Annotated in this window: 51 protein-coding genes (1 of these 51 running past the window's edge); 16 read left to right on the top strand and 35 right to left on the bottom strand. The window is 63.5% G+C overall.

The genetic code is table 11. From position 1 onward, the window contains the following. The 4 genes from NKI72_RS03925 to leuA form a co-directional block, all read right to left on the bottom strand. A protein-coding gene (locus NKI72_RS03925; protein WP_352469693.1) for a hypothetical protein crosses the window boundary here: on the bottom strand, positions 1-570 show its 5' portion. It extends 48 nt beyond the left edge of the window; only the first 570 of its 618 coding nucleotides appear in the window; it begins with the start codon at positions 568-570; its stop codon lies off the left edge, out of view. A gap of 134 nt (positions 571-704) precedes the next feature. Continuing rightward, complete coding sequence (locus NKI72_RS03920) at positions 705-1,508, bottom strand: alpha/beta fold hydrolase (protein WP_352835005.1); 804 nt, start codon at positions 1,506-1,508, stop codon at positions 705-707. Positions 1,509-1,735: 227 nt separating this feature from the next. Then, complete coding sequence (locus NKI72_RS03915) at positions 1,736-3,532, bottom strand: tetratricopeptide repeat protein (RefSeq protein WP_352835007.1); 1,797 nt, start codon at positions 3,530-3,532, stop codon at positions 1,736-1,738. Positions 3,533-3,675: 143 nt separating this feature from the next. After that, entirely contained in the window at positions 3,676-5,412 is a 1,737-nt protein-coding gene (leuA, locus tag NKI72_RS03910) for a 2-isopropylmalate synthase (RefSeq protein WP_352849938.1), read from the bottom strand. A gap of 675 nt (positions 5,413-6,087) precedes the next feature. Here leuA and NKI72_RS03905 point away from each other — a divergent pair. The 4 genes from NKI72_RS03905 to NKI72_RS03890 all read left to right on the top strand — a co-directional run bounded on the left by NKI72_RS03905 (position 6,088) and on the right by NKI72_RS03890 (position 9,640). Continuing rightward, positions 6,088-7,254, top strand: coding sequence for an ATP-grasp domain-containing protein (locus NKI72_RS03905; protein ID WP_352849937.1), 1,167 nt, complete (start codon positions 6,088-6,090; stop codon positions 7,252-7,254). Between the two features lie 4 nt (positions 7,255-7,258). Beyond that, complete coding sequence (locus tag NKI72_RS03900) at positions 7,259-8,035, top strand: esterase family protein (protein WP_352620494.1); 777 nt, start codon at positions 7,259-7,261, stop codon at positions 8,033-8,035. Positions 8,036-8,053: 18 nt separating this feature from the next. Continuing rightward, positions 8,054-8,368, top strand: a complete 315-nt coding sequence (locus NKI72_RS03895) for a YybH family protein (protein ID WP_352835014.1) — start codon at positions 8,054-8,056, stop codon at positions 8,366-8,368. A 195-nt stretch (positions 8,369-8,563) separates the two neighbouring features. Further along, positions 8,564-9,640: a siderophore-interacting protein gene (locus NKI72_RS03890; RefSeq protein ID WP_352835017.1), complete on the top strand. Its 1,077-nt coding sequence runs from the start codon at positions 8,564-8,566 to the stop codon at positions 9,638-9,640. A 20-nt stretch (positions 9,641-9,660) separates the two neighbouring features. Here the strand turns inward: NKI72_RS03890 and NKI72_RS03885 are convergent, their stop codons facing one another. The 6 genes from NKI72_RS03885 to NKI72_RS03860 form a co-directional block, all read right to left on the bottom strand. Continuing rightward, positions 9,661-10,875, bottom strand: coding sequence for an MFS transporter (locus NKI72_RS03885; protein ID WP_352849936.1), 1,215 nt, complete (start codon positions 10,873-10,875; stop codon positions 9,661-9,663). After that, complete coding sequence (locus tag NKI72_RS03880) at positions 10,875-12,962, bottom strand: TonB-dependent siderophore receptor (protein ID WP_352835023.1); 2,088 nt, start codon at positions 12,960-12,962, stop codon at positions 10,875-10,877. Before NKI72_RS03880 ends, NKI72_RS03885 begins: the two co-directional genes overlap by 1 nt. Before the next feature lie 182 nt (positions 12,963-13,144). Continuing rightward, a complete protein-coding gene (locus NKI72_RS03875; RefSeq protein ID WP_352835026.1) occupies positions 13,145-14,233 on the bottom strand; it encodes an AbrB family transcriptional regulator in 1,089 nt (362 codons plus the stop codon). A 127-nt stretch (positions 14,234-14,360) separates the two neighbouring features. After that, entirely contained in the window at positions 14,361-14,669 is a 309-nt protein-coding gene (locus NKI72_RS03870; RefSeq protein ID WP_352822395.1) for a putative quinol monooxygenase, read from the bottom strand. Positions 14,670-14,718: 49 nt separating this feature from the next. Then, the gene (locus NKI72_RS03865) at positions 14,719-15,516 is read right to left on the bottom strand and encodes an SDR family NAD(P)-dependent oxidoreductase (RefSeq protein WP_352849935.1); all 798 of its coding nucleotides are present in this window, start codon (positions 15,514-15,516) and stop codon (positions 14,719-14,721) included. A gap of 171 nt (positions 15,517-15,687) precedes the next feature. Beyond that, a complete protein-coding gene (locus tag NKI72_RS03860; RefSeq protein WP_352450551.1) occupies positions 15,688-16,140 on the bottom strand; it encodes a DsrE family protein in 453 nt (150 codons plus the stop codon). 100 nt (positions 16,141-16,240) lie between these two features. Between NKI72_RS03860 and NKI72_RS03855 the strand changes: the two genes are divergently transcribed. Then, positions 16,241-17,329, top strand: a complete 1,089-nt coding sequence (locus NKI72_RS03855) for a hypothetical protein (protein ID WP_352849934.1) — start codon at positions 16,241-16,243, stop codon at positions 17,327-17,329. 87 nt (positions 17,330-17,416) lie between these two features. Here the strand turns inward: NKI72_RS03855 and NKI72_RS03850 are convergent, their stop codons facing one another. The 5 genes from NKI72_RS03850 to NKI72_RS03830 form a co-directional block, all read right to left on the bottom strand. Beyond that, positions 17,417-18,346 (bottom strand): cation diffusion facilitator family transporter, encoded by a 930-nt coding sequence (locus tag NKI72_RS03850; protein ID WP_502895031.1) that lies wholly within the window; start codon positions 18,344-18,346, stop codon positions 17,417-17,419. A gap of 32 nt (positions 18,347-18,378) precedes the next feature. Beyond that, positions 18,379-20,568, bottom strand: coding sequence for an anthranilate synthase (locus NKI72_RS03845; RefSeq protein ID WP_352849933.1), 2,190 nt, complete (start codon positions 20,566-20,568; stop codon positions 18,379-18,381). A 436-nt stretch (positions 20,569-21,004) separates the two neighbouring features. Then, positions 21,005-22,054, bottom strand: a complete 1,050-nt coding sequence (locus tag NKI72_RS03840; RefSeq protein WP_352849932.1) for a M14 family metallopeptidase — start codon at positions 22,052-22,054, stop codon at positions 21,005-21,007. 101 nt (positions 22,055-22,155) lie between these two features. After that, a complete protein-coding gene (locus tag NKI72_RS03835; RefSeq protein WP_352849931.1) occupies positions 22,156-23,532 on the bottom strand; it encodes an FAD-containing oxidoreductase in 1,377 nt (458 codons plus the stop codon). Next, positions 23,529-23,990, bottom strand: coding sequence for a DUF4126 domain-containing protein (locus tag NKI72_RS03830; RefSeq protein ID WP_352849930.1), 462 nt, complete (start codon positions 23,988-23,990; stop codon positions 23,529-23,531). Before NKI72_RS03830 ends, NKI72_RS03835 begins: the two co-directional genes overlap by 4 nt. A gap of 147 nt (positions 23,991-24,137) precedes the next feature. Between NKI72_RS03830 and NKI72_RS03825 the strand changes: the two genes are divergently transcribed. Continuing rightward, positions 24,138-24,695, top strand: a complete 558-nt coding sequence (locus tag NKI72_RS03825; protein ID WP_352849929.1) for a sugar O-acetyltransferase — start codon at positions 24,138-24,140, stop codon at positions 24,693-24,695. A gap of 58 nt (positions 24,696-24,753) precedes the next feature. Here the strand turns inward: NKI72_RS03825 and NKI72_RS03820 are convergent, their stop codons facing one another. From NKI72_RS03820 to NKI72_RS03810, 3 genes are all read right to left on the bottom strand, one after another. Further along, positions 24,754-25,263: an RES family NAD+ phosphorylase gene (locus NKI72_RS03820; RefSeq protein ID WP_352849928.1), complete on the bottom strand. Its 510-nt coding sequence runs from the start codon at positions 25,261-25,263 to the stop codon at positions 24,754-24,756. Beyond that, positions 25,260-25,739: a type II RES/Xre toxin-antitoxin system antitoxin gene (gene parS / locus NKI72_RS03815; protein ID WP_352849956.1), complete on the bottom strand. Its 480-nt coding sequence runs from the start codon at positions 25,737-25,739 to the stop codon at positions 25,260-25,262. Before parS ends, NKI72_RS03820 begins: the two co-directional genes overlap by 4 nt. Before the next feature lie 187 nt (positions 25,740-25,926). Further along, positions 25,927-26,916: a helix-turn-helix domain-containing protein gene (locus tag NKI72_RS03810; RefSeq protein WP_254819147.1), complete on the bottom strand. Its 990-nt coding sequence runs from the start codon at positions 26,914-26,916 to the stop codon at positions 25,927-25,929. A gap of 128 nt (positions 26,917-27,044) precedes the next feature. On the opposite strand from NKI72_RS03810, the gene NKI72_RS03805 reads away from it, so the two are divergent. After that, positions 27,045-27,692 carry a cysteine hydrolase family protein gene (locus NKI72_RS03805; protein WP_352849927.1) on the top strand — a complete coding sequence of 216 codons (648 nt, stop codon included), beginning with the start codon at positions 27,045-27,047 and terminating at the stop codon, positions 27,690-27,692. Between the two features lie 72 nt (positions 27,693-27,764). Here NKI72_RS03805 and NKI72_RS03800 read toward each other — a convergent pair whose 3' ends face one another. The 8 genes from NKI72_RS03800 to NKI72_RS03765 all read right to left on the bottom strand — a co-directional run bounded on the left by NKI72_RS03800 (position 27,765) and on the right by NKI72_RS03765 (position 37,937). Beyond that, positions 27,765-29,444 carry a formate--tetrahydrofolate ligase gene (locus tag NKI72_RS03800; protein ID WP_352772531.1) on the bottom strand — a complete coding sequence of 560 codons (1,680 nt, stop codon included), beginning with the start codon at positions 29,442-29,444 and terminating at the stop codon, positions 27,765-27,767. 307 nt (positions 29,445-29,751) lie between these two features. Then, entirely contained in the window at positions 29,752-30,876 is a 1,125-nt protein-coding gene (locus NKI72_RS03795; RefSeq protein WP_352450540.1) for a DUF2333 family protein, read from the bottom strand. 14 nt (positions 30,877-30,890) lie between these two features. Further along, positions 30,891-32,189 carry a DUF6638 family protein gene (locus NKI72_RS03790; protein WP_352683898.1) on the bottom strand — a complete coding sequence of 433 codons (1,299 nt, stop codon included), beginning with the start codon at positions 32,187-32,189 and terminating at the stop codon, positions 30,891-30,893. Between the two features lie 198 nt (positions 32,190-32,387). Continuing rightward, positions 32,388-34,298 carry an AAA family ATPase gene (locus NKI72_RS03785; RefSeq protein ID WP_352849926.1) on the bottom strand — a complete coding sequence of 637 codons (1,911 nt, stop codon included), beginning with the start codon at positions 34,296-34,298 and terminating at the stop codon, positions 32,388-32,390. A gap of 24 nt (positions 34,299-34,322) precedes the next feature. Further along, positions 34,323-35,468, bottom strand: coding sequence for a hypothetical protein (locus NKI72_RS03780; protein WP_352849925.1), 1,146 nt, complete (start codon positions 35,466-35,468; stop codon positions 34,323-34,325). Positions 35,469-35,503: 35 nt separating this feature from the next. Next, positions 35,504-36,592 (bottom strand): hypothetical protein, encoded by a 1,089-nt coding sequence (locus NKI72_RS03775; protein ID WP_352540990.1) that lies wholly within the window; start codon positions 36,590-36,592, stop codon positions 35,504-35,506. A 216-nt stretch (positions 36,593-36,808) separates the two neighbouring features. Further along, positions 36,809-37,198, bottom strand: coding sequence for a c-type cytochrome (locus NKI72_RS03770; RefSeq protein ID WP_352849924.1), 390 nt, complete (start codon positions 37,196-37,198; stop codon positions 36,809-36,811). A 127-nt stretch (positions 37,199-37,325) separates the two neighbouring features. Then, on the bottom strand, positions 37,326-37,937 hold the full coding sequence (locus NKI72_RS03765) for a thymidine kinase (protein WP_352770904.1): 612 nt from the start codon (positions 37,935-37,937) through the stop codon (positions 37,326-37,328). Between the two features lie 237 nt (positions 37,938-38,174). Here NKI72_RS03765 and NKI72_RS03760 point away from each other — a divergent pair, with 237 nt between their 5' ends. The 3 genes from NKI72_RS03760 (at position 38,175) to choV (ending at position 41,261) form a co-directional block, all read left to right on the top strand. Beyond that, positions 38,175-39,110: a choline ABC transporter substrate-binding protein gene (locus tag NKI72_RS03760; protein WP_292660734.1), complete on the top strand. Its 936-nt coding sequence runs from the start codon at positions 38,175-38,177 to the stop codon at positions 39,108-39,110. Between the two features lie 118 nt (positions 39,111-39,228). Continuing rightward, positions 39,229-40,083, top strand: a complete 855-nt coding sequence (choW, locus tag NKI72_RS03755) for a choline ABC transporter permease subunit (protein ID WP_352849923.1) — start codon at positions 39,229-39,231, stop codon at positions 40,081-40,083. After that, positions 40,080-41,261 (top strand): choline ABC transporter ATP-binding protein, encoded by a 1,182-nt coding sequence (gene choV / locus NKI72_RS03750; protein WP_352540993.1) that lies wholly within the window; start codon positions 40,080-40,082, stop codon positions 41,259-41,261. Before choW ends, choV begins: the two co-directional genes overlap by 4 nt. Positions 41,262-41,497: 236 nt before the next feature. On the opposite strand, the gene NKI72_RS03745 is transcribed toward choV, so the two are convergent. Further along, a complete protein-coding gene (locus tag NKI72_RS03745; protein WP_352540994.1) occupies positions 41,498-42,907 on the bottom strand; it encodes an ATP-binding protein in 1,410 nt (469 codons plus the stop codon). Continuing rightward, positions 42,904-43,620: a response regulator gene (locus NKI72_RS03740; RefSeq protein WP_352469721.1), complete on the bottom strand. Its 717-nt coding sequence runs from the start codon at positions 43,618-43,620 to the stop codon at positions 42,904-42,906. The genes NKI72_RS03745 and NKI72_RS03740 overlap by 4 nt, the downstream gene beginning before the upstream one ends. Positions 43,621-43,857: 237 nt before the next feature. Between NKI72_RS03740 and NKI72_RS03735 the strand changes: the two genes are divergently transcribed. The 3 genes from NKI72_RS03735 to clpS all read left to right on the top strand — a co-directional run bounded on the left by NKI72_RS03735 (position 43,858) and on the right by clpS (position 45,018). Beyond that, positions 43,858-44,202, top strand: a complete 345-nt coding sequence (locus tag NKI72_RS03735; RefSeq protein ID WP_352469825.1) for a hypothetical protein — start codon at positions 43,858-43,860, stop codon at positions 44,200-44,202. Positions 44,203-44,238: 36 nt separating this feature from the next. Then, positions 44,239-44,454 carry a hypothetical protein gene (locus tag NKI72_RS03730; RefSeq protein WP_352450529.1) on the top strand — a complete coding sequence of 72 codons (216 nt, stop codon included), beginning with the start codon at positions 44,239-44,241 and terminating at the stop codon, positions 44,452-44,454. 258 nt (positions 44,455-44,712) lie between these two features. Beyond that, on the top strand, positions 44,713-45,018 hold the full coding sequence (gene clpS / locus NKI72_RS03725; RefSeq protein ID WP_352540995.1) for an ATP-dependent Clp protease adapter ClpS: 306 nt from the start codon (positions 44,713-44,715) through the stop codon (positions 45,016-45,018). 172 nt (positions 45,019-45,190) lie between these two features. Here clpS and NKI72_RS03720 read toward each other — a convergent pair whose 3' ends face one another. The 4 genes from NKI72_RS03720 to NKI72_RS03705 are packed head-to-tail and all read right to left on the bottom strand — an operon-like array spanning position 45,191 to position 52,019. Beyond that, on the bottom strand, positions 45,191-47,278 hold the full coding sequence (locus NKI72_RS03720) for a hypothetical protein (RefSeq protein WP_352849922.1): 2,088 nt from the start codon (positions 47,276-47,278) through the stop codon (positions 45,191-45,193). A 3-nt stretch (positions 47,279-47,281) separates the two neighbouring features. After that, positions 47,282-50,104, bottom strand: a complete 2,823-nt coding sequence (locus NKI72_RS03715; RefSeq protein WP_352849921.1) for a DUF4159 domain-containing protein — start codon at positions 50,102-50,104, stop codon at positions 47,282-47,284. Next, a complete protein-coding gene (locus NKI72_RS03710) occupies positions 50,101-51,015 on the bottom strand; it encodes a DUF58 domain-containing protein (RefSeq protein ID WP_352849920.1) in 915 nt (304 codons plus the stop codon). Before NKI72_RS03710 ends, NKI72_RS03715 begins: the two co-directional genes overlap by 4 nt. Continuing rightward, entirely contained in the window at positions 51,015-52,019 is a 1,005-nt protein-coding gene (locus NKI72_RS03705) for an AAA family ATPase (protein WP_352450525.1), read from the bottom strand. Before NKI72_RS03705 ends, NKI72_RS03710 begins: the two co-directional genes overlap by 1 nt. A gap of 144 nt (positions 52,020-52,163) precedes the next feature. On the opposite strand from NKI72_RS03705, the gene NKI72_RS03700 reads away from it, so the two are divergent. Genes NKI72_RS03700 through NKI72_RS03690 form a run of 3 tightly spaced genes read left to right on the top strand, consistent with a single transcriptional unit; the run spans position 52,164 to position 54,704 of the window. Further along, on the top strand, positions 52,164-52,793 hold the full coding sequence (locus NKI72_RS03700) for a DUF1285 domain-containing protein (protein ID WP_352469826.1): 630 nt from the start codon (positions 52,164-52,166) through the stop codon (positions 52,791-52,793). 13 nt (positions 52,794-52,806) lie between these two features. Next, positions 52,807-53,439, top strand: coding sequence for a CoA pyrophosphatase (locus NKI72_RS03695; RefSeq protein ID WP_352469827.1), 633 nt, complete (start codon positions 52,807-52,809; stop codon positions 53,437-53,439). Continuing rightward, positions 53,436-54,704, top strand: a complete 1,269-nt coding sequence (locus NKI72_RS03690) for a CCA tRNA nucleotidyltransferase (protein WP_352469725.1) — start codon at positions 53,436-53,438, stop codon at positions 54,702-54,704. Before NKI72_RS03695 ends, NKI72_RS03690 begins: the two co-directional genes overlap by 4 nt. Before the next feature lie 3 nt (positions 54,705-54,707). Here the strand turns inward: NKI72_RS03690 and NKI72_RS03685 are convergent, their stop codons facing one another. From NKI72_RS03685 to hemF, 3 genes are all read right to left on the bottom strand, one after another. Further along, complete coding sequence (locus NKI72_RS03685) at positions 54,708-54,893, bottom strand: DUF1059 domain-containing protein (RefSeq protein WP_023679490.1); 186 nt, start codon at positions 54,891-54,893, stop codon at positions 54,708-54,710. Positions 54,894-55,173: 280 nt separating this feature from the next. Beyond that, on the bottom strand, positions 55,174-55,434 hold the full coding sequence (locus tag NKI72_RS03680) for a DUF1344 domain-containing protein (RefSeq protein ID WP_352541000.1): 261 nt from the start codon (positions 55,432-55,434) through the stop codon (positions 55,174-55,176). A 257-nt stretch (positions 55,435-55,691) separates the two neighbouring features. After that, positions 55,692-56,606 carry an oxygen-dependent coproporphyrinogen oxidase gene (hemF, locus tag NKI72_RS03675; protein ID WP_352849919.1) on the bottom strand — a complete coding sequence of 305 codons (915 nt, stop codon included), beginning with the start codon at positions 56,604-56,606 and terminating at the stop codon, positions 55,692-55,694. Positions 56,607-56,693: the final 87 nt, after the last annotated feature.

Raw genomic sequence — 56,693 nt, 5'->3', positions numbered from 1 at the left:
CGAAATCGCCAGGCCGACCAGGGCGCCGGCGGCGATCAGGCCGAGGCCCGAGAAGAACGCCGACCAGCCGTTGCTGCGCGCAGCGACATGCAGCGGCGGCTCAGCCTCCGCCACCAGGGCGCGTTTCAGGCCGGCGACGGCCTGCTCGATGCCGCCTTCCATCATTCTCTGGCGTTCGACGACGCGCTCGGCGACATAGCGCGTCACCTGGTCGGCAACGACCTTCATCTCGGTCGATTCGGCGAGGACGACGCGGCCGATGCGCGTGTCCTTGAGAAAGCGGTAGGTGCGACGGTCGCGCCCCATGGCGACATGGCTGACGGCGTCGATCCACAGCCGTGGCTGCAGGCCGGACGAGACGGCGAAGTCGAAACTGTCCATGTCGGTGGGCACGTCGCCGAAGACCGACGCGAGTTCGGCGGCAAGCAGATCGAGCCGCATGCGATGCGCTTCGCGCATCTCGACGACGACGTCGTCGCGGTCGGCGAAGGCGTTCTTGACGTCGCGAATGGCATCGGACAGTTTTCGCGACTGATCGATCTGGGTGATGTTCTCGCCTGCGTCCTTCATCGGCGTTGCCTCGCGGGTTTGGTTAACACCGAATTAACACAGCCGCCGGCAAAATGCACTTGCGAGATCGATGGGCCGGCAAGGGGTTCGCTGGATGAGCACAAGCGCCGCCGCCGTGCCTGCGCCAAGACCGATCAGCTCGCCGCAGCGGCGAATCCTGGACGAAGTCGCCTGCTGCGGCGCCGCATATTGCGACGGACGGCCTCGACGACCAGGCCGGGCGCTTCCTGGACCAGCATATGGCCGGCTTCCAGCACGTGGTGCAGATGAAAATGCTTCGGCACGCTGTCCGCCTGGCTGACGGGCAGCATCGCGTCGTCGGTTCCCCAAACCACCATGATTGGCATATTCAGCGTTTCAAGCCGCTCGTTCGGGATGACGCCTTGCCGATCATCCCTGGTCATGGCGGCTGCGAGCTCGACAAGTGTACGCAACTGGCCGGGCCGCTGGCGCATCTCGCTGACGAGTTCGACCCTATGCTGCGGCAGCCGGCTTTGCGGTCCCGACATGGCGGCAAGACAGGCGCGGATTTCATCCATGCCGGCAGCGGCGGCGTAGCGACGCAGCAGCGGACCATTGATCTCAGGACCGAAACCGCCCGGCGCCAGCAGCGTCAGCGACGCCATTCTTTCGGGCTCGCTCAATGCCATCAGGGCGGCCACCGCGCCGCCCATCGAATGACCGACGAGATGGACCCGCTTTATCCCGCGAGCGGAAAGATCCGCAAGGACGGCACTGGCTGCAATCCTGGCCGGACCGCCGCCCGGAAAATCGAGCGACAGCCCATGTCCCGGCAGATCATAGGCCAGGGTCCGCGCGCCGGGCGCCAGAGACTCGGCCACATCGCGCCAGTCGTCGTGGCAGCCACCGAAACCATGCAGGAAGGCGATCGTTGTCGGGCCGGCGCCCCGTTCGGCAGCGTAAAGGGATGGGGTCATGCAAACTTTATGGCTTGGTGCCGGAATCAATCAGGATGCCGGGGCGGTCTTATGCGAGGATCAGTCTTTGCGGGAGGTCAGACTTATGTGGAGATCAGCCTATGCGGGATCAGACCTATGGGGGATCAGATTGGCCGGTTCAAATTGTGTCTGAATTGCGCTTTGGCCGTCCGGATGGCCAGTAAAATCTTCGCGATCACCTGACGTCGTGCACGCGCCGGGAGACGTCAGCTGGCGCCGCCAAGCCCGGCGGCACGCAGGGCCTCCACCAGCCGGTTGGTCAGATCGGCGGGATATCTTCGTTCGACGAAAGTTGCGCGCGGATCGGCTGCGAATTTCGGGAATTTAGCGGTCAGTTCCTGCAGCAACCTGCTCGCCAGCTTCTCGCGGCCGGCAGCCCTGGCGCCGATCAGCCGCGCCGCCAGATAATGCGATTTCATTTCCGTCGTTCGCAAGCCGTCGCTGGCAAGCGTCGCCTTGTTCATGTCGCCGATCATGAACTCTCCGGCGAACAGCCCGTAATCCCACCATGTCGGATGGGCGCTGGCGATGTCCACCGCGTGAGCGATGATCGGGGTGCCCTCGCCGTACCTGCCGGCGAAAACCAGCCCGTAGCCATAGGCGGCGGCCATTGCGAGATCGTAGGGATTGAGCTCATAGGCCTTGCGCATCCAGCGGATCGATTCCGCGGAATCGCCCATGCGCGAATTGAGGTAACCAAGGGCGCGGTGCGCGTAGGGGCTGGTCGGGCCCATCTGGATGGCGCGATGGGCAAACGTCATGGCTTTGTCGATCGTCGCGTCGGCGGGGTAGGGATAGTGGTCGGTGACCGCTTCGAGATGCAAGGACGCGAGTTCCGAATAGACGAGCGACGACTTCGCCTCCCGGTTGGCAAGATCTTCGAGGCAGCGGTAGGCGGCTTCGTGCGTCTGGGCATTCTGGTCGAGATAATATTTGCCGTTGAGCACCAGACACGCCGTCAGCCCGGTCTGGATGCCGCTCTGCTCGATGTAGTTGTAGATCGTGCCCGAGGCGGGAAGAGCCGAGCTCAAAATGCCGGAGATCTGGTCCTCGATGGCGGTGTTTGCGCTGTCGCCGGCGGTCAGGTTGCGTGAGAGCAGCACGCGGCCGGTCGCCACGCTTTGCAGCTCGAGCATGATGTCGCCGCTACGCGGCCCGGGCAGGACATCGAATACAAAGCTGGCGGCGTCGGTTACTGGATCGGGCGGGCTGTCGGCATCACGGCCAATGAAATTGATGGTATCGAAGCCGCTGAGGCCGGCGCGCAGCGATGCGGCGACACGGCGAGCCAGGTCGCTGTCGGCCTTGATGGCGATGTAGACCTGGGGGAGGTTTTCAACCGGAGGCGCTGCTATGCTGCCGGTCGCCACCGCGGTCTCGATCGCCGTGTCGCCGCCGGTCAGCAACACCACGCTGCCCTGGCGAAGGATCAGCACACCCAGCATGAGGATGACCAGCGCGATCGCCAGCCAGAAGAACTGCAAATGGCGTTGCAGCGAAGGAGCAGCAGGGGCGACGGCTGGAACGCTCAGCAATGCAGCCGGATGTGCCCGGTTGCGGGCGTCCTCCAGCGATCCGGGCGGGGCGGTCGTCGCCGCTTCCTCTGTTGCCGGCTCCGGCTTGCTTTCTGCCTTGGGCTCCACCTCCGCCGGCAAGCGAATGGCGTTGAGTTCGTAGGACGGAACATAGCCGCCGCGCGGAATGGCGATGCGGACCGGTTCGGCAACGCCCTCATTGGCGAAATACTGCTGCAGCAGCTCGCGCAGCCTGCCGGCCTGCACCCGCACCACCGCATCGGTCGACGGATCGAAATCGCCGTCCTTGCCGAACACGTCCATCGCGATGGAGAAGCCCTTGAGCCTGTCGGCTTCGCCTGCCTGCTCGCGCTCGACGAGGTAGCGGAGCAGCTTGCGCGCGCGCTCGGATCGTCCGAACGTTTCGCTGGCAAGCAATCGCTCCAACGTTTCGCGCACTGCGGGGGCGGCAGGCGTGGTATGCTGCAAGTGTCGATCCCTTCGAATTCGGCACAGGTTGAGGTACGATCATATCGCGCTGGCGGCGCCTTACAAGCATGTGCTTATGGTGCGATAGCGTACCCACCGGATAAAATTTCCGGTGGGCTGATGCGCGGGCCTGGCAGTCCCGGCTAGCCGCCCTTTCGGCCGACGATGCGGTTGGCGGCCGAAAGCACGGCTTCGAGCGAGGCGGCGACGATGTTGGTGTTGATGCCGGCGCCGAACAGCTTGCCGTCCGGATGTTCCATCTCGACATAGGAAATGGCCGAGGCATTCGAGCCGCGCTGCATGGAATGCTCGGAATAATCGAGCACCGACATCGGCACCCCGACATGGCGCGACAGCGCATCGACGAAGCCGTCGATCGGGCCGGTGCCGGTGCCTGATATGGTCACCTCCTTGCCTTTGTCGAGAATCACCGCCTCGACCACGCGCCGGCCCTTGACCTCGGTGTCGGGATAGGTGTGGTGGTCGAGGAACTTCAGCCGCGCGCCGGGCTGGTCGACATAGGTGTCGAGAAAGCGCTCGTAGATGCGCTTGACCGGCACCTCCTTGCCTTCGGAGTCGGTGATCGCCTGGATAGCCTGGCTGAACTCGATCTGCAGGTTGCGCGGCAGGTTGAGGCCGTAATCCGCATGCAGCACATAGGCGATGCCGCCCTTGCCGGACTGCGAGTTGATGCGGATAATGGCTTCATAGCTGCGGCCGACATCGGCCGGGTCGATCGGCAGATAGGGCACCTCCCAGTGCGGCGTGTTGGCCTTGCGCAGCGCCTTCATGCCCTTGTTGATGGCGTCCTGGTGCGAGCCGGAAAAGGCAGTGTAGACGAGCTCGCCGACGTAGGGATGGCGCTCGGGGATCTTCAGCTGGTTGGAGTATTCGTAGACGTCCTTCATGCGGTTGATGTCGGAGCAGTCGAGCCCGGGATCGACGCCTTGCGTGTACATGTTGAGCGCCAGCGTGACGATGTCGACATTGCCAGTGCGCTCGCCGTTGCCGAACAGGGTGCCTTCGACGCGGTCGGCGCCCGCCATCAGGCCGAGTTCGGTGGTGGCGATGCCGGTGCCGCGGTCATTGTGCGGATGCAGCGAGATCAACAGGTTCTCGCGTTCGTCGAGATTGCGGCACATCCATTCGATGCGGTCGGCATAGATGTTGGGCGTCGACATCTCGACCGTGGAGGGCAGGTTGATGATCAGCTTGTTCTCCGCCGTCGGCTTGACGATCTCGGTGACGGCGTTGCAGATCTCCAGCGCCACTTCGAGCTCGGTGCCGGTAAAGCTCTCCGGCGAATATTCGAAACGGTAGCCGCCGCCGGCCTTGGCCGCCATGTCGGTGATCATCTTGGCCGCATCGGTGGCGATGCGCTTGATGCCGGCGACGTCCTTCTCGAAGACGACGCGGCGCTGCAATTCGCTGGTCGAGTTGTAGAAATGGACGATCGGGTTGGTGGCGCCCTTCAGCGCCTCGAAAGTGCGGGTGATCAGTTCCGGCCGGCACTGCACCAGCACCTGCAGCGAGACGTCGGCGGGCACGTTGCCCTGTTCGATGCACCAGCGGGCGAAATCGAAGTCGGTCTGCGAGGCCGACGGGAAGCCGATCTCGATCTCCTTGAAGCCCATGTCGAGCAGCAGGGCGAACATGCGCGCCTTGCGTTCCTGGCCCATCGGATCGATCAGCGCCTGGTTGCCGTCGCGCAGGTCGACCGAGCACCAGATCGGCGCCTTGTCGATCACTTTCGAGGGCCAGGTGCGATCGGCAAGACCGACGGTCGGATAGGGCTGGTACTTCCGGGCAGCATCCGGCATGCCCCTCGCGGGGCTGGCGGTTTCCTCTACATTCAGACGGATATCTTCTCGTGCGTTCATCGTCTTTTCTCCCGGCGGCTCGCGGATCCAGCTTCAGGCGGATTGGTGGCGAGCGGCGCCTTTACCAGAATTTCGTTCGCTTGATGTGACGTGCCAATTTTGTAACTGGCCAAGGAGCGTGCGCGTGAGCGGCGAATTCGACCGCCGGGCGCTCCTTCAGCGAACCCGGCGATCGCCGATAAGGCCGAGAAGCAGCAGGGTGGAGGCGAGCGCGCGAACGGTCTGGCCGGCAATGCCGGTCGGACGGGACGCAAAAGAGGTGGCGCGCAGGCTCATGGCGGATTTCATACAGGAGCGGGCAAAGCGAGGCAAGTGGGGGCCTCGCTGTCGCAGAAAGCTGCCGATCCAGCCTCAAGACCGGGGTTCCGCGCCGTCGCGAAATGGGAGAGAGGAACCCAAGCTGCAATGAAGGCGCGGCGCCGACATGAAGCGATTTTTCCTGATTATAGCAACTTTGTTCTTGCTTTGTGCCGGCAGCTATGCTACTAATTTGAGTATGGTGCTGACTGGCGCCGAGGACCCGCTGTCGAGGCGGGTTTTTATTTCACGGTTTTGGCGTCACCTTTCGCGGGTCCAGCCGCTCACCTGATCCAGTTGCTCTTCCCCGAGCCCGGCAAATGCGCCAGAGTCGATTGTCGGCGGGGTGCGATGGCTCGCCGCCGGGAGGGATCGTCCATGAACTTCGTGTTCTTCTCGCCGCATTTTCCAGCCAATGGCGCCGATTTCTGCGACCGGCTGAAGAAGGCCGGCGCCACCGTGCTCGGCATTGGCGACGCGCCGTTCGATGCGCTGGACGGCAAATTGAAGGCAGCCCTTTCGGAATATTACCGCATCGACGACATGGAGGAGTACGAGCCGGTGTTCCGGGCGATCGGCCATTTCATCCACAAATGGGGCCGCGTCGACCGGTTCGAATCGCTCAACGAGCATTGGCTGGAGCTGGAAGCCAATATCCGCACCGACTTCAACATCTTCGGCACCAAGCTCGACTTCGTCAAGAATTTGAAACGCAAGAGCCGCATGCGGGCGTTCTTCCGCAAGAGCGGCGTCGAAACCATCCCGCAACGCAAATGCTCCGACCGCGCCGGCGCCATGACCTTCATCCGACGTGTCGGCTATCCCGTGGTGGTGAAGCCGGATTCGGGCTCCGGCGCCTCGAACACTTTCAAAATCTCCAACGCCGGCGAACTCGACAGCTTCTTCAGGGACAAGCCGGAAGGCGTCAGCTTCGTCATGGAGCAATTCATCGAAGGACTGGTGGTGACCTATGACGGGCTGGTCAACCGCGACGGCGAGGTGGTGCTGGCCGCCAGCCACCGCTACGACCAGAGCGTCATGGAGGTGGTCAACCGCGACCGCCATATGAGCTATGTCTGTTTTCCCGAGATCAGCCGGGCGGTCGAGGAGGCCGGCAGGAAAATCCTCAAGGCGTTCGACGTGCGCGAGCGCTTCTTCCACATCGAGCTGTTCGAAACCAGGGACGACCGGGTCATCGCGCTGGAGGTCAACATGCGGCCGCCTGGCGCCTGGATGACCAATGCCATCAATTACACCTTCGATATCGATGTTTATGCCGCCTGGGCCGACATGGTGGTCAAGGACGCCGCCGGCGGCCCTTACAGGGGCAAGTATTTCACCGCCTATGCCAGCCGCAAGCGGCACCTCAACTATGTGCACAGCCATGCCGACGTGCTGGCCGCCCATGGCGACATGATCGTCCATCATCACGCCATCGAGGAGGTTTTCAGCCGCGCCATGGGAAACTACGCCTATCAGCTGCGCTCCACCGACCCGAAGGCGCTGCGCCGGGCGGTCGACTACATCCATGCGGAAAAGGCGTGAGGCGATGGACGTTTCCTACCACAAGGGTTTTGGCCGCAACCTCGGCCGCGACATGGAATACAAGCGCTACGGCCATGCCGGCCGACCCGTGGTTGTGTTCCCGACTTCGCAAGGGCGGTTCTACCAGTTCGAGGATTCCGGCGCCGTCTCGGCTCTCGCCGAGTTCGTCGACACCGGTCGCATCCAGTTGTTCACGCTGGACGGCATCGATGCGGAATCCTTCTTCGACCGCCACGCCGAGCCGGCCCATCGCATCGCCCGGCATGAAGCGTATTTCCGCTATGTGCGCGAGGAGGCGCTGCCGGAACTCCTGTCTGTCGCAGCCGAGGCCAATGGCGGGCGTACGCTGAAGCCGCTGTTTTGCGGCTGCTCGATGGGCGGCTACCATTCGTCGAATTTCGTCTTCCGCTTTCCGGAACTGGCCAGCGGCGTCATCGCGCTGTCGGGGGTTTACTCCACCCACGATTTCTTCGGCAGCGCGCTCGACGGACAGATTTTCTTCAACTCGCCGCTCGACTACCTGCCGGGTATCGTCGATCCGGGGCTGCTCGTCAGGCTGAAGGCGCTGCGGCTGATCTTCTGCTGCGGGCAGGGTGCCTGGGAGGAACGGATGCTGGCCGACACGCAGGCGCTGGAACAGATCCTGCGTGACAAGTCGATTCCGGCCTGGGTCGACTACTGGGGCGGCGATGTCGCCCATGACTGGCCGTGGTGGCACAAGCAACTGGTCTATTTCTTCGCCCGCTGGCTGGACGACGATCTGATGCACCGGCTGGATTAGGCCACCTGGAGGAAGGAAATGACCACGCCCGATGCCATCCGCCGCTTTGTCGAAGCCACCAACGCCGGCGACACCAAAGCTTTCCTCGAGACGTTCACGCCCGATTCGTTCCTGAGTGACTGGGGCCGGTCCTTCAAGGGCCGCGAGCAGATTGCGCGCTGGAACCAGTCGGACAATATCGGCGTGCAGTCCAAACTTAGCATCATTCGTATCGAACCGGCGGGCGATACCTACAAGGTCCGCATCGCTGTCACAGGCAACGGCTTCAACGGCGAGGGCGACATGGCGTTCACCCTGGACGGCGACCGCATCTCCAGCCTGGTGATTAGCTGAAGGACATTTTGAGGGCCGTTTAGGCCACCTCGCCGCCACGGCCGCCGTTGCTCGCGCGGGACTCATTGGCTTGATGCCAAAAACATGACTCTATTTATCATCTTTTAGTGGAAACGCCAGGCCGGCTGTGGCATTCCGGCGTGGCGAGGACGCCGTATGGCGATCTCGAATTCAACGGCATCGAAAGGCTGAGCGATGGAGCATTTGAGTGCGCAAACCCGGATCAGCGGTGCCGCTATCCGGTCGGTGATGGACAGGCTGCGCGCCGAGCATGGCGAATCCGAGATCGATACCGGCCTTGCCGATCATTGGGAATTTCGCACGCATTACGGCTCGTTGAAGGCGACGCTCGGTGACGACAACGTGCTGATCCGCGTCGCGGCCGAGGATGAAACCTGCCTGTCCTACATGAAGATGGCGGTCGCCGGCCATTTTTCGCAACATCTCGGCACGACCAGGGGCATCGCCTGGCAGGGCGACGGCAGCGATGCCGGTCCGCCGGTGTTCTTCCGCGAGATCACGGTGCTGTCCTCGACGCGGATTTCTCCGCATATGCAGCGCGTCCGCTTCGCCAGCAACGAACTCGGCCGCTTTGGCCGTGGCGGCCTGCATGTGCGGCTGCTGCTGCCGCCGCGCGGCAGGCCACCGGTGTGGCCGTCGATGGGCGCCGACGGCCTGATGGTCTGGCCGTCGGGCGAGGACGCGCTCGTCGTGCGGGTCTACACGATCCGGGCACTGGACGCCGCAAGCGGCTGGCTGGATGTCGATTTCGTCCTCCACCCCGGTATGGATACGCCGGCGGCCGCTTTCGCCGAAAAGGCAGTTGCCGGCGAGATCATCGGCATGATCGGACCGGGCGGAGGTGGCGTGCCCGAGGCGCAAAACCTGCTGCTGCTCGGCGACGACACCGCGCTTCCGGCGATCGGCAGGATCCTGGAGCAGCTTTCGCCGTCAACCCGCGCCGAAGCGTTCATCGAGGTCGATGGTCCCGACGATCGGATGCCGCTGGCCGCGGGCGAGGCCGTTGCCGTCACCTGGCTCTATCGGCATGGGCGCGAGGCCGGCACGGCCAGCCTGTTGCCGGTGGTGCTGCGGCAGCGGAACCGCACCGCGCTTGCCGACAATCTCTATGTCTGGGCCGGATGCGAGTTCGGCGATTTCCGCGAGATCCGCAGGATCGTCCGCAAGGAATGGGGTGTGCCGCGCGACCGGCATCTGGTCACCGCCTACTGGCGCCGCGGGGCGCAAGCGGCGGACGGTGGCGAAGAATAGTGCGCGACGATGCTCCGCGGTCACCGGCGGTCGGATACGATGATGATCGCCGGCACCGCCAGCAGCGCGACGAGGCCGGCGCCGGCGAAGAACGCGCCATAGCCGAAATACTGCGCTGCGTAGCCGGCCGCGATCCCGCCGGCCATGCTCATCAGTGCGTCCATGCACTGGAACAGCGTGAAGTCGACGCCCGCCTGTCTTGGATCTGACCAGCGCATGAACTGCGCGTAAAGCGCGACGAAACCGAGAGCCATGAAGCCGGACGAGCTGAGCACCGCGATGGCCATCAAAGCGGTGGTCGAGAAGCCACCAAGAAGATCGAAGACCGAAAAGAAGAACAGCGATCCGGCCTGCAGGAAAAGCGCCAGGACGAGCACGTTGCGCGGGCCGAACCATTTGACGAGAGCGCCGCCGGCGAGTGCGGCAGCCAGGCCGACGAACATGCTGCCGACGCCGTTGACAAGTCCGACCATCGGGAGGTCGAGCCCGGCGTCGATCAGGAATGGTCCGAGCATGGCGAGTGCCGCCTTCTGGGCCAGGACATAGATGGCCGACGCTGCCAGGCCGCGCCGAATTTCGGGACGCTTCAACGCGTCGAGGAGGCTGGGAACATGCTCGCGCGTCTCCTCGCGCGCGCGGCTGGCCGCGCCGAGCAGGAAGGGCAGACCGAGCGGCAGGAGCAGCAAGGCCATCGCCCAAACGGCGATGCGCCAGCCAAAAATGTCGACCAGAAGCAGAAACAGGCCGGCGCCGATGGCCGAGCCGAGATAGGCGCCGCCGACCTGCGCGGCATTGCCCCAGCCGTGGTTTTCCCTGGCCAGGCTCTGCACGGCGAAACCATCGCAGGCAATGTCGACGGTCGAGGCGGCGAAGGCGACGATGGTCAGGCAGGCCAGAACCGGCCACCAGGCCTCCGGGCCGAGCGCGCCGACGGCCCACAACCCGGCGATGGACACGAGCCCACCGGCGGCGACGATCGTGCCGGTGCGGTTCTTGCCGACCGGCGGCAGCCGATAGCGCTCGACGGCCGGCGCCCATAGAAACTTGAGCGCCCATGGCAGCGCGATCAGCGAGACCAGGCCGATCCGGTCGAGTGGCAGGCCCTGGTCGCGCATCACCGCCGGCAGGCCCGCCCAGGTGATGCCGCCGATTACGCTCTGCGCGACGTAGAGCCCGCCGATCGCCAGGACGATCGCGACAGGCGTCGATGCCCGGCTGGAAACGGCGATCGACATCAGAAGCGGTAGCGCAGGCTGGCGAACAGCGAGCGGCCCTCGTCGCGGTAGCAATAGCCGGCCGAGCAGATGGATTTTTGAGTGTCGAACAGGTTCTTGGCGTTGACCTGCAGCTTCACGCCCTCGAGTTTGGGATTGCGGTAGCCGAAATCGTAGGAGAGCGAGGCGTCGACGAAGGCGCGCGCGTCGTTCTTGAAGGTGTTGGTGTCGTCGCCATAGCTCGAGCCGGCAACGCGAACGCCGCTGCCCAGCCCGAGCCCCTGCAGCGTGCCGTCCTCGAACTGGTACTGCCCCCAGAGCGACAGGATGTGATTTGGCGTCGCCGACAGTTCCTTGCCTGCGGTTCCCGTGGCGCCGCGTTCGATTTTCACGCGCAGATAGGTGTAGGAGGCGAGTATGCTGAGGCCGTTGTCGAGCGAGGCGCTGGCTTCCAGTTCGACGCCGCGCGAGTTCAGGTCGAGCTGGCGCTGCTTGTTGATCCCGGTCGAGGCGTCGAAGACGACGCCATCCTTCTGGTCGATGTCGAACAGAGCGGCGCTGACGGCGGCGTTGTAATCGGCAAACTCGTATTTGACGCCGATTTCCTTTTGCGTCGCGATGGTCGGACGGGCGACGCGACCGATCGGGCTGCTGACATCGTCATAGACGAAGCCGATATTGGGCGAGAACGACGTCGAATAGTTGACATAGGGCGTGATGCCCCATTCGGTCTGGTAGGACAGGCCGAGCCGGCCGGAAAGGGCACTGTCGTCCTGCTTGGACCTGGTGAAGTCGGCGGCGGTCGAGGTGGTGTCGGCCCAGTCGTAGCGACCGCTGGCGAACAGGGTGAAATCGTTCCACTCCATCTGGTCATGCAGATAAGCGCCGAGCTGGTTCATCTCCTGCCCGCCAGAGTAAGGAACCGGAGCGGCCTTGATGTCACCGACGGAAACGTAGGAGATACCGCTGCCGGCGTCATAATTCGACCAGGCGTAGTCGATGCCGGCTACCGCCGTGTGCCTGACCTGGCCGGTATCGAATTCGAACTGCGCCATGTTGTCGACGACGAAGTTCTTCATGGTCTCGGTGTAGTGGCCCCAATAGCGTTTCAGATCCACGCCGTCCGGGTAATGACCGCTATATTCGATGTCGCTGTCGACGGCGCTGTAGCGAAGGTTCTGCCGGACCGTCAGCACGTCGTTGAAACGGTGCTCGAACTCGTAGCCGATGCGGCCCTGGGTCTGGTCGAAGTCGTTCCAGGCGGGATCGCCCTCGTAGAGGTTCGTCAGAGCGCCGCCTGAATTGTAGAAGGCAGCGGTGCCGCCGGTGACGGATTTCGAATATTCGCCGAGGATGGTCAGCCTGGTATCCTCGTCCGGCTTGAAGGTGACGGCCGGCGCCAGATAGATCTTGTCGTCGGGATAACCGGGCAGGTCGGTGTCGCTGGTGCGGCCGAGGCTGGTGAAGCGGTAAAGAATGCTGCCGTCGTCGTTCACCGGGCCGGAAGCGTCGAGTGCGGCCTGGAAGCGATTGTGTTCGCCTAGCAGCATTTCGATTTCGCGGAACTGTTCTTCCTTGGGGCGCTTGGTGACCAGATTGACGATGCCGCCCGGACCGCTGATGCCGTAAAGCGAGGAGGCCGGACCCTTCAGGATGGTGACGCCCTCGATGCCGTAGGGCTCGGTCTTGAACCAGGCCGAGGGGCCGTTGTACTGGCGCAGCCCGTCGCGGAACATGCCGTTGTAAAAGGCCTGGAAGCCGCGCAGGAAGAAGGCGTCGTAGCGGGTGTCGAAGCCGAAGCTGTTGGGATTGGCGCTTGCGACATAGCCGAGCGATTCGTTCAGCGTGCGTGGCTTCTGGTCCTCGATCTGCTTTTGCGTCACAACCGAAACGGCTTGCGGAATCTTGACCATCGGCGTGTCGGTCTTGGTGCCGATGCGGTCCTTCTTGGCGACATAGCCGTCCTGCACGAGGATCTCGTCGCTCTCGGCATCGACCTCGATCTTGTTGAGAACCGTGACGCCGCCCTGGTCCTGAGCGTGAGCCGGCCCGGACAGGCCGAGCAGGGCAACGCTGCCCGGCAGTGATAACCCCAGGAGCCATGTCATCGTCCGTTTCCGCATCAACTCGTCTCCACTCTTCCGTACATTGACGGAAGGGGCTCTCAAATCTGAGTATTTGAGTCAAGTTATTTTTTGAGCTCGTGCGGGTGCTGGCCCGATACGGTCGGCGACAGCAAAGTGCGACCGGTTTCAGGAAAACAGGCTACCAATCAGGGAGAGGCAAGCTGCTATGATTTGAGGCTTCTCGCCACCAGCCGCGCCACGCTTGGGCCGACCAGAAGCACGATCAGGAAGCGTGCCGATTGCAGCGCCATGACGAAGGAGATGTCGACATGCTGTGCGGCGGCGGCGATGATGGCGACGCTGTCCATGCCGCCGGGGCTGGTTGCCAGATAGGCGGTCAGCGGATCGATGCCGAGCAGGCGGCTGATCAGGAAGGCGAGGCCGCCGCAAAAGACGATCAGGGCAATGATCGAGCCGACGATCTGCGGCAGCGCGCGGGCCGCGTGGCGCAGAATGGCCCTGGTGAAATTCAGGCCGATGCTCCAGCCGATCATCGTATAGCTCAAGGCAAGCAGCCAGGGCGGCAACTGCATGGTCACGCCGAGCCCGAGATGGATCACGGTGCCGAAAATGAAGGTGCCGAGGAATAACGGCGACGGCAGCCGGAAAAGCTTTCCGGCGAGGCCGCCGACCAGCGCCACGCCGAATGTTGCGGCCAAGCCTTGCGGGTCTATCGGCGGAAACCAGACGGTGGCCGGCACCTCGATGCCCGAGGTGTCGACCCAGAGCTTGGCCACCAGGGCTGCCGTCATCGAGACGCAGATGACGCGCAGATATAGCATAAAGGCGACGAGGCGCTGGTCGGCGCCGAAGGCACCGGCCATCAGCACCATGGCGGTGGCGGCGCCCGGCGACGAGCCCCAGACCGCGGTGGTGCCGGGCAGGATGCGCCAGCGGCTGATCAGCCAGCCGAGCAGGCTGGATGCCGCGACCGTCGCCATCACGACGCCAAGGAACAGCGGCCATTCCCTGTAGAAGACGGGAAAGATATCGGCCGAGATGGAGCTGGCGACCAGGCAGCCGACGACCGCCTGGGCTGAACCGAACAGAACCCGCGGCACGCGCACCGTGGCGCCGTTGGTGCCGGCAGCTATGGCCGCCAGCATCGGTCCGATCAAAAGCGCGGCGGGCAGGGCGGCGAGCTCCAGCACGCCGGCAAACAGCACCGAGACCACCACCAGGACGGGCCACTGCCAGGCCTTGTGGATCCGCGCCAGGTGCTCGATGGCCGGCGGGTTCGGGGAAGAATCCATAGATGGGCTCTTAGACCGGTGGCGAAAAAATGCGAACCCTTTTTGCGCGGAAAAGGCTTGGATGGTAATGGCACCAACCATCCGCAGCGATCCTTCGCACCCCCCTCTGTCCTGCCGGCCTCTCCCTCTATTCCGCCTTCACCGCCGGCAAGCCGAACCCGCCAACAGGATGCGTCTCCACCTGGAACTCGAAGCCGGCGATGATCGGCCGTGCCTTGGCGATTGCCGCCTGGACTTCGGGCAGCTGCAGCGAAGCCTTGTGGCTTTCGGCGTCGGTCCACACTTCGGTCACCCAGATCGCGTCGGCATCGGCCGGGTCGGTGGCGATGATGTAGTTCAGGCAGCCGGGCATGGCGCCGGTGCTGGCGAGCAGGATATCCATCATTGCGTCACGCTGGCCGCGCATCGCCCGCATCTTGCCGATCAGTCCGTACATTCGCTTTGCTCCGTTGAGATGACGCAACCGGGAGTATGCAGTTCGCCGTCTACGGCATCAACTGCCCGCCGTTGACCTCGATCACCTGGCCGATGATGTAGCCGCTCAACAGATCGGAGGAGAGGAACAGATAGGCGCCGACGCAGTCCTCGGCGGTGCCGGCGCGGCCCTGCGGGATGGTGGCGATCATGCCTTTCATCTGGTCGTCGGTCGAGTAGCGCTCGTGGAAAGGTGTCGCGATCGTGCCGGGCGCCACCGCGTTGACGCGGATGTTGAACCCGATCAGCTCCTTGGCCATGCCGCGCGTGACGTTGGAGACGAAGGCCTTGGCCGAGCCGTAAAGGCCGGCGCCGCCACCGGCGCCGTTGCGCGCGGCGATCGAGGAGGTGTTGACGATGAAGCCACCCTGCCGCTTCAGCCATGGGATTGCCTTGCGCGAAGCTGTCAGCACGGAACGCGCGTTGAGGTCCATCACCGCGTCGTAATGCGCCTCGGCCTGCTCGGCATAGGGCACGCGGCCGAGCATGCCGCCGGCATTGTTGACGAGGCCGTCGAGCCGGCCGAAATGTTGCGCACTGTCCTCGACGACGCGCTCGACATCGGCGGGGATCGAGAAATCGCCCTGGGCGAGGAACACGTCGCCGCCGCCGTTGCGAATGGTCGCGGCCAGGTTTTCGGCAGCCGCGCGGCTCGAATTGTAATGCAGCGCGACGCGGCATTTCTGCGCGGCATAGGCAAGTGCGAGCGCCGCGCCGATGCCGGTCGAGGCGCCGGTGACCAGGACCGCCTTTCCGGCAAGGTCGGGGATGACCAGAGAGGGGCTGACAAGGGTGGTGGTGGCTGGCACGTCTATTCCTCCGGGGACTCTGCCTGCTCTTCGTAGGCCCTCGCAGTCCTCGCGTTCAAGTCCGTAAAAGTTTAGAGCGGTTCACCGTTTCACGGAAACGGCGAACCGCTCCCTCTTTGTCTTGACGCAATTCCGGACGGAGAACCGTTTCACACTTTTCCTGGAATTGCCCTATGGCCTGAGATAGGCGTAGCCCTGGCGTTGCAATTCGGCGAGCTTGACGACGCCGCCCCTGTCGGCTGCATGGAAGCCGTCGAGCAGGTCGGCCAGGCCGATATCCATGCCGTGCATGGTGTTGGCGCAAGCGTGCGGGCTGAGCCCATCTTGGACAAGGCCGGCGAACCGCCCGGAAATGGCGGCCGATATGCCCTTCGACTTGAAGGCGGCAAGTGCTGGGCCGTGCACGACAAGCGCGATGTCGACCTTGCCGTCGGTGCCTTCGAAGTGGTTCTTGATGTTGCCGAGCACGAAATTGACCTTGTCGAGATCGCTGAGGTGATAGGCGACCTTCTGCCTTTCCTCTTCGACGGCCTTGACTTCAATGGCTGCCGCCTTGGTGGGGCGCAGCCCAAAAAGCCCGGCGGCCCCGGCAAGACCGACGCGGAAAATATCGCGGCGTCGCATGGCTTTATCTCCATTTATCCGGCCGGCGCAAATTGCGTGGCCTCGGCCTCGATCCTAGCATAAATTGAAGCCACGTCTTGTCGGGGCAGGGGGAGCCAGCATGATATCAAGGACCGTGATGGGCGCCGGAGTTGGGGTTGCCTTGCTCGCCGCCGTCGCCGGCTCTGCTTTCGCCGATGACACGCTCAAACTCACCGAGCTCAGCCCCGACGGCAAGGACGCCTGCTTCGGCCGCGTCTATGACACCGCGCATCTCAAATCGCATCCGCAGCAGAAGGTGACGCGCATCTTCTTCTATTACGGCCGCGATCCGGTCAGCCGGCCGAACGAGGAGCCAAGCACCGGCGTTGATTCCTCCTACAATGGCTTCATGGCGACGACGGTGCGCGGCGCCAAGGCGCCTGAATGGCTCGGCGGCTGGTGCAGTCATGAGTCGGAGGACGGCAAGACCGGCCCGATCCGTTGCGGCATGGACTGCGACCGCACCATGGCTTCGCTGAAGGTCGACGACAAAGGCCGGCTGATCGTCTCGGACGTGCAGCCCGACCTCTATCTCGACGCGGGATCGGAAGACGAGCTCGGCACGGCGGAGTACGAAAGGCAGGCGCTGGGCAAGGACGACAACGGCTTCAGGCTCGATCCGATGCCGGCCGCGACCTGCAAGGCGGAGTTCGCGCGCATCGACCCGATCGATCCGGCACTTGGCCCGCCATTGCGCGAGCGGCTGAAGCCGGACCAGCCCTTCTGCTACGGACGCGACTACGACGCCGGGCATCTCGGCTCGCATGCCGACCAGCTGACCCAGTCGATCAGGGTTTTCCGCGGAGCGGTCGAGCTGGCGTCTTTCGCCAAGGAGGGCGATCCGGCCAATTGGCCAAGCGGCGCCGATATCGCCGTTTCTGTTACCACGCGGCAGAAATCGGCCAAGGTCACGCAAGTCTATAACTGTCAGGGCGAGGGCGACCAGTGGCGCTGCGCGGCGAGCGCGAAGACGGGTGCTGCGTCCTGTGACATCGCGCAAAGGGAAGTCTTCCTTCGCCGCGGCGCCAACGGCACGATGATGCTGGCCAACCCGAACAGCGGCCTGCCGATCATCGATCTGTGCTCGAAAGCGGCGGAAGGTGACACCAGCTCCGACGACAAGGTCTACCGGCTGGAGCCGATGCCGCAGGCTGCCTGCGGGCTGTAGCAGTTCAGAGACGCGATGCCGGCGGGACAGAGGGGGGTGCTGTCCCGCCGACCTCAAGGTTTTGGATGGCGGCGTCCCGCTATCGCCTCACGCGAACGGCACGGCTGTCGTGCCTTTGGGCAGTTTCGCTTCGTCGTCGGGTTCGACATGGATGATGACCCGCACGGAAGGGATTTCGGCCTGCAGCGCGTCTTCGATGCGGTCGCAGATGACGTGGCTGGCGCCGACCGACATGTCGGCGTCGACGACCAGGTGGAACTCGATGAAGGTGGCGCGGCCGGCGATGCGCGTCTTCAGGTCGTGGACCTCGAGCGCGCCCTTGCAATTGGCCGAGATGATGTCGCGTATGCGGATATGTTCCTGGGTGTCGACGGCGCGGTCCATCAGCCCGTTCATCGACGAGCCGATGACGTGCCAGCCCTGCCACAGGATGTTCAGCGCCACGATCACCGCAAGAGCCGGATCGAGAACCTGCCAGCCGGTCAGTACGGCGCCGACCAGGCCGATGAACACACCGACCGAGGTCGCCACGTCGGTCATGATGTGCCTGCCGTCGGCGACGAGAGCCGGCGATTTTTCGCTTCGGCCGGTGCGGATCAGCGTCAAGGCCCAGACGGCGTTGATGACCGTTGCGACGCCATTGACGGCAAGGCCGGTCCATGGCTGTTCCAGCAGGGCGGGATGCTGCCAGGACCACCAGACTTCATTGAGGATCAGCAAGGCGGCAAGCACGATCAGCACGCCTTCGAGGACGGCCGAGAAATACTCGGCCTTGTGGTGGCCGAACGGATGGTCCTGATCGGCTGGCTTGTAGCTGACCTGGATCGCCCAATAGGCGGCGGCAGAGGCAATGACGTTGACGATCGATTCCAGCGCGTCCGAATAAAGCGCGACCGAACCGGTGACGTACCAGGCCACCAGCTTCAGGCCGAGCACGACGCAGGCGACGACGATCGACCAGAAGGCGAGGCTGGCGACCTTCTGCCTGGCGGCGGCTTTGATTTCTGCCGCGGTCACTGGGGAAAAGATCCCAACACTGAGCCCTCGAATTAAGCGGCCTTTTCCTTGGCCTTGCGCGGCAAGTGCGCGACGATGTTCTCGATGATGCGCATGCCGGCATTGTGGCCGAGCGTCATGATCGATTCCGGGTGGAACTGCACTGCGGCGATCGGCTCCTTGCGGTGCTCGAAGGCCATGATGATGCCGTCCTCGGTCTCGGCGGTGACGACAAAATCATCGGGCAGCCGCACCGGATCGGCAAAGATCGAATGATAGCGGCCGACCGTCACCTCCTTGGGCAGGCCGGAGAAGATGATGCCCGGCTTCGACACGCGGATGCGCGACGGCTTGCCGTGCATCGGGATGTGCAATTGGCGCAGCTCGCCGCCATAGGCCTCGGCCAGCGCCTGCAGCCCGAGGCAGACGCCGAAGATCGGCAGGTCGCGCGCACGGGCCCGCTTGATGGTGGCGGCGCAGTCGAAGTCCTTCGGTGTGCCGGGGCCGGGCGACAGCACGACCAGGTTTGGCTTCAGCCGGTCGAAGATCTCGTCCGGCACCGGCGTGCGCACCGTCGAGACGTTGGCGCCGGTCTGGCGGAAATAGTTGGCGAGCGTATGGACGAAGGAGTCCTCGTGGTCGACCAGCAGGATGTTGACGCCGTCGCCGACACGCGCGGTGCTGCGTTCGGTGCTGGCGGCATTGCCTGATTTGGCGTCGCGGATGGCGGAGAGCATGGCGGATGCCTTCAGTTCGGTTTCGGCTTCTTCTTCCTCGGGAATGCTGTCGAAGAGCAACGTAGCGCCGGCGCGCACCTCGGCGATGCCGTCCTTGATGCGAATGGTGCGAAGCGTCAGGCCGGTGTTCATGTCACCATTGAAATTGACCATGCCGATCGCCCCGCCATACCAGGCGCGCGGGCTCTTCTCGTTCTGCTCAATGAACCGCATGGCCCATAATTTCGGCGCGCCGGTGACGGTGACCGCCCAGGCATGCGACAGAAAGGCGTCGAAGGCGTCCATGCCTTCGCGCAGCCGCCCCTCGATGTGGTCGACGGTGTGGATCAGGCGGGAGTACATTTCGATCTGGCGGCGGCCGATGACGCGCACCGAGCCCGGCTCGCAGACCCTCGACTTGTCGTTGCGGTCGACGTCCGAGCACATGGTGAGTTCGGATTCGTCCTTCTTCGAATTGAGCAGCTTCAGGATCTGCTCGCTGTCGGAGATGGCGTCGTCACCGCGCTTGATGGTACCGGAGATCGGGCAGGTCTCGACGCGGCGGCCGTTGACGCGCACGAACATTTCCGGCGAGGCGCCGATCAGATATTCGCCCTCGCCGAGATTGATGAAGAAGGAATAGGGCGAAGGGTTGATGCTCTTCAGCTTGCGGGAAATCTCGGAGGGCTGGGTTTCGCAGCGTTCGTAGAACATCTGCCCCGGCACCACTTCGAACAGGTCGCCGCGCTCGAAGCTCTTCATCGCCTTGCGCACCAGCTTGGCATATTCGCCGGGCTCGTGGTCGCCGCGCGGCGGGATGCGGTCGGCGGTCCTGAACGGCTCGACGATTTCGTCGCGCGGCAGGCCTTCGGTCGAGAAGCCATCGCCGGAATAGTCGTAGCGGTCGGTCCAGGCCTTGGTCGAATAGTGGTCGACGACGAGGATCTCGTCGGGCAGGAACAGCACGAGATCGCGCTGGCTTGGCTTGCGCTCGAGCTTGTAGTCGACCGGATCGAACTGGAAGGCGAGGTCGTAGCCGAAGGCGCCATAGAGGCCGAGATTGGCGTCTTCCTCGGTCTTGAACAAAGCCGTGATGGCGCGCAGCACGGTGAAGACGGAGGGTACGCGGCTGCGTTCCTCCTCGGTGAAGACACGGCCGGGCTTGGCGACCTCGAGGCGGATGAGTTTGTTGGACGTCTCGGCGATCGTGACGTCGTCAAGACCGGCAAGCACCGTGCCGATCACCGGCAAAAGCACCTGGCCACGGCTGTTCAAGGCCTCGATGCGCATGGCGCGGCCGTGTGCCGAGATCACCAGCGGCGGATCGATGATGGCGGTGTCCCAGCGCGTATAGCGGCCGGGATATTCGTAATTCGAGGAAAACACGGCGCCGCGGCGCGAATTCAGGCCATCGACATAGCCGTCGATCGCCCCCTCGTAAGGCCGGTCATGGCGCTGGCGGGTAATCGCCACGCCACCCGCCGTGACGAAGCGCTCGGCGCCATTCTCCAGAATTTTCGTCGTCATTGCCGTCTCCATCAGCGTCTTTGGGGCAACGGACCCGGGAATGGCTTGAAAAAACAAATGGCCGCCCGGACATTCCGCTGCGGCCACCCTCTATTGTCACGCGAACGCGTTCGAACAGGCCGCTGTCAGCGAGCCCACCACCAAATGGTCTTGATCGAGCGCATATTCATGGCGAAATCCATAGCCGCGAAAAGCGGTATGCGCAACAGGTTTGAAAGTCTGTGGGGTGGCTGCCGCTTTCGCAACCCAGCACATGGCCAAGACCGGCAGTCCTGCCTAGACTCTGTGTTGCCCTGGCGCATGTGCCGCCGCGCCAGAGGCTTGCCGAACTCGGCGTCGCCCGCGTGAGCCATGGTCCGGTGCCGTACCGGCAGATGGCCGAATGGCTGGAGGCCAAGGCGCGACAGGCGATTTCGGGGTAGCCTGGCGGGGTGCGTCAGTCCTCCAGCGTTCCCGACCTTGCATCGGCGCTCGTCCCGTCGCCGACCAGCTTCAAGAGGTCTTCGCCGGCGCGGATGATGCGGCGGGAACGCCGCGTCAGGATGAGGCCCGCCTGCGGCGCCAACACTTCCGTGCGGCCGTCGGGCTCGCCGGGCGCGTGGACGATGGTGGCAAGGCGCGCACCCTTGGTGACGCGGTCGCCCGGCTTCACGTCGTAGAGGATCGCGCCCGAGCGGGGCGCCGGCATCATCTCGATGTTTTCGAGCGGCGCGACGAGCCCAACGAAGCTGCCAGGCGCGCGCAGCGCCTGGTCCTGGATTACGCCGCGCGCCACCAGCAGCCGGTAGAGCCCTTCGGCATCGGCGCCGGCGAGGGCGCCGTCGACATCGAGTATGCCGCGATATTCGACGGTGGTGGCGACGCGCCGGTGGAGGCGCGCCACGTCGGCCGGGACGTTCTGATACGGCATGATCGAAGCGCCTTCGAAGGTGCCGTCGGGGTCTTCGTGCCACAGCATCACCGCATCGACGCCCATGGCCGCCGCACAGTCCGCCATGGCCGGCCACAGGCTGGTGTGGACGTAAAGATAGGCGAGGCCCTCATCGTCGCAATGCAGGTCGAGCACGATGTCGTGGCCGATGGAGAGCTGCAGCAGCCGCGTCTTCAACCGCTGGTCGACCGTGCCGTGCGCCGGCAGCAGCGTGAGGTCGGGCGCGGCGAGCCGCGGAAAGCCACGGTTGAAATTGGTGCGCGTGCCCAGATGGAAGCGGCCCTGATGGTCGCCGTAGAGATATTGCGCGCGGCCGATCGGATTGGCCCAGGGCACGATGGTCATGTTGCCGGTGATGCGGCCTTCGGCTTCCGCCTTGCTGAGCATCGGCATCAGCGTGTCGATGGCGACGACACCCGGCAATTCGCCGGCATGAAGTGCCGCCTGCAGATAGGCGGAAGGCGCCGTCTTGTCCGTTCCGGCGAAGCGGAAGACGGGGAATTCGTAGGAAACGCCTTCGCTGTCGCCGGCGACGCGTTCGATGGACTTCTGCATGGGATGCCTCCGGGAGAAGAGGCGGAACACATGCCCTTTTGCCGCTGGGCTGTCGATTGGTCCAGCCGCTGCCGCCATGGGCGCAAGATTCTACCCGGCCGTCACACCAGTGGCTTGAGTTCCTGGGCGATGGTCGGCAGAAGCTCCGAGACGTTCGGGTGGATGTGCACGGCGCGCGCCAGCGTGCTGACCGGCGCCTTGGCATACATCAGGTCGAGTACGCAGTGCACCGCCTCGTCGCCGCCCGGGCCGAGCACCGAACAGCCGAGGATCTCCTTGGTGTCGGCATCGACCAGGATCTTCATGAAGCCTTGCGTCTCACCTTTTTCGACGGCACGGCTGACGCGGGTCATTGGCCGCTGGCCGACCAGGGCGCGGCGGCCGGATTTCCTTACCGCGGCTTCGGTCATGCCGCAGCGGCCGAGTGGTGGGTCGATATAGAGCGCATAGGCCTCGATGCGGTCGCTGACCTTGCGCGGATCGTTGTCGAGCAGGTTGGCGGCGACGATCTCGTAATCGTTGTACGAGGTGTGGGTGAAGGCGCCCTTGCCGTTGCAGTCGCCCATCGCCCAGATGCCGGGCACGCTGGTGCGCAACTGGTCGTCGACGACGATGAAGCCGCGTTTGTCGACCTCGACGCCGGCTTTGTCGAGGCCGAGATCGTCGGTGTTTGGCGTGCGGCCGAGCGCCAGCAGCACATGCGAGCCGACCGCAGCCGCCTTGCCTGGCGAGAAGGTCACGGCGATTTCGTTGCCTCGCCTGGCGAAGCGGATGTCGTCGGCGCCGAGATGGACGGCAATGGCCTCGTTTTCGAGGATCGACAAAATGGCGTCCGAGACATCCTCGTCCTCGCGACCGATCAGACGCGGGCTTTTTTCGATGACCGTGACTTCGGAACCGAAGCGGCGGAACATCTGCGCGAATTCGAGCGAGACATAGCTGCCGCCGACGACGATGAGATGGCGCGGCAGCACGTCGAGATCCATCATCGAGGAATTGGTCAGGTAAGAGATGCCGTCGATGCCGGGCAGGTCGGGCACCGAGGCGCGCCCGCCGGTGTTGAGGAATATCTTTTCGGCGCTCAGCAGATCGTCGCCGACGCGCACCGTGTTGGCGCTTACGAAGCGCGCATGGCCGCGATAGAGCGTGCATTTGTCCATGCCGGCAATCCAGTCTTCGAGATTGCCGCGGGCGTCGTTGGAGACCTCGTCCTTGCGCGCCTTGATCGCCTTGTAGTTTACGCCGACGGGACCGGACAGCGTCACCCCGTAATCCGCGGCGGAGCGGGCGAGATGCGCGGCATAGGCGCTTGCCACCATCGTTTTGGTCGGCGTGCAGCCGGTGTTGACGCAAGTGCCACCGACCAGCTTTCGCTCGATCAGCGCCACGCTCATGCCGGCCGCATTCAGCCGGCCGGCGAGCGGTGGGCCGGCCTGCCCGGCACCGACGATAATAGCGTCGAATGTCTTTGCCGTCATGCCACCGCCGCCACGATCAGAAGCCCGCCGACGATCGCCACAGCGTCCTCGATGAAGGCGGCCGGCGGGTCCTTGCCGAAGGCGGCGGCCAGACGTTTACGCGCCTCGGCGCCGCCCAGCGTGCCGATCACCGCGCCAACGGCGCCGGCGATCAGGCCGCCGATGGTGGCGCCGCCGGTCGCGCCGATCACCGCGCCGGTGAAAGCGCCCAAGACGATGCGCGTGCCGAATTGCTGCGGCACCTTGCGGCTCGGCGCCAAGGGCAGCTGGTCGGTGACCAGTTCGGCGATGGCCAGGATGGTGAAGATGCCGACGGCGATCCAGTGGCCCATGAAGCTCGCCCAGGTGTCCGCGACCGGCAACCAGCCAAGCCAGGCGCCCCAGGCGACGGCGGCGGGCGCGGTCATGGCGCGAAGCCCGGCAACGATGCCAATCAGGAGTGCAAAAATGTACAGCATGATTGATCCCTCGATGGCCGGCTTGGGACAGGTCCGAGAGAGCAAGCTACCATAGGTCCGGTATTTGACCAGAGGTGGTGTCGCCGCCGGCGCTTCCGTATTTGCAGCACTTGTGCTTTGGCAAAGATTGAGACTGGAGTTGCGGCCATGGCCGAAAGCGAACGCACGAAAATGGCGGCGGGCGAGTGGTATTGCTGCCTCGATCCGGAACTGGAGGCGTTGCGTATCACGGCGCGAGACGCGGTGTTCGAGCACAACAGCCTGCCGCCCCGGCAGCGTCGCGACATCGGGCCTGGATTGCGGACGCTGCTCGGCGCTGCGGGCGAGGGCGCCCGGATCGAGGCGCAGTTCCACTGCGCCTATGGCTTCAACATCTTTCTCGGCGACCGCGTTTTTCTCAATGCCGGCTGCATCATTCTCGACACGGCGCCAGTGCGCATCGGTAAGGGAACGCTGCTCGGCCCGAATGTGCAGATCTATTGCGCCGAGCACCACAAGGAGGCTGCCGGGCGACGGGCAGGGCTGGAGATCGCCAAGCCGGTCGAGATCGGCGACAATGCCTGGATCGGCGGCAGTGCCGTCATCCTCGGCGGAGTCAGGATCGGCGATGGCGCCATCGTCGGCGCCGGTGCTGTGGTGACGCGCGACGTCGCGGCGAACACCACGGTGGTCGGCAATCCGGCACGGGTAATCAGCAACAACTGAGCACCGTGCTTCTGTTGCCGGTCACGTCCTCGTTCTGATGGACATGGGGGCGGCTATGTCACTTGGCCGGAGGTGGATGCAACCGTGTGTCGAGCGCAAACGCCTCCTGGGTCTTCATGGCGTATGCCCCTCTGGCGAGGCTCGCGTCGAAGATCAGGTTCCAGCTACGCTGCGATACGGCGCTCGGAATCACCACGAACCGGTGCCGTTGCAGAAGATCGTCGCCAAACGCCTGTTGTCCGGAGCTCGGAATGCCAGGGCGCAACCACTTGGGGTTGGGCACGGGGGCGGGGTCGACGATATGCACATCCGCGACATCGCTGACGATTGCTGCCGTCATGACATGCGCAATCGTGTCGAGCGCCCTGAAGCCCTTATGGACCGCAACCTCGAGGATCGCAGTCGACGGATCGATCGAGCAGTAGACGGCGCGCACGCCCTTGCTGTTCCAGCGTCCGCCCACCCTGTATGCGCCCTCGCCACTATCCCATGTAGGCGCAAACGCGGCTTGATCGAGGCGCCATCCGATGAGGTCGGAGCCACCAAGCGCCGCCGGCAGCGGCGTCATGCATAAACGCCATATTCAAGCCGTTCCAGATAGTCTTCTACAAGCTCGATCCCCGCCGGCGTCGCCAGAAGGTCGATTGGACGACGCTGGTCTAGCCCAATCGCCGGGCGCTCCAGCCATTGCTCTGCCTCCGCCTGCGAACCGAACACGTCGGTAGCTTTCGACAGGATCTCCGCGAACTTCCAGGTTCGTCCGCTCTGGTCCTGATTGAGAGGCTTGGACGGAGCATCCTTGCGGCGCTGGTAGGTGCGCAGGCTCATGCCGACGGCCTTCTCCAGCGAATCGGTCTTCTGGATGAAGACGAGTTGCCCGATAAGATGGTCCAGCGCTGAAGCCGGCAGGCCGTGCAGAAGCAACTCGTGAGCATCCAAAGCGCTGCTGAGGCGCCTTGCCAGAATGCGGCTGCCGCCTAGCAATCTCGCCACCTTCTGAAGTTCATTGTTTTTTGCTGCTGGCGCAGCCTTTTCCAATGCCATCGCGACGGCGAGCCCTCTTCGCGTCATCTGTCACTTTAATATATGACAGATGACGCAAGGCCTTTCAAGCACGACAAGATCGAGAGCAGGGCAATCGCTTCGAGAGAAAAGATAGCCTACTCGGGCCAGCTGGCAGTCCAGCGTGGGCACTGAAGCGATTGCCCTGGAATCGAGCGCGAGCCGAATTTCACCTCGGCATGTGCGCCACGCGCTCCTCCTGAGCACTCTTCGAGAATTCGCGCCGGTACTGCGCCGGCGAGGTTCTGAGGCGCGCTGCGAAATGCTGGCGCAGCGAGGTGGCGCTGCCGAAGCCGGCCTCGAAGGCAACCGTGTCCATCGATTTTTCCGTTGCTTCCAGCAGCCGTTGCGCCAGCTGGACGCGCTGGTCGGTCAGCCAGTCGCCGAAACTGGTGCCGATCGTTTTCTGGAAACGGCGCGTGAACGTCCGGCGGGTGAGGCCGGCGTGACCGGCAACGCTGTCCAGACTGTGCGGCTCACCCAGGGTTTTGCGCACCGCTTCGAGAGCCTGGGTAAAGCGGTCCGCATTGCCGGTCCTGGCGATGGGACGTTCGATGAATTGCGCCTGCCCGCCCTGCCTGTGCGGAGAAAGCACAATCTGCCGGGCAAGGCGAAGTGCCGCCTCCGCGCCGTAACGAGCCCGTACGACGTGCAGGCAGCAGTCGAGCCCGGCGGCGACGCCGGCGGATGTCACGACATCGCCATTGTCGATGTAGAGCACTTCCGGTTCGACGAGAATGTCGGGATAGAGTTCCTGCAGCTGATCCGCGTAGGCCCAGTGCGTCGCCGCTCGCCGCCCCGAAAGCAGTCCGGTCGCCGCAACAGCGAACGTTCCCAAGCACAGTCCGACGATCAGCGCGCCGCGCTCGTGCGCGCCAAGCAACGCGTCGATCAATGCCGCTGGAGGCGAGCTCCCGAGATCTTTCCAGCTTGGCACGATGACGATGTCGGCGTCATCGAGCGCGGAAAGCCCGTGCGGGACGCTGATGGTCAGACCGGCATCGGTGCGGATCGGCCCGTCCTCAATCGCGCAGACCCGGAAGTCGAAGCGCGGCAGGCCGAGCTCCGTGCGATCCGCGCCGAACACGAGACACGGCACGGAGAGATGAAACGGGCTGATGCCATCGAAGGCGATGGCGGCAACGGCAGGATCGGTCATGGGAGCTCCAGCAACGGGTGAGGCCGATTGTCCCAATTCTTTCGAATAATGTCAATCGGGACACTTTTTGCAATCCGGTGCCGAGCTTATCGTCCGCCCATCAATGTCCAACGGGAAAGGAAAACCCCATGTCGCAACCAGCCAAAGGCAAAGCTCCACGCCGCGCCCTCATCGTCATCGATGTTCAAAACGACTATGACGGCGGCAACCTCGCCATCCAGCATCCGCCGTTCCGCGACAGCGTCGTCAATGTGGCGCGAGCGATGGATGCGGCCACCGAGGCAGGCGTCAAGGTGGTGGTCATCAAACAGTTGGCGCCGGAAACCTCACCGGTCTTCGCCAAGGGCAGCCATGGCGCCGAGTTGCACCCGGAAATCGCTAGGCGAAACCGCGACCACTACATCGAAAAGAACTTGCCCAGCGCCTTCACCGGCACGGACCTCGAGGAGTGGCTGCGCGCCAACTCTATCGATACGGTCACAGTCATCGGCTACATGACGCACAATTGCGATCTGTCGACGGTCATCCACGCCGTGCATATGGGCTTCGAGGTGGAGTTCCTGTCGGACGCAACGGGGTCGTTGCCGTACGCCAACAGCGCCGGTTACGCTTCGGGGGAGGAAATCCATCGCGTCGTGACGATCATCCTGCAGTCGCGCTTCGCGGCCGTTCTCAAAACCGCCGAGTGGATCGATTGCCTGAAGACCGGCGTGGTACCCCAGCACGACACACCCTATGCCTCCAACCAGCGCGCGCTGGCGCGAAGCGCGGCGTAGGAGACTGTCGCGAACAGGCAGAAGGACGCCGCAGCGTTGCGGCGCCCTTTGCCGTTCAAGCGTTGATTATCCCTAAAACAGGCCTTCGATCTGGCCCATTTCGTTCAGGAAAATCTTTTCCGAGGATGGCGCTTTGGGCAGGCCGGGCATGGTCATCACCTCGCCGCAGATGATGACGACGAAGCCGGCGCCGGCAGACAGCCTGACCTCGCGCACCGGCACGGTGTGGCCGGTCGGCGCGCCGCGCAGATTCGGATCGGTGGAGAAGGAATATTGCGTCTTGGCCATGCAGACCGGCAAATGACCGTAGCCGGCGTGCTCCCAGGCGTGGAGCTGGTCGCGCACCGATTTGTCGGCGATCGCTTCGGAACCGCGATAGATGCGCTGGACGATGGTGTTGATCTTCTCGAACAGCGGCATGGCGTCGGGATACAGCGGGGCAAATTGCGACGCGCCGGATTCGGCCAACGCCACGACTCTTTTGGCCAGTTCCTCGATACCGGCCGATCCCTGGGCCCAGTGCTTGCACAGGATCGCCTCTTCGCCCATCGAGGCGACGTAGTCCTTCATCGCCTGGATCTCGGCCTCTGTGTCGGAGTAGAAATGGTTGATGGCGACCACAGCCGGCACACCGAACTGGCGGATGTTCTCGATGTGGCGGCCGAGATTCGCACATCCCTTCTTGACCGCCTCGACGTTCTCCTTGCCGAGGTCCTCCTTCTTGACGCCGCCATTCATCTTCATGGCGCGAACCGTGGCGACGATGACCGCCGCGGCGGGCCTCAGGCCGGCCTTGCGGCATTTGATGTCGAAGAACTTTTCGGCACCGAGATCGGCGCCGAAACCGGCTTCGGTGACGACGTAGTCGGCAAGCTTCAGCGCCGTCGTCGTGGCAACGACTGAGTTGCAGCCATGCGCGATGTTGGCGAAGGGGCCGCCATGGACGAAAGCCGGGTTGTTCTCCAGCGTCTGCACGAGATTGGGCTGCATGGCGTCCTTCAAGAGTACGGCCATCGCACCGTCGGCCTTGAGGTCGCGCGCATAGACGGCCGACTTGTCGCGGCGATAGGCGACGATGATGTCGCCGAGGCGCCTTTCCAGGTCCTTCAGGTCGGTCGACAGGCACAGGATGGCCATGACTTCCGAGGCGACTGTGATGTCGAAACCGGCCTCGCGCGGGAAACCGTTGGCGACGCCGCCGAGCGAACAGATGATCTCGCGCAGCGACCGGTCGTTCATGTCCATGACGCGGCGCCAGACGACGCGGCGGGTATCGATGCCGAGCTCGTTGCCCCAGTAGATGTGGTTGTCGATCAGCGCCGACAGCAGATTATGGGCGGTGGTGATGGCGTGGAAATCGCCGGTGAAGTGGAGGTTCATGTCCTCCATCGGCACAACCTGCGCGTAGCCACCGCCGGCGGCACCGCCCTTGACGCCGAAATTCGGTCCGAGTGAAGCCTCACGGATGCAGACGATGGCCTTCTTGCCGATGCGGTTGAGGCCATCGCCCAAGCCCACCGTCGTCGTCGTCTTGCCTTCGCCGGCCGGTGTCGGGTTGATGGCGGTGACGAGGATCAGCTTGCCATCCTTGTTGCCCTTCACCGACTTGATGAACTCGGCCGAGATCTTCGCCTTGTCGTGGCCGTAGGGCAGAAGATGTTCGCTCGGAATGCCGATCTTCTGGCCGATCTCCTGGATCTGCTTCTTCCTGGCGCCGCGCGCGATCTCGATGTCGGACTTCACTTCGGCCATGGACGACTTCCCTCTGAATTGGACGGATTTGACTAGTGTGGTCGCAAGAATAGCCCGGCATTGCAGGCGCGGGCATGTTCTACCCCTGTCGCTGCCGCGGCGTCAACTTTCATGCAACTATGTTTCCTACGAAGAAAATGCCTCTGCGGCCGGCTGCCCTGCCACAGGTTCTTTTCGCGCCGGTTGCCGCGCCGTATAGAAGCCAGAGCAGGCGCGGTTCCGCCGTCTCAAAACAGCCGCGTAATACGCGAAAAGCGACAGAAGCAACGGCGCAAATTCACCAGCGCCGGCTGTGCGGGACGATCCGCTACTGCGTCAGCACGTTGCTGATCTCGACCATGTTCGAGCGCACCCTGAGTATGTAAAAACCCATCGTCGTCAGATGTGTCGGCAACAGCCAGCCGTCCTCGCGGCCATTGGCGATGATGAAGGGCTGGATGCGCAGTGCCGAGACGAACTGCGCGTCCATCGTATCCCACAGGTTCTGCAGGTGCTTTTCCTTGATGACGTCCTCGAAGTCGGCCTGTGCGCCCTTCATCAGCCCGTAATAGGCATAGAGCTGGCCATAGGCGAACCAGAAGCGGTCGTCGGCGCGAGTGTCGAACCAGCCATTATTGTGGTTTTCGGCACGCTCCTTGAGGATCGCCGAGGTCGAACCGATGTCGGACGAGATGCGGTCGATATACTGCTTGAGATTGTCAGCGCGGGCATCGAACGTCGCCTGGCAGGCTGCGAGGCGGGCGTTGAAGGAACGCAGCTTGCGCACCGCGTCGCGATAGTAGCTCGGCGTCGGCGTCTTGGGGCCGAACGGGTTCAAGCCGAAATACCAGGTTTCCTCGTCGAACTGCAGATTGCCGCGGGCATCCTGCAGGTCGGCGTCGATCTGCGAGGTGGTGCGGACGCGGCCGAGATTATCGGCAAGCTCGGTCGCCGTGCGCCGCACCGCCTGGTTGATGCCGCGCTGGAACGAAGCCTTGTTGTCCATGAACGGCGTGTGATCCCAGTCGATGCCGAACAGGCCGAGCTTGTAAAGAATCATCGACGACACCCAGGCATTCTGGTTGACGTTGAAGTCGGTCAGGTCGGCCGCAACCTGGGCAATGGCTGAATTTCCGCAGGTCTTGGCCGTGTCGGTGCCGGCGCCGGCGGAAACCTGTTCACCGGCGGAGCTGTTGCGTTTTTCGAACGTGTATTTGTCGACGTAATTCGGGTCGAAATTGTTCCACCACTGGGTGGCGTAGAAGAAGTTGACATAGAGACCGATCAGCACGAGCACAGCCAGGCCGAGCACCGCCTTCAGGATCCAGCCGCGTTGCGTGTACCAGCGCCCCGCCCACAGGAACGGCCACAGGATCGCGCCGATGAGCAGGCCGATGCCGCGGCCAATCCACTGGAAAATCCGGGTGAAGAAACTCACGATCGGATCAAGCATGGCGATGTCACCCCTCAGTCAGTCAAGCCGTAGAGGCGTGTGCGAAACGCCACCTTGTCCTTCAGATATGTGGTTTTCAGAACGTCCACAACATGCGATCGCCAGGCGTCGCTGAAGCCCTCATAGTCCCTGTAGAAGCCCGGCTTGTTGAAGACGTAACGCGAAACGAAGTCCTGCGGCACGAAGTCCGAGATCAGCTGGTTGGTCAGCCAGGCGTCGGCATGGTCCGGCTTGGCGCGGATGACCAGGAAGCGCTGCTGCGGGAACACGTCCTCGATCTTGAGATGGCCGAGCTGGGCGATCTCGCGTTTGGCGGCGTTGAGGAAGGGAAAATTGCCGTCCCTGGTGATCAGATCGGTATGGCCGTGGATCCAGGTCTGCAGCCAGACCTTGTCGACGTCGGTCAGATTGCGGTCGGGATCGGCGTCGCGGATCAGCGCGCGCACCACCATTTCGGCGCGATGCTCGAGATAACCGGAGGTTTCGATCCATGAGGCGCGCGGCAGCTCGATGCGGCCGGTCGAGGCGAGGAACTTGAACACCTTGTCGGCATCGTGGATCGAAAGGTAACTCACCTGCCACGGCCGCGAGCGGCGGAAACCGGGCGCTGCGGGGTCGCTGATCACCGTCGTCACGTCGGGATCGACGAACACATAGAGCCCGCCGAAATGGCTGGTCCAATAGGCATTGTGACGGAAGATCACCTGGTCCGGCACCAGCGCATTCTCGCGGATGTCGCCGCAGACCTTCGCCAGCTCGACCATGTGGGCCAGCATGGCGTTGTCGCGCCAGGCATCCGGCTCCTGCTTCAGCCGGTCGACCAGCTTGCCGAGCTCGGCGGCCTTGCCGAGCACATCCTCGGCCGACAGCACCTTGAACTCGACCTGGTTGATCGACAGCAGGTCCTCGATGTCGTCGACCTTGGGGACCGAATCCTCGATCTCGCCGTAGATGACGTCCTTGATCGTCAGCGCATCGATGGCGCGCTGGTTCTTGGACATGAACTCGTACATCAGCAGCGAGGTGTTGGAGAACGCCGTGTGCACCACCGGCAGGTCGATCTGCGACGGCGTCAGGATGATGAAGCGGCGGTTGACCTCGTTCGGATCGAGGTAGCTGTAGTCGCCGCATTCCTCGGCGACCTGCGGCGAGAAGCCAGTGCGGTCGATCTCGAAGCTTCTCAACTTGGTCGGCTTCAAGCCGAACGCGACCATCGCCTTGTTGTAGCGCTGGATCAGGTGCGGCTCGTCGATCGTCAGCAGCCGGCCGTAGATCAGCTCGTTGTCGCGCAACAGATCGGGTTTCTTGGCCATTATTCCTTCTCCGCGTTCACGGGGAGACGGTGCCCGAAGGGCGGATGAGGGGCGCGAACGCTCCTTCTCCCCTTGTGGGAGAAGGTGGCCGAGCGAAGCTCGGTCGGATGAGGGGTGTTCCAGCTTGACGAATACCCCTCATCCGTCGCCTTCGACGCCACCTTCTCCCACAAGGGGAGAAGGTGGCGTCGGCGCATCTCACGCATTCCACAGCCCCTTTTTCTTCAACCCCTCGATCTCGCGGACGGCACGCTCCCGCAGACGGGTGTCGCGGATCATCTTGGTCACCGCCGCATCATCGGACTTGTCGGAATAGCGGAATTCGGAATCCGCATAGCGGTTGATCTCCTGCATGACCATGTCCATCGAGAATGGCCCGCGCAGCTCCTCGATCATCGCTTTCTTGTCGTCGTAACCCTTGTGCATGAAGGCTTCCGGCTTTTCGAACCACTCCTCCGGCAATTCGATGTCCATGGCGCGCATCTTGATGGCATCGGTAACGTTCTTGATGGCGCGGCCGGTAAAGCGCGGCTCGGCATCCTTGATCAAGTGCAGATAGGTGCCGATGTCAGCCATCGTCTTCGGCGCGCCATTCTCCTTCATGTAGCGCTCATAGACCTTCATCAGCCCGTCTTCCTGCGGCTTTTCATGCTCCTCGTAGGCTTCCATCACCGCGCGCTGGATTTCCTGGGCAGCGTAGAGCTTGTGCTCGCCGAGCGGGATCTTGTGGTTCTTGCCGGCGAGCAGAACGAAGATGTCGATGTAGTCGTCGCGGCTCTGCGGGCCATCGACCAGCCAGCGCGCGCCGGCGCGCTGGCGCAATGCGTCGTCGACGTTCTCGGGATAGTTGGAAAACATGCCGAACGAGCAGTTGCCGCGCACCACGGTCGCCGCACCTCCAAAGGCGTCCATAAGCACACCGGTGATTTCCTGCTGGCCGGCCGAGGCGCGGTCGTCGGACCGGCGTGCCGCCACCTGGTCGATATCGTCGATGGTGCCGAAGCCGATGACGCGCGGGTTCAGCACATTGTTGATGAACTGTCGGCAGTTCTGGCCCGACTTGCCCTGGTAGGAGGAGATCTGGTCGACGCCGAAATTCTCGTAAGCGAAGGGATAGCCGGCGACCTGGCAATAACCATTGAGAAGACCGGCGATCATCTGGATCAAGGTTGTCTTGCCGGTGCCGGGCGCGCCATCGCCGATAAAGGTGAACAGGAAGCCGCCGAGCTCGACGAACGGGTTCAGCTCGCGCTCGAAGTCGTAGGCCATCAGCATCTTGGCAAGCTTGACTGACTGGTATTTGGCGATGTGGTTGCCGACGACCTCTTCCGGTTTTTTGAAGGTCATCACCAGCGGCTTTGCCCGCTTACCCGGCGCGACGTCGAAGCCGTCAAGGGTAAAATCGTCGACGTCGATGCGGATATGCGCGTTCTCGAACGGACCGATGCCGTCGAAGCGGCCCTTTCGCGCCAACAGCCCGTCGATGGCGACGCGGGCAAAGGCGCGGGCGCGGGTCATCAGGTCGGCATCGTCCTTCGAACCTGCTATCGCCCTGTCGAGCCCGGCCACGATCGACTTCACCGCATCCTGTGGCGTGTCGAACAGAAAGTCCGGCTCGGGCGTGTCGTTCGGCGCCTCGCCGTCGCTGTCGATCAGCTGGAACAAATAGGAGGCAAGGCTGAAGGCGGAGATGTAGGCAGAGGCCGACAGCAGCTTCTTGAAGGTGGCAGCTTCATCGCCTTCGAGCGGCGAGCGGGCGTTTTTCGCCTGCAGACTTTCGAGGTCCGAGCCCTCGGCGAAGACATCCGATATGGCCAGCGCTATCGCTGTGCCGCGCCGGGCGCGAAACAACAGCGTGTGCTGCGGGATGGTCAGCAACTGGTCGTCGGAATGGACGGCGGCGACGGTTTTGGAGAGCTCGACCTCGCGCGTGCGGCGCACCGAGCCGACCGAGACGGTAGAGACGAAGCGGCGGTTGGTGCCGGCAAGCGCGGTGCCGGACTCGCGCGATGGGTCCTCCAGCACGACGATGCGGGTGATGAAACTTTGCGCAGTGGCACGGTGCTTTTCAATTGCCGCTTCCGGGATGGTGGTCAGGCCGGTGTCCATGGAGGATGCTCCGCGATTTGACGGTCAGACGTCGCTGATGACCTGCCCTTTGGACAGGATGTGGACCTTGTAGCCCGAAAAGATCTTCTGCGCCTCGCCGGCGGCATAGAGCGCCTGATAGGCCTCGTGCGGAATCAGCGCATGGTTCTCGTAGTTGGACACGCCTTGCCGCGCGGCCTCGAGATCGTCGGTATTGATGAAGAATTCCTGTGTCGTCTTTTCGCTCGAAAACAGCCCCTTGCGGCCTGGCTTTTCGGCCTTGGAAAAGACCTCCTGGATGGTCCAGGTCAGCAGCCAGGCGTTTTCCGGCTTGCGCACCTTGGCCAGCACTTCGCTCACCGTCGAATTGTTGTCGGTAATCCCTGCAGAATAGAACGGGCCGAGCACGACGCGACGCAGCTGCTTGGGATGCAGCGGCTCGAAATCCTTGTCGAGGTTGACCGCGATGGTCGCCGGCGACAGCGCGTAGGCGGAATTCTTCTCGGTGAAATCGTCGAAACGATGGGCAAGCTCGGGATTGAGCAAGCCGTCGACCGGCAGCGGAATGTCGACCCTCTCATTAAGTTTGCCACCGGAGTCGACAAGCTGCCGGATCATGTCGTCCGAGGAATCCTCAACCGTCACCATATACACAAGCGGCAGGTTGGCGCTGCCGTCGAAGCAGGCCCAGTGAACCAGATAATAGGGCCGCAGCGTCTTCGGATTGACCGACACCTTGACCGTCTGCGCCAGCGTGAACGGGCCGAAGGTGGTCTCGCTCTTGACATCCTCGAGGTAAAGCCGCTCGGCCATCGACTTCTGCAGCGCTTCGGGGAATTCCTTGTGGCGCAGGATGAAGTCGGCCATTTCCTCGCGCAGCTCGCTGGCCGAAGGGATGACGGCGAGACGGCCGTCGGCCTGGAGACGGTCGTTTTCCAGTTCGAGCAGGTTCTGGAAGACCGGAAAACCGCTTTCGGCGCGCGAGATGCGGAACGTCTCGGTGAAGCCCAGCCGGTTGCGCCAGCACGAGAACGACTTGTCGAGCCGCGCAATATATTCGGCGACGACCTTGGCAACGATGCCGTGCCGGTAGAGCGGCGAGCGATCGTCGCGCATGAACACTTCGAGGCCGCCAAGTGCCGCCGCGATCGCCGAGAAATAACGCGCCGCAGCTTCGTTTTCGGGGGTCATGCTGCCAGCCCTTGGGAGCAGTGCACGTGCAGCAATTACGACTGCACGTAATTTGCCGAATTGTGCTTCTTCATCACATCGTCGAAGCGGCGGGCGAAGGCATCGTCGGCGAGCTTCTTGCGGCGCTGGATGTCGGCGGTGGCGACCATGTTTTTCTCGTGCATTTCAAGCAGATCGCCGATGTGCTTTTGCGAGGCGGCACCAATGCCGGCCATGGTCTCTTCGGCGGTGTTGTCGACCTGGCTGCCCAGCGTGTTGATCTTGTGGGCGACATCCTGTTGGGCGGCGGTCTTCAGCGAATCTTCCAGCGCCTTGTACAGCACGATGCGCTGCTCGGTATCGATGGTCAGCTTGTTGATCAGCGTCGATTGCGCCGCGATCTGGTTGTTGAGCGAATCAACGAAGGTCTGGAACATCGAGGTGTAGCGCTCCAGCGTCTGGCTTTCGGCCAGCAATTCCTGCTCCTTGGCCTGCTTTTCGTTGTATTCCGTGGCCAGTTTCGAGCGTTCGCCTTCAAGCTGCGTGCGCTCCTTCTGGCTGGTCGAGGCGGCGATCTTGTTCTCGATGTCGAGCAGCATCGGGTTGAGTTCTTCGATGCGTTTCTGCACGGTCTCGAGATTGGACATGGTGGTCTTGCGGCGCTCGATCACCTGCGACAGGCTGGCCTCGGAGGTCTTGTAGCGCGTGTCGAGAACCTGCTTCTGCGCCTTGAGGATGCCGACGATGGTGTCGGATTTCGCCAGCAGCTCCTGCAGATTGCCGGCCAGCGACATGTTGCGGACGCGGTCGGTGCGCAGGCGCTGCTTGCGCTGGCTGGAGAAGACACCGACGAAATTTTCCCAGCCGGTGTAGTTCTTCATGCTCTCGAATTCGGCGCCGAAGACGTTGGTGGCGTCCTCGAGGCCGATAATCAGGTCGGCGATATTGCCTTCCATCACCTTCTGCTGCTTCAGCACGTCCTCGATGCGGGCATTCTCGATGTCGAAATTGGCGTCGCCGATCTTCTTGTCGGCGGTGGCGAGCGTCTCGAGCACAGTACCGGACTGCTCGATCTTGGTGCGCATGTCCTCAACGACCTGCTTGGTCTTGGCAATCTCGGCGTCGAAATTCTGCAATGTCGCCATTGGGGCCTCCCGCTTCGGCATCGGTTTCGTTTCGCAAACCGCCGCGAATATATGTGCCGGGTTTGGCGAATGAAAGACGGAAGACATGGGATTACAGGAAAACAAAAGAATTTCAGGAGGCCGACCGCAGGATAGTCAGGCAATGATTACGGTGTAACTGCCGTCCGGTCAGACACCGCTTCAACCGCGGCTGGACTTTAGGTCGGGGAGCGACGCTCAGGGCTTGGGATCGGCCTTGAGGTAGGCGATGACATTGGCGATGTCGTCGTCGCTGGTCAGGCCGGAGAAGGCCATTTTGTTGCCAGGGACCTTCTGCCGCGGCGCGCGCAGGTATTCGGCGAGGATTGCTTCGTCCCAGACCAGGCCGGCGGCGCCGGCGTCCTTCATCCCCTGCGAGTAGCGGCTGAGATAACTGTCCGCGGTGCCGGCGGTGCGGCCGACGACACCCAGCAGATGCGGGCCGACCTTGTCGCGGTCGCTCGTTGCCTCATGACAGGCCACGCATCTGTTGAAGACTTTCTTGCCGAGAGCGGCATCGCCGTCGGCATGCGCGGCAAGAGCGCCGGCGATGAGGAAAGCAGTTGCAGATGAGATGGCTCGAAGCATGGGAACTCCCCGACGGCTCTGGCTGAGAGGTTCTGAAATAGCAAGCAGGCCTTAAACAAGCGCCGCACGATGGCGCGATTGGCGAACGAATGTCGGCCGGGAGGTCGGATGAAAGCAATAGCGCTGGTCAGGTTCTGGTGAAGCCGATGAAATCGTCGGGCACGGCGCGGCCCATTTCCTCTTCCCAATGGCGGCGGCAGAGCGAGACATAGACATCCTTGCCGATCGCCACCTGTTCGCCCTGTTTCGCCACCTTGCCGTCGGCGCCGAGGCGCACCACCATCGTCGCCTTGCGGCCGCAACGGCAGATGGTGCGCACCTCGCGCAGGTCGTCGGCGATTGCCAGCAGGGTGCGCGATCCGGAAAACAGCTTGCCCTGGAAATCGGTGCGCAGGCCGTAGCACATGACCGGGATGTTCAGCCGGTCGGCGATGCGGGCGAGTTGCCAGACTTGCTCCTCTTCGAGGAACTGCGCCTCATCGATGAAGACGCAATGGACCGTGGCGTGGTCGTGATGCTCGGCGACCCGGGCGAACAGGTCGTCGCCGTCGCGGAACATCTCGGCTTCCGTCTCCAGGCCGATGCGCGACGAGATCAGCCCGGTATCGCCCTTGCGGTAGTGGCCGGCGATGAACAGCATCGTCGTCATGCCGCGCTCGCGGTAATTGTACGAGGCCTGCAACAGCATCGTCGTCTTGCCGGCATTCATCGTCGCATAATGGAAGTACAGCTTGGCCATGCCGTCCTTTTAAGCCGAGTTGCAACAAAGCGGGGAGGGGGAGCGCCTACATTCCACCGGGAAAAGACGACTTCCATCCGGAAAGCGGCGGGCGTGTCGCTGATCGGCCAGCCTGCGCCGTTGTTCGTGATTGCCTTAGTGCTTGAAACCGCAGCAGAATGATGTTTGGCTGACGGAACAAAGGCGGAGATAAAACCGTCGCGTCGCTTCACCGAGAACTGAAATGGGAGAATTTTCATGTCGCGTATGAGTTCATTCGTCGCCGGCCTCGGCCTGGCGGCTTTTCTATCCACGACTGGGGCCTTCGCCGGCGATCCGGAAAGCTGCAAGACGGTGCGGCTGTCCGATGTCGGCTGGACCGACATCCAGGCGACCACCGGCGTCGCTTCGGTGCTGCTCACGGCGCTCGGCTACGAGCCGCAGGTGATCCAGCTTTCGGTGCCGGTGACCTATGCGTCGCTGAAGAACAAAGACCTCGACGTGTTCCTCGGAAACTGGATGCCGTCGATGACCAACGACATCAAGGACTATGCCGCCGAAGGCTCGGTCGAGACCGTCAGCGAAAATCTCAGCGGTGCCGGCTACGGCATCGTCGTTCCGACCTATGTCGCCGATGCCGGTGTCAAGACGCTGACCGATCTCGGCAAGTTCAAGGACAAGTTCGACGGCAAGATCTACGGCATCGAGGCCGGCAATGACGGCAACCGCATCATCCTCGACATGATCAAGGATCCGAAGACCAATCTTGAAGGCTTCGAACTGGTCGAATCTTCCGAGGCCGGCATGCTCACCCAGGCCGAGCAGTCGATGAAGAACAATGAATGGATCGCCTTCCTCGGCTGGACGCCGCATCCGGTGATGGGCGCCATGAAGATCACCTATCTCGAGGGGATGGGAGATAGCGGCTTTGGTGCTGCCACCGTGCATACCAACGTACGCAAGGGCTACATGAGCGAATGCCCGAACGCCGGCAAGTTCATCGCCAATCTGAAGTTCAACCTCGACATGGAAGGCGAGATGATGGACGCGATCCTGAAGGGCGGCGATGCCAATACGGTCGCGACCGACTGGCTGAAGAAGCACCCGGACGCGGTCGCTCCCTGGATCGCCGGCGTCACCACCTTCGACGGCGGCGATGCGGCGGCTGCGGTGAAAACGGCGCTCGGAAGCTGACCCGACCATCTGGCATGACGAGACAAAGGGCAGCCACGGTAGAAATGGCTGCCCTTTTTCATATCCTGTGACAAGATGACCGTCCGGCGAAGGACGGCGCCGGCAGAAGAGGGGCTAGATGGATCCGATCTCCAAATTCCTGGTCAGTTACAAGATTCCCATCGGGGCATGGGGGAAGGCGTTTTTCGGCTTTCTCACCGACAATTTCGACACCATCTTCAGGGCCTTTTCCAACAGCCTCAACTTCCTGCTCGACGGCATCGTCGACGTGCTGCTGTTGCTGCCGCCGGTTCTGCTGATCGCGCTGATCGCTCTGCTCGCCTATTTCCTGCAGCGCTCGAAAGGCCTGGCTTTGGCGGTATTCATCGGATTGCTGTTCATCCTCAACCAGAACCTGTGGAAGCAGACGGTGGAGACGCTGGTGCTGGTGGTCGCCGCCGCCGCCGTGTCGATGGCCATCGGCGTGCCGCTCGGCATCTGGGCCGCGCACAAGCCGAAGGTGTATCGCGTCATGCTGCCGGTGCTCGACCTGATGCAGACATTGCCGACCTTCGTCTACCTGATCCCGGTGCTGACCCTGTTCGGCCTCGGCAACGCGCCCGGCCTGATCGTCACCATCATCTTCGTCATCCCGACCTCGGTTCGGCTCACCCATCTCGGCGTCACCTCGGTGCCGAAATCGATCGTCGAGGCGGGCGAGGCATTCGGCGCCACCAAGCGCCAGCTGCTGTGGAAGGTCGAGCTGCCTTCAGCGCTGCCGACCATCATGGCTGGGCTGACCCAGTCGATCATGCTGTCGCTGTCGATGGTGGTGTTCGCCGCCCTGATCGGCGCCGGCGGCCTCGGTACGGAAATCAACCGGGCGCTCGGTTCGCGCAGGATTGACCTCGGGCTTGAGGCAGGGCTCGCCATCGTCGTGCTCGCCATCGTGCTCGACCGGATGACGCGCATCGGCGTGGGAGGCAAGAAATGACCGTCGCCGTCGATTTCAGGAATGTCGACATCGTCTTCGGCGCCGACCAGGCAGGCTCGCTGGCGCTGATCGACAGTGGTGCCACCCGAGCCGAGATCCTCGAAAAAACCGGCAACGTACTGGGCTGCGCCGGCGCCAGCCTCACCGTGAACGAGGGCGAGATCTCGGTGCTGATGGGGCTTTCCGGCTCCGGCAAATCGACGCTGCTCAGAGCCGTCAACCGGCTGAACGTCGTCTCGCGCGGCCAGGTGCTGGTCAAGGATGGCGACGGCACGGTCGACGTCGTCACCTGCGACGAGGCGACGCTTCGGCGGCTGCGGCAGAAACAGGTGGCGATGGTGTTCCAGCAGTTCGGCCTGCTGCCGTGGCGCACGGTGGAGGAGAATGTCGGCCTTGGCCTCGAGCTCGCCGGCGTACCCGAAGCCGAGCGCAAGGAGCGGGTGAACAGGCAACTGAAGCTGGTTCATCTCGACCAGTGGTCGAAGAAATATGCGCATGAGCTGTCCGGCGGCATGCAGCAGCGCGTCGGCCTGGCGCGCGCCTTTGCCACCGAGGCGCCGATCCTGCTCATGGACGAGCCGTTCTCGGCGCTCGATCCGCTGATCCGGACCAAGCTGCAGGACGAGTTGCTGCAGCTCCAGGCCGAGCTGAAGAAGACCATCATCTTCGTCAGCCACGACCTCGAGGAGGCGCTGAAGATCGGCACCCATATCACCATCATGGAAGGCGGGCGCATCGTGCAAACAGGCGCGCCGGAAGACATCGTGCTGCGGCCCGCCAACGACTATGTCCGCGACTTCATCGCCAATGTGAACCCGCTCTCGGTGCTGACCGCGTGGAACGTCATGCGCGACCGACGCGACCTCGAACATGGCGAGAACGGCTGGGTGTGGCTCGACCGGCGCAGGACGACGCGTTTCAAGATCGACGAGCATGGGCTGGTGGCGGCGGCCGAGCGCGACGGCAAGCCGGCGGTCTGGGTGTCCTGCGCCGATGTCGAAGCCCAGCCGGAGGAGACGGCTCAGGTATTCTGGGCCAATCCCGGCACCTCGCTGAAGACCGTGATGCTGGCCATGCATCGCTCGCAGACCGCACCCGTCGCGCTATTCGACGAGCAGTCGCGCTTCGTCGGCGCCATCGGCGTCAGGGATGTGTTGAGCGCGGTGCTGCGAAGATAGTTTTTCTCCTTGGGGAGAGAACCAAGACCAAACGCCGAGTTCTGTCGCGCCCCCCTCTGTCCTGTCGGACATCTCTCCCACTTGGGGGGAGATCGGCGGCTTCGCGGACGGCTCTCACATTCCAACGTTTGTAATTGGCGAAATCGGCGATGACGGCCAATCTCCCCACCTGTGGAGGAGGTGTCCAGCAGAACAGAGGGGGCGCGAAGGAACGCCGGCTTAGCCCGATACGCAAGCTAAACCGCCAGCGGCAGGCGCAGCTCCGTCATCAGGCCGCCATCGGGATGGTTGGACAGGCTGACTTCGCCGCCGGCGCTACGGGCGATGTTGCGGGCGATGGTCAAGCCGAGGCCGAGGCCGCCGGTCTGACGGCTGCGCGACTGTTCCAGGCGCACGAACGAGCCGAACACGGCGTCGAGCTCGGCTTGCGGGATGCCCGGACCCTCGTCATGGATCGCCAGCGTGATTGTCTTGCCTGATTGACGCAGGCTGAGATGCGCCCTCTTGCCATAGGTCACCGCGTTCTGGACGAGGTTGGTGACACAGCGCCGTAGCGCGACCGGCTGCGCGACGCAGATCAGGCCGCGCGAGCGCGCGTCCTCATTGTCGAAGGAGACCTCGTCGAAGCCGTCGGCAATCGATTCTACCAGCGACCAGAAATCGATCCTCTCGCTCTTCTCCTCGGTCACCTCGAAAGTGGCGAAGTCGATGACCGAGCTGGCAATGCCTTCGATGTCGGCGAGGTCGTGCGCCAGTGCGGCGCGCACGGACGAATTCCTCAGCAGTTCGAGGCGCAGCCGCATCCTGGTCAACGGCGTGCGCAGGTCGTGCGCCAGTGCGGCGGCAAGATGCTCGCGGTCCTCGACGTAGGCGCGCAGTCTTGCCTGCATGGCATTGACCGCCTTTGCCGCGGTACGCACCTCGCGGCTGCCGCTCTCGGCGATCGGCGGGCTCTTCAGGTCCTCGCCGATCCGCTTCACCGCGGTCTCCATCATCCGGTAGGGCGCCGTCAGCCGGCGCAGCGACCAGATCGAGGAAGCCACCACCAGCCCGGCGATCAAGGCATAGAGTGGCAGGCTATCGAAGCTCAATATCGGCCCGGCCGGCGTGTTCGGCTCGGTGAAGTTCAGCCATTGGCCGTCGGCAAAGCGAAGCGAAGCGGTCAGCTTGTCGCTCTGGGCGAAATCGGCCGCCAGCACCAGCAGGTCGCGCTCGACCTGGCCAATATCGGGACCGGCGACCGTCCCGCCGGGAGCGTCGGCTTCGTGCGTTGCCGGGTCGCGGCGGACCCGCGCGTCGGTGATGCCGAACTTCGATAGCCGGCCGACCAATATGTCCTCCAATTCGGCCAGCTCGTCGTCGCCGGCTATCGAGGAAGTAACGGCGGGCGTGTTGGAAACGGTGAGCGCATAAGTGGCGTTGAACAGGCCGGACGCCGTCGCCTTGCGCTGTTCGGGGGTGGCGTCATGCATCAGCTGTACCAGCGAGAAGGCGCGGTCGTTCAGCCGGTAGAGATCGACGACGTCATTGGCGGCGGCACGGTCGCGCGAAACGATGTAGAGGGTCGCGATCTGGCTGATCAGCAGGCCGGCTATGACGATGAGCAGCACCCAGACCGGCAGTGTTTGCGGCAGAATACGTCTCATTCGGCGGTCGTCTCAGGCAGGAACTGGTAGCCGCCGCTGCGCACAGTCAAGATCAGCTTCGGCGTTTTCGGGTCATCCTCCATCTTGCGCCGCAGCCGGCTGACCAGAATGTCGACGCTGCGGTCGAAACTGTAGCCGCTGTCGCCGCCGGACAGCTCGATCAGCTGCTCGCGGCTCAGTACGCGTTGCGCGCTCTTGACGAACGTCTGCAGTAGATTGAATTCGGCCATCGTCAGCTCGATCCTGACGTCGCCGGGCGCCATCAGCCGGCGGCGCGAACAGTCCATCGTCCAGCCGGCGAAATGGTAGATCTGCCGCGAGGCCGCGCGTCGCGGTTCGGCGGCGCCATTGCGTCTCAAGACGGCACGAATGCGTGCGAGCAGCTCGCGCGGATCGAAGGGTTTCGGCACGTAGTCGTCGGCACCCATCTCCAGCCCAACCACGCGGTCGGTAGTTTCGGTAACCGCGGTCAGCATGATGATCGGCGTCGAATAATTGGCGCGCAACTCGCGGCAGAGCTCCAGCCCGCTCTTGCCGGGCAGCATGACGTCCAGGACGATCAGGTCGACCTGGGCGCGGCGTAGGATGGTCTCCATCTCGGTGCCGTCGGCGGCGACCGATGTATGCAGCCCTCGCTTCTGGAAAAATTCCTGAAGCAGGTCGCGAATGCCCTTGTCGTCGTCGACGATCAGTATGTGGGGGTCGGATTTCACAGGGAACCTGTCATTTGTGGATCGCCCAAGCGCTGCTTCGGCTGTCAGCCAGACGATAGAATTCAGGCCATAAGTTGGCCAGTGGAGATCGGCGGCCCGATCCGGGCTGCCCAGAAACAATCCAGAAACAAAATTCTACAATCCGGAAAAACTGCCGAAAAAAATCAAAGGCATAAGTGGTGCCGTGGCGGTCAGGTCATCGGCTGCGACACGCGTTACGGGATTACGGACAGACCAATGCAAAGGTTCTCGATCAGTCTGATGGGTGCGTTGCTTTCCATTTCGCTCGTCACGGTCGCGGTCGAACATGCCGATGCAAAACTGGCCGATGCGAAGGTGGCCAATGCAAAGGCGGCCGATGCAAAGGTGGCGACCACCCGCAGCGAGCGTTGCATCGATCTGAACCGCCAGTTTGACGAAGCCCTCGAAACCCATGCCGCGGCAACGCAGGTCACCGCGGCGAAAGCACTTCAAAGAAAGGGAAACCGGTTCTGCGCCAACAAGAAACAGGCACAGGGAATCCGGATGCTCGCGAACGCTTTGAAGCTGCTTGGAGTGACACCGATCGATCCCGTTCAGTGACACTCAATCCGATCTGCACAAAAAGGAAGTGAAGCCATGAAAAAGTCCCTCCTCTCCGCCCTCGGTCTCGCCATCGCGCTGGCCGTCTCGATGCCGGTTCTCGGCGCCAGCAGCGCCAATGCCGCGACCACCACCCCGGCTGCGACGACAACGACGACCGCTGCGCCGGCCAAGGCCGTGAAGAAGGTCGCTGCCAAGAAGACCGTCAAGAAGCACAAGAAGCACGCGGTCAAGGCAGCTCCGAAGGCCTGATCAAGCGACATCTTTCTACCCTATGAGAAGACCGCTCCAGTTGCGATTTGCCTGGAGCGGTCGTCTTTTTTGTTGCGTGCATACAATAGGGCCAGTCCCGGCCCACACCGCCCAGGTGAACGCCAGCCGGCAGTTCCCACATAGGCACGGATTTGTGAACTGCGCTCGCCGGCAAGCCGATCGCGCGCGGTTGAATGGACGACCGCTTTTGCCCATGTCAAAATGACCGCAAAGCTGTCGTACGCAATTGCCGGTCCAATGCCTGAAATCACGACAAAACCCCGTACCAGCACGAAGCCGAAGGTCGAACGGCCGAAGCTCTACAAGGTCATCCTGGTCAACGACGATTTCACGCCGCGCGAGTTCGTCGTGACGGTGCTGAAGTCCGAGTTCAAGCTCAGCGAAGACCAGGCGCATAGGATAATGATCACCGCGCACCGGCGCGGCGTCTGCGTTGTCGCCGTCTTCACCAGGGATGTCGCCGAGACCAAGGCGGCGCGGGCAACCGATGCCGGCAAGGCCAAGGGCTACCCGCTGATGTTCACGACGGAGCCGGAGGAGTAGGGCGGTTCGCTTTCTTCCTTCTCCCCTTGTGGGAGAAGGTGGCCGCGCGAAGCGCGGTCGGATGAGGGGTGTTCCAGCTTGGCAACGACGGCACTCCGTCCAACACCCCTCAACCGTCTTGGCGCTGCGCGCCAATCAACCTTCTCCCACAAGGGGAGAAGGATAAACCGCGTTACCGCCCTTCGCGGTACCACATCGAGCCCATCGCCAGAAGCAGCAGGCCGAGGCCGAGGAAGCCACCGAACAGCGGCACGCGCGAGACGGCCTTGAGTACGCTGTCGTCGGTGGTGCGCAGGCCGATCCAATCATCGCCGGAGGCAGCGCCCGAGGAACGGACCGGGACTACGGATGGCAGCGTGACGGTGCTGGTGAGAGTGCCAAGTGCTGAGGCCGGCGCCAGCCGGCGAACGCTGCCGCCGGTTGCCTCAGCCGGTGGTTTCAGCCGGTTCTCGGTGGAGACGACGTCGGTGAATTCCGGGGCGTTGACCGGCCCGACATGGGCCAATGCCGTCAGGTCGCCATTGCCGACCTGATAGAGACCGATTTCGTTGGTCTCGACGCTGCCGAGGAAGACGCCTGGTTCGGATTTCTCGAGCCTGACGATCAGTGCCTTGCCGGACGGCGTGATGACTTGCGCCGGGCCGGGGTCGTCGCTCATCGTCTGGCGGCGGATTTCAAGCACCATGCCGCGGCCGTCGGCGGTCAGCCGCTCTTCCTCGAGTTCGGGCTCCTTCATCAGCCAGTGGGCGATGCGCCGGTAGAGCTGGACATGGGGGCCGCCGCCCTCGAAGCCGCGCGCCCACAGCCAGCCTTGGTCGGACAGAAGCATGCCGACGCGGCCTTCGCCCTTGCGATCGAGCAGCAGCAGCGGCCGGTTGTCGGCGCCCTTCATCACCACCTCGCCCTCGGGGTTCTCGACGCCGATGGTGCGGAACCAGCGGCTCCAGTGCGGCGGCTCGGTCGCGGCGCCGTCGAGCCCGCGCGTTACCGGATGACGCTGGCCGGTATCGGTGAGGCGCGGATAGAAGGCCTTGTCGATGACCTCGCCGGTCGGCATTGCCGGCAGCGCCGACATCAGCGGCGTGCGGGCGATCGAGCTTTCGCCGGCATATTCGGGGCCTGCCGCGATCAGCAGCGCGCCGCCCTTTTCGACATATTCGGAGATATAGTCGTAATAGAGGATCGGCAGTACGTCGCGGTGCTGATAGCGGTCGAAGATGATCAGGTCGAAATCCTTGATCTTCTCGACGAACAACTCGCGCGTCGGGAAGGCGATCAGCGACAATTCGTTTATCGGCGTGCCGTCCTGCTTTTCCGGCGGGCGCAGGATAGTGAAGTGCACGAGGTCCACCGAAGCGTCGGATTTCAGCAAATTGCGCCAGGTGCGCTCGCCCGCATGCGGTTCGCCGGAAACGAGCAATACGCGCAGATTTTCGCGAATGCCGTCGATCAGCGCGATGGCGCGGTTGTTGGTGTCGGTGAGTTCGCCCGGCTCGTGGTTGATGGCGAGTTCGACAATGTTGCGCCCGGCGCTGGGAATGGTCACCTGCAGCGGCATCGCCTGGCCGATGTTGGCGTGCTCGACCGATACCTGCTCGCCATTGACCGATACGCGGACATCGACCGGGCCGGTTTCGTTGTTGGTGGCGATGACGCGATAGGTCATGTCGAGCGGCTTGCCGACGAGGCCGAAGCGCGGCGCATTCTCGAAGCGAATGCGACGGTCCTTTTCATGCTCGTTGCCGGTAATCAGCGCGTGCAGCGGGGCATTGAAATCGGGTGCGCCGGACGGCGCGTCATGCACCTCGCCATCGGTGATCATGATGGCGCCGCCGATGCGCGATGGCGGCACGTCGCGGAAAGCATTTTCGAGCGAGGAAAACAACCGCGTCTCGGTGCGCTCGTCAGCGGCTTCGGACTTGCCGGCTTCGACGACACGGACGTCGAACTGCTTGAAGCGGCCGAGACGCTGCTGAAGCCCGGCCAACGCCGCGTCAGTCTGCTTGGTGCGGTCGCCGATATCCTGGCTCTGGCTGCGATCGACGACGACGGCGACGATGCTTTTCAGCGGCTCGCGCTCTTCGTCGAGGAACACCGGATTGAGCAGCGCCGCAGCCAGCGCAATCAGGGCTGCCAGGCGGAAGACCGCGCCGCGCTGGCGAAACCAAAGGCCGGCGAGGGACAGCAGCAGCAGCGGCACCAGAACCACGGCGAGCAGCGGCCAGGTGATGAGCGGTTCGAAGGCGAGCGACCAGTTCATGGTCTATTGCCCCAGCCGTTCGAGCAGCACCGGGACGTGCACCTGATCGGATTTGTAGTTGCCGGTCAGCATGTACATCATAATGTTGACGCCGGCACGCAGCGCATAGATGCGCTGCATCGGATCCGAAGGCACCGTCGGCAATAGCGGGTCGCCATTCTCGTCGACGGCCCAAGCGCCGGCGAAATCATTGGCGGTGATCATGATCGGAGAAACGCCGTCGCCGGTGCGCACCGGGCGGTTCTCGGTGTTGCTGGCTTCGAGCGATGCCTCGACCCAAAGCGGGCTGCCGGCAAAACGGCCAGGAAACTCCGGAAGGATATAGAAGGATTTGGTCAGCACGTGGTCCGACGGCACCGGCTCCAGCGGTGGCACGTTGAGGTTGCCGAGGATGTCGCGCAGCCGCTCCGTCGCCGGGCTGGTCGAATCCGCACCAATGCCATTGGCGAACTGGTCGCGGGTGTCGAACAAGACCGTTCCGCCCTGCTGCATGTAGGCGTCGATGCGGGCGATGGCGGCCTCGCTGGGCATCGGGGCCGAGGGATCGATCGGCCAGTAGATCAGCGGATAGAAGGAAAGTTCGTCCTTCGAGATGTCGACGCCGGCCGGTGCTCCGGGTTCGAGCGCGGTTTTTTCGATAAGAAAGCGGGTCAGGCCTTCGAGCCCGGCGCGGCTGATCGAATCGACACCCGGCTCGCCGGTCAGCACATAGGCGATCCGGGTCTTTGAAATGTCCCCGATCGCCTCCGTATCTCCCGGTTTGGCGTCGTCGGCGCGCGCGACGTCCGCGTGGCCAATCAAAGCGCCGAGCGCAATCAGCAGGACGGCTGCCGTGGCCGCAGCGCCGGCACGGCGCGGCCGGCGCGACAACAGGCCGCCCATCCAGAATACGGCAAGCGTGTCGAGCACCATCAGCACCAGAGCGGCCGTGACAAGCGGACCTTTGAGGTTGTGCTGCTCGTCGAAGGCATACTGGATGGTGGTGACCGGTACCGTGATTTCAGGCCGGGTCAGCGGCGTGAATGCGCTGTCGCCACCGAGCAGATTGTGAGCGAACACTCCCGTCTCCGAGCCGTAGAGGCCGGGCGGGTTTTCCAGCGTCACCGGCAGCGGGCCGGCGCCGGGCACCAGCGGCCTGGCATCCGGCGTCGGCGGCACCAGCGTGCCGTCGGCAGCGATCATGCGATAGGGTGCCAGCGACGTGGCGGCTGCCTCGGCACTGGCGACCGCCGAGCCCTGGTTGCGCGACAATTGCACGATGCGCCGCAGCATCTCGACGAAGCTGCCGGAGATCGGCAGGTTGGACCACGTCGCCTCGGGGGTGACGTGGAACAGTACGAGGGTGCCCTTGTCCTTCTTCATCCCGGTCACCAGCGGCGTACCGTCGGCAAGCGTGGCCCAGGTGCGCTCGACAATGTCGGGCGTCGGCTCGGCCAGCACCTGCCTGGTAACGGTGACCTCGGTCGGCGGCGCGAGGTCGGCGAAGGGACCGGTTTTCGGGAATTCGGTGACCGGCTGCGGCGCCGTCCATGACAGCGCGCCGCCAAGCGATCGCTCGCCGGTGCGCAGCCGGACCGGCAGCAGATCGTCGTCATTGCCGGCAGCGGCCAGCCGCGAACCGGCAAAACGCACCAGCGTGCCGCCCTTGTCGACCCAGTCGACCAGCCTCTGCCGCGCCTGTTCCGGAATGGTGCCGACATCAGCCATGACGATCATCGCCGGTTTCTGGTCGAGCAGTTGCGGGATGGCGTCGGCGAGATCGACGCTCGACGGCTCGACGAGATCGGCGAAGGGCTGCAGGGCGCGGCGAATGTAGTAGAGCGGCGACAGCAGCGGTTGCGCCTGATCAGCCTCGGACTGCGACAGCAGCCCGACGCGGCGGCGTTTTGAGCTCTCATCGAGCACGCGGACGGCACCGGCCTGGCGCTCGCCATCGAGCGCGATGTAGGCGAAGTCGTTGCGCAGTTCGAACGGCACCGCCATCGTGCCGGTTGCGGTGGTTCCGCCCGGGGCAAAGGTCAGCGTCGCGTCGGCAATGCGGCGCCCCTTGTCGTCGAACGCGCCGGCCGTCACCTGAGCAGGTGCCGGATCGCCCGGTGCGCGGATGGCGGTCAGGGCGAAGCCGTCGACCTGGTTGTCGGCGCCGGTCAGGCCGGTCAGCGACAACCGGTCGGAGACGGCCCAGACGACACGTGCCGCGTTCTTTGACAACAACGTGTTGAAGGCGGCTTCGTCGCCTTGCGCCGCCAAGCCATCGGCGAGCACTGCGACGCTTGCGCCCGGCAGCGACTCCAGGGCTGACGCGACGCGGGCGTAGACGGCGGGGCGGTCGGTCGGGATCGGCCGCGGCTTTGCCGCGCGCAGCCGGTCGAGCGCGGCAGCGGCATCGAAGGGACCGATCTCGGCATTCGGCTTCTCGGCGGTGAAAGCGATGAGCACCGGCACGCCGTTCGAATTGGCATCGGCGATCAGCCGCTCGGCGGTGGCGACCCGCTTGCCCCAGTCGGCGGCACTTGCCCAGTCATTGTCGATCACCAGCGCCAGGGCAGCGCCCTCGGCCGGCAGCTTTTCGCGCGGATTGAAGACCGGTTCGGCAAGTGCTGCCACGACAAGCGCGGCCATCAGCAGCCTAAGCAGCGTCAGCCACCAAGGGCTTTGCTGCGGCGTGTCTTCGCGCCTCAGCACGCGGGCGAGAATCCTGAGCGGCGGAAACACCTCGGTTTGCGGCCTTGGCGGGGTCAGCCGCAGAAGCCACCAGATCACCGGCAGCGCCAGCAGGCCCCACAGCACCATCGGCGCCCCGAAGGAGAGCGGCAGCCAACTCATGCGCGGGCCCTCCCGGCAAAGCTGCCTTCGCCGGTCATCGCCATGTGGATGCGCACCAGCGCCTCGGAGGCAAGACGGTCGGTATGATTGACGGTAAAGCTCCAGCCAAGCCGTTTGCACCACGCGGCCAATTCCTGGCGGCGGGCGGCATAAAGCAGGCGATATTCCTCGCCCAGCATTTCGGCGCGGCCGGCGGTCAGCTTGTCGCCGGTCTCAGGATCGGTGAATTCGGTGCGCCCGGCATAGGGGAAGCTTTCCTCGGCCGGATCGGCGACCTCGACCAGATGGGCGCGCACGCCGTGGCGGGCGAGCACGTCCAGCCACGCCATGGTGTCCTCGACCGGGTCGAGGAAATCGCTGACGAGGACGATGTCGCAGAACCGGCGAATGCCGGATAGGTCGGGCTTTGCCGGCAGGTCGCCGGCGTGCATCAGTTGCGCCGCGATGCGCTCGGCGCCATTGCGGGCGGTGAACGGGTCGGTCAGGCCCGGCCAGGCAATGCGCTCGCCGCTGCGCGACAAAAGCTCGGCCATGGCCAGCGCCAGCACCAGGGCGCGCGATTCCTTGGGAACGCTGGCTCCGGTCGATTTGTAGAGCATGGAAGGCGAGGGATCGGCCCAAAGCCACACCGTGTGGGCGGCCTCCCATTCACGGTCGCGGACATAGGTGTGGTCGTCGCGGGCGGAACGGCGCCAGTCAATGCGCGAGGAATCGCCTTCGACATAGGGCCGGAACTGCCAGAAATTCTCGCCGATACCGCGCTTGCGGCGGCCATGCCAGCCGGCAATTACCGTATTGACGATGCGGCGCGCCTCGACCAGCAGGTCCGGCACCAACGAAGCCCGCAACCGGCCTCTGGCGAGCGCATCGCGCGTCGCTGCCGGTGCCTGCGCTTCACCGATGCGCGCCATCAAATCCCTTTCGCGAGCTTCGCCACAACATCGCGAACCGTGGTGCCCTCGGCGCGGGCGGCGAAGGTAAGCGCCATGCGGTGCTGCAGCACCGGCTCGGCGAGCGCGCGGACGTCGTCGACCGACGGCGCCAGCCGGCCGTCATAGAGGGCGCGGGCGCGGGTGCACAGCGTCAGCGCCTGGCTGGCGCGCGGGCCTGGGCCCCAGGCGACGTGCTTGTCGGTATCGGCGTTGCCCTGGCCGGGGCGCGCTGAGCGCACCAGCTTGAGGATCGCCTCGACGACGCTTTCCGGCACCGGCATACGGCGGATGAGCGTCTGGATGTCCTTCAGCCGCGCCGGCTGCAGCACGTTTTCAGCCTTGGCATCCTCGATACCGGTGGTTTCCAGCAGGATGCGGCGCTCCGCCTCGATCTCGGGGTAGAGGATATCGACCTGCATCAGGAAGCGGTCGAGCTGCGCTTCCGGCAGCGGATAGGTGCCTTCCTGCTCCAGCGGGTTCTGCGTCGCCAGAACGTGGAACGGTGACGGCAGATCATGGCGCACGCCGGCAATGGTGACGTGGTATTCCTGCATCGACTGCAGCAGCGCCGACTGGGTGCGTGGCGAGGCGCGGTTGATCTCGTCGGCCATCAGCAGTTGCGCAAAGATCGGCCCGGAAATGAAGCGGAAGGAGCGCTTGCCGAATTCATCCTGCTCCATCACTTCGGAGCCGAGAATGTCGGATGGCATCAGGTCGGGCGTGAACTGGATGCGGCGCGAATCGAGGCCGAGCACGATGCCCAGCGTTTCGACCAGCTTGGTCTTGGCGAGGCCGGGCACGCCGACCAGCAGTGCATGGCCGCCGGCCAGCAATGCGACGAGCGTGCGCTCGACGACGCTTTCCTGGCCGAAAATGACCCGGCCGACGCCGTCACGGACCCTCGAAATGTCGGCCAGCGCTTTCTCGGCCTGCGCCACCATGTCCTTTTCGCTGATTGGGCTTTCCTTGATCATAACGCTCATGCAGCATCGATCCTTCTGTTGGAAACACCGCTTGGCACCTTGGTGCCGCAGAGAATGCCGCGATTCGGCTTCGCATGCGCCTGCAATGAACTTAAATCACAGACTTAGGCTGACAAGCGGAACAACAGTGACTATTTCGTGACCATGACGGAAGCCGCCGACCATCGTGAAGAGAGCCTGACGGCCGCGACCGAGGCGCGCGGGCTGGAAGCGCTGGTCTCGCGCGCGACGCGCGCCGGTAAGGGGCCGGCGCCGGTGGAACGCTGGAATCCGGCATTTTGCGGCGATCTCGACATGGAAATCAAGCAGGACGGCACCTGGTTCTATCTGGGAACGCCGATCGGCCGGATGCCGCTGGTGCAGCTTTTTTCCTCAGTGCTGCGCAAGGACGCGGACGGCAGGACTTACCTGGTGACGCCGGTGGAAAAGGTCGGCATCCGCGTCGCCGACGCGCCCTTCATTGCCGTCGAGATGGACGTGTCGGGCGTCGGCGACGGACAAATCATCACCTTTCGCACCAATGTCGGCGACGTGGTCGAGGCTGGGGCGGGACACCCGCTGCGCTTCGTCGATGAGGACGAGACAGGTGGCCTGAAGCCTTATGTGCTGGTGCGCGGGCGGCTGGAGGCGCTGGTGGCACGGCCGGTGATGTACGAGCTGGTCGAGCACGGCGAAGAGATCGACATCGGTGGCAAGAGGATGTTTGCCGTCCGTTCCAAAGGCGAGGTCTATCCAATCATGCCGGCTGAGAAACTGAAACGGCTGAGCGCATGATGGACCGCCTATGATGGATCAGGTGATGCCGTTGCCGTTTTCCGTTGCCGGGTTTCGCCAGCGCGTCGCGGCGCAGCCGCTGGCGCATGCCGGCGACGATTTTGGCGACCACCGCTTCAATCCGGGCCATCCCAGGCTGAAGCTGGCCAAGGCGCTGCGCGATGCCGCCGTGCTGATCCCGGTGGTCGATCATGGCCATGAAGCCACGGTCCTTTTGACCAGGCGGGCGGAAAAGCTGCGCAACCATTCGGGGCAGGTGGCTTTCCCCGGTGGTACCATCGATCAAACCGATGCGAGCCCGGAAGCGGCGGCGTTGCGCGAGACATTCGAGGAGATCGGTCTCGATAGGGATTACATCGAGATCGTCGGCCGTCTGCCGGACTACGTTTCCGGCAGCGGCTATCGCATCGCCCCGGTGCTCGGGATTGTGCGGCCCGGTTTCAGCCTGACGCTGAATTCCGACGAAGTCGATGCCGTCTTCGAGGTGCCGCTGGGCTTTCTGATGGACCCCGCCAACCACACCAGAGACAGTCGCATGTGGAACGACCTCGAATGGTTCTATTACGAGATGCCCTATGGCGACCAGCGCATCTGGGGCGTCACCGCGGGCATCATCCGTACGCTTTATGAAAGGCTCTATTCGTGAGCGATCCAGTGTCGATCGCGGACAAGGCCGGGTGGCTCGGCGAACGCCACCTGCAGCGCCTGCTCGCCGCGCTGACTGATGGCGGCGAGGAGGCGCGTGTCGCCGGCGGCGCGGTGCGCAACGCGCTCATCGGCCAGCCGGTCGCCGACATCGACATCGCCACCACCACGGTGCCCGAGGAAACCATCCGGCGCGCCGAGGCGGCAGGCTTCAAGACGGTACCGACCGGCATCGAGCATGGCACAGTCACCGCGGTCGGCCACGGCAAGGCCTATGAGGTCACCACGCTGCGTGCCGATATCGAAACCGACGGCCGGCGCGCCAAAGTGTCGTTCGGCCGCGACTGGAAAGCCGACGCTGAGCGGCGTGATTTCACCATCAATGCACTCTATGCCGAGGCCGATGGAACGGTCGTCGATCTGGTCGGCGGTATCGCCGATATCGAAGCGCGGAGGCTGCGATTCATCGGCGATCCGGAAGCCCGTATCCGCGAGGATTATCTGCGCATCCTGCGTTTCTTCCGTTTCTTCGCATGGTATGGCGACGGTAGGCCGGATGCCGAAGGGTTGAAGGCTTGTGCTCGGCTGAAGCAGGGGCTCGACCAGCTTTCGGTCGAGCGCGTCTGGTGGGAATTGAAGAAATTGCTGTCGGCGCCAGATCCGTCGCGGGCGCTGCTGTGGATGCGCCAGGCCGGCGTTCTGACCGCCGTTTTGCCGGAAAGCGAGAAATGGGGCATCGATGCCATCCACGGGCTGACCAAGACCGAGAAGGACCTGGCCTGGGCGCCGGACCCGCTGCTCAGGCTGGAATCCATCGTGCCGCCGGATGCCGCGCGCATGAAAACGCTTGCCGAGAGATTGAGGCTTTCCGTGAGCGAAGCAAGCCGGCTGCGGAATTGGGCGATCACGGCTGCCGTCGATCCGAAAACGACTGAAGGAGAGTTGGCGAAAAGGCTTTATTTTGGCGACCGCCAAGGCTTTGTCGACCGGTTGCGGCTGTTGCTCGCTTCCGCTCGATCCCGCGCGGTCGAAGACAATGACGCACTGCTCGAAGCCGGCGGCTTCTCGCGCCTGCTTGCCTTCGCTGCAAAATGGCAAAATCCTGTTTTTCCGGTCAAGGGCGCCGATCTGACGACGCTTGGCGCATCACCGGGGCCGAAGCTTGGTGCAACGTTGAAGAATCTCGAAAAGGAATGGGTCGAGTCCGGTTTTGCGCTTGATCGCGGCGCGCTGCTCAAGCGCGCCGCGGAGGCACTCGAATCCTGACCGTCACGCTGCGTCGCGGACCTTTTCGATGCGCGAGCGGATCGCCTCGATCATCGTCTCCCGGATCACCGTCTCGCCGTGCGTCTCGCGCAGATGCTCGACGGCACGGCGCATGACCTCAGCCTCCTCCTCGGCGCGTGTGTGCCACTCGCAGCCGGGTACGAGCGACCCGCAATGGAATTCCTTCATCGGCTTCTCCTCATCTCCTCCTTGGAGCGCCGCGCAGCGCACTGACACGGAAGCTCCAGACCTTTGATTGCGCGATCCGGAAACCGCGTACGGTATCCGGGCTACACGCTGGCCAGCTAAGCATAACACGATCGAACGGTTTTGGTTGCCTTAGAGTGCCGTGCGTCCAAGCCGACACGCGGCCCTCTGGTGATCGGGTTGCGAAAAGGCGGAGCATCGCTGCTCCGCCCTCTTACGCCACCCAGGAGTAAGACCTCGTCTTGCTCCAGCGGGCAGGACATCACTTCACGATCTTGACTGCCTCGGCAATTTTATCCTTGCCGCTCATATCCCACGTGACGCGGACCTTTTCGCCGACCTTCAGGCCAGGATCCTTGAAGGTCTGGGGCAACGTAAAGGTGGCTCCGTTATCCAGAACTAGGCTCATCGCCGTTCCATCAAAGCTTTTGATCGTGCCGGTGGTGTGCTTGACCGCAGCGAATGCGGCAGTACCAGAGGCGAGAACGGCAGTGGCGGCTGCGGTCATAATAAGCTTGCGCATGGCATGCTCTCCTGGAAAATACGGGCACCGCTTGGGAAAGGTGCCCGATTCAATCATGGGCCGTCCGGTCACGTCGGGTCGCGGCTCTCGGGAGTAAAGAACCGCCGGCGTTTCCCGGCCCGACGCGACAAATAGCCCAATCTTTACAATGATACATTAGACGAAAAAGATATTTTCTGGCGCGCCTTGCGCCACATTCGCCGTCAAATTCTGGGGATTTGGACCCGATTGCGGCTCACGTCGTGCTCACCGAGATTTTACGGCCATTTCGCTTCTGGCGGCAGGCTGGACAGGATCGAGGCGACATTGCCGCCGGTCTTCAGCCCGAAGATGGTGCCGCGATCGTGAAGCAAGTTGAATTCGACATAACGGCCGCGGCGGATGAGCTGCTCGTCACGGTGGCCATCGGTCCAGTTGTCATTGAAGTTGGCGCGCACCAGATGTTCGTAGACGACGAGAAAAGATCGCCCGACGTCCTGGACGAAGTTGAAATCGGCGTCCCAGCCGCCTTTGTCCTCATCCGAATGCAGCCAGTCGAAGAAGATACCGCCGGTACCGCGTGGCTCGTCACGGTGCGGCAGGTAGAAGTACTCGTCGCACCAGGCTTTGAATTTCACGTAGTCCGCGATCGCCGCGTTCTTCTCGCACGCAAATTGCATCGCTCTGTGGAAGGCGATCGTGTCGGGGTCGTCCTGGCTGCGGCGGCGGTCGAGCACCGGTGTCAGATCGGCGCCGCCGCCGAACCACTGGCGCGAGGTGACGACCATGCGCGTGTTCATATGCACGGCCGGCACGTTGGGGTTCCACGGATGGGCGATCAGCGAAATGCCGCTTGCCCAGAAGGAGGGGTCCTCTTCGGCGCCCGGCATCTGCTTCCTGAATTCGGGCGAGAACTCGCCGTGGACGGTCGAGGTGTGGACGCCGACCTTCTCGAAGACGCGGCCGTGCATCATCGACATGATACCGCCGCCGCCCTTGCCGGCATCGCGTTGCCACGGCGTCTTTTCGAAGCGGCCGGGCGACCAGCTAGCCTGCGGCCCCTGCAGGTCCTGCTCGATCTGCTCGAAGCTGGCACAGATGCGCTCGCACAACGTCTCGAACCACAGCCGTGCCTTCGTCTTCTTCTGTTCGATGTCGGCTGGCAGCCCCGCCGGTATCTCGGGTCGTTGCAAATCCTGTCTCCGGTTGCGGGCGCGCCCGACAAATGACTCGTCTTTTCCGGCCGCGATCCCTAATCTCTTGGGTGCATGGGTCAAGTG

Origin of the sequence: Mesorhizobium sp. M0437 (assembly GCF_040321335.1) — a bacterium.
Taxonomy (GTDB): Bacteria; Pseudomonadota; Alphaproteobacteria; order Rhizobiales; family Rhizobiaceae; genus Mesorhizobium.
This window is presented reverse-complemented; position numbering and strand designations above follow the sequence as displayed.

Bases quoted from the DNA above. Each gene is read 5' to 3' on its own strand.
- NKI72_RS03920 (WP_352835005.1), bottom strand. From the start codon at position 1,508: ATGACCCCATCCCTTTACGCTGCCGAACGGGGCGCCGGCCCGACAACG.
- leuA (WP_352849938.1), bottom strand. From the start codon at position 5,412: ATGAACGCACGAGAAGATATCCGTCTGAATGTAGAGGAAACCGCCAGC.
- NKI72_RS03905 (WP_352849937.1), top strand. From the start codon at position 6,088: ATGAACTTCGTGTTCTTCTCGCCGCATTTTCCAGCCAATGGCGCCGAT.
- NKI72_RS03900 (WP_352620494.1), top strand. From the start codon at position 7,259: ATGGACGTTTCCTACCACAAGGGTTTTGGCCGCAACCTCGGCCGCGAC.
- NKI72_RS03895 (WP_352835014.1), top strand. From the start codon at position 8,054: ATGACCACGCCCGATGCCATCCGCCGCTTTGTCGAAGCCACCAACGCC.
- NKI72_RS03890 (WP_352835017.1), top strand. From the start codon at position 8,564: ATGGAGCATTTGAGTGCGCAAACCCGGATCAGCGGTGCCGCTATCCGG.
- NKI72_RS03885 (WP_352849936.1), bottom strand. From the start codon at position 10,875: ATGTCGATCGCCGTTTCCAGCCGGGCATCGACGCCTGTCGCGATCGTC.
- NKI72_RS03880 (WP_352835023.1), bottom strand. From the start codon at position 12,962: ATGACATGGCTCCTGGGGTTATCACTGCCGGGCAGCGTTGCCCTGCTC.
- NKI72_RS03875 (WP_352835026.1), bottom strand. From the start codon at position 14,233: ATGGATTCTTCCCCGAACCCGCCGGCCATCGAGCACCTGGCGCGGATC.
- NKI72_RS03870 (WP_352822395.1), bottom strand. From the start codon at position 14,669: ATGTACGGACTGATCGGCAAGATGCGGGCGATGCGCGGCCAGCGTGAC.
- NKI72_RS03860 (WP_352450551.1), bottom strand. From the start codon at position 16,140: ATGCGACGCCGCGATATTTTCCGCGTCGGTCTTGCCGGGGCCGCCGGG.
- NKI72_RS03855 (WP_352849934.1), top strand. From the start codon at position 16,241: ATGATATCAAGGACCGTGATGGGCGCCGGAGTTGGGGTTGCCTTGCTC.
- NKI72_RS03845 (WP_352849933.1), bottom strand. From the start codon at position 20,568: ATGACGACGAAAATTCTGGAGAATGGCGCCGAGCGCTTCGTCACGGCG.
- NKI72_RS03840 (WP_352849932.1), bottom strand. From the start codon at position 22,054: ATGCAGAAGTCCATCGAACGCGTCGCCGGCGACAGCGAAGGCGTTTCC.
- NKI72_RS03835 (WP_352849931.1), bottom strand. From the start codon at position 23,532: ATGACGGCAAAGACATTCGACGCTATTATCGTCGGTGCCGGGCAGGCC.
- NKI72_RS03830 (WP_352849930.1), bottom strand. From the start codon at position 23,990: ATGCTGTACATTTTTGCACTCCTGATTGGCATCGTTGCCGGGCTTCGC.
- NKI72_RS03825 (WP_352849929.1), top strand. From the start codon at position 24,138: ATGGCCGAAAGCGAACGCACGAAAATGGCGGCGGGCGAGTGGTATTGC.
- NKI72_RS03820 (WP_352849928.1), bottom strand. From the start codon at position 25,263: ATGACGCCGCTGCCGGCGGCGCTTGGTGGCTCCGACCTCATCGGATGG.
- parS (WP_352849956.1), bottom strand. From the start codon at position 25,739: ATGGCATTGGAAAAGGCTGCGCCAGCAGCAAAAAACAATGAACTTCAG.
- NKI72_RS03810 (WP_254819147.1), bottom strand. From the start codon at position 26,916: ATGACCGATCCTGCCGTTGCCGCCATCGCCTTCGATGGCATCAGCCCG.
- NKI72_RS03805 (WP_352849927.1), top strand. From the start codon at position 27,045: ATGTCGCAACCAGCCAAAGGCAAAGCTCCACGCCGCGCCCTCATCGTC.
- NKI72_RS03800 (WP_352772531.1), bottom strand. From the start codon at position 29,444: ATGGCCGAAGTGAAGTCCGACATCGAGATCGCGCGCGGCGCCAGGAAG.
- NKI72_RS03795 (WP_352450540.1), bottom strand. From the start codon at position 30,876: ATGCTTGATCCGATCGTGAGTTTCTTCACCCGGATTTTCCAGTGGATT.
- NKI72_RS03790 (WP_352683898.1), bottom strand. From the start codon at position 32,189: ATGGCCAAGAAACCCGATCTGTTGCGCGACAACGAGCTGATCTACGGC.
- NKI72_RS03785 (WP_352849926.1), bottom strand. From the start codon at position 34,298: ATGGACACCGGCCTGACCACCATCCCGGAAGCGGCAATTGAAAAGCAC.
- NKI72_RS03780 (WP_352849925.1), bottom strand. From the start codon at position 35,468: ATGACCCCCGAAAACGAAGCTGCGGCGCGTTATTTCTCGGCGATCGCG.
- NKI72_RS03775 (WP_352540990.1), bottom strand. From the start codon at position 36,592: ATGGCGACATTGCAGAATTTCGACGCCGAGATTGCCAAGACCAAGCAG.
- NKI72_RS03770 (WP_352849924.1), bottom strand. From the start codon at position 37,198: ATGCTTCGAGCCATCTCATCTGCAACTGCTTTCCTCATCGCCGGCGCT.
- NKI72_RS03765 (WP_352770904.1), bottom strand. From the start codon at position 37,937: ATGGCCAAGCTGTACTTCCATTATGCGACGATGAATGCCGGCAAGACG.
- NKI72_RS03760 (WP_292660734.1), top strand. From the start codon at position 38,175: ATGTCGCGTATGAGTTCATTCGTCGCCGGCCTCGGCCTGGCGGCTTTT.
- choW (WP_352849923.1), top strand. From the start codon at position 39,229: ATGGATCCGATCTCCAAATTCCTGGTCAGTTACAAGATTCCCATCGGG.
- choV (WP_352540993.1), top strand. From the start codon at position 40,080: ATGACCGTCGCCGTCGATTTCAGGAATGTCGACATCGTCTTCGGCGCC.
- NKI72_RS03745 (WP_352540994.1), bottom strand. From the start codon at position 42,907: ATGAGACGTATTCTGCCGCAAACACTGCCGGTCTGGGTGCTGCTCATC.
- NKI72_RS03735 (WP_352469825.1), top strand. From the start codon at position 43,858: ATGCAAAGGTTCTCGATCAGTCTGATGGGTGCGTTGCTTTCCATTTCG.
- NKI72_RS03730 (WP_352450529.1), top strand. From the start codon at position 44,239: ATGAAAAAGTCCCTCCTCTCCGCCCTCGGTCTCGCCATCGCGCTGGCC.
- clpS (WP_352540995.1), top strand. From the start codon at position 44,713: ATGCCTGAAATCACGACAAAACCCCGTACCAGCACGAAGCCGAAGGTC.
- NKI72_RS03720 (WP_352849922.1), bottom strand. From the start codon at position 47,278: ATGAACTGGTCGCTCGCCTTCGAACCGCTCATCACCTGGCCGCTGCTC.
- NKI72_RS03715 (WP_352849921.1), bottom strand. From the start codon at position 50,104: ATGAGTTGGCTGCCGCTCTCCTTCGGGGCGCCGATGGTGCTGTGGGGC.
- NKI72_RS03710 (WP_352849920.1), bottom strand. From the start codon at position 51,015: ATGGCGCGCATCGGTGAAGCGCAGGCACCGGCAGCGACGCGCGATGCG.
- NKI72_RS03705 (WP_352450525.1), bottom strand. From the start codon at position 52,019: ATGAGCGTTATGATCAAGGAAAGCCCAATCAGCGAAAAGGACATGGTG.
- NKI72_RS03700 (WP_352469826.1), top strand. From the start codon at position 52,164: ATGACGGAAGCCGCCGACCATCGTGAAGAGAGCCTGACGGCCGCGACC.
- NKI72_RS03695 (WP_352469827.1), top strand. From the start codon at position 52,807: ATGGATCAGGTGATGCCGTTGCCGTTTTCCGTTGCCGGGTTTCGCCAG.
- NKI72_RS03685 (WP_023679490.1), bottom strand. From the start codon at position 54,893: ATGAAGGAATTCCATTGCGGGTCGCTCGTACCCGGCTGCGAGTGGCAC.
- NKI72_RS03680 (WP_352541000.1), bottom strand. From the start codon at position 55,434: ATGCGCAAGCTTATTATGACCGCAGCCGCCACTGCCGTTCTCGCCTCT.